Raw genomic sequence first — 57,671 nt, 5'->3', positions numbered from 1 at the left:
GTCGGAGCGGTGTAGAACTTTTTGTAGTAGGAACGGACGAGTTCAATCTGTTCGAGGAAGCCTGGCAGGATCTTGATACCATGCCGTTCAAGTTCCTGGAGGATGCTCCCTTCCGTGATAAGCCGCTCCATGAACGCGGCGTGCAGGTCAACGATTCGTTCCATCAGTGGATTCCTTTCTTGCGATAAGATTCGGATATCCTTTTTGCAAGAAAGGTGTGTCCGTTTCACAATCAGTGTTCAGGGATAGGGCCTTCGCCATCTACCCGCTTGCCTAATTTGTTCCTGTACATCCGGGCATCCGCCTGTGCAAACAGCTCACCCATATTTCCATAGGAATGGTCGTTATACGTCCATCCGAGTGAAAAACGGACACTCTCTGAAGCATTATGATCCGTGAGTAGGCTCTGGCTGCCTTCCAATTCAGCTGCCAACCCGACCGTCTGCTCGTAAGCCGCCTCCCCGGTGACGACGATGGCGAATTCGTCGCCGCCAAAGCGTGCCAGGCTCATCTCATGGGAAGTCCACTGCTGCAGGAACAGCGCCGTTCTTTTCAGCAGCTCATCCCCCGCAGCATGGCCGAACCGGTCATTCATCCGTTTCAACTCATCGACGTCACAGAAGATGAGGCCGATCGGTATATCCACTTCCGTATCATACCGGTTCATGAGCATGTTAAAGTAACTGCGGTTGTTGACGCCGGTCAATGCGTCATAGGTCGCCTGGTACTCCAGCTGCCGCTGCCGCTCGATCCTGTCGTCGATGTTCCTCATGATGCCTTGCACGGCCGTGAGCTGTCCCCCATGGTACGCAGGGGTCAGCTGTTCTTCAAACCATCGGTACACCCCGTGTTCGTCCCTCCAGCGCTGGATGAGAACCTCGCCGTCCATTAGCTGATCCTCCACCCTACGCTTCAGTCTTTCGAAATCCTGCGGATGCAGGTGCTCAAACGGCTTCGCAGGATTGCGCAGCCCTTCTTCCGCCGTACCTCTGCCCAACCATCGATCGAGTGACGGGCTCAAATAGAGGAACCGCTCCTCAGGAACGAGCTGGAAATAGTAGACGACGTCCTTGGAATGCCCAAGCATCTGAAGAACTTTCTCCTCGGAAGAGACACAGTTGAATCCCCTCTTAACAGCTTTCCTCAGTTTCCTATTCCGCCGTCTACTTGCTGGTCTTAGTAGTCTTCGTCCAATAGAAGCCAACTTTTTCATAGGTGTCCTCCTCATTCACCAAACAGTCCTCAGGAACCGGTTCCCTTCACAGATTGGAAAGCGACAGCAAACTTCCTTCATGCAAGTATTCCTCGTAAGCCATGAATTCTATGTAATATCGAATGGTCCGCGGATACAGATCGATCCCCCGCTTGTATTCGTTTTCGATCATTCGAAGGATTTCGTCTGTAATCTCCTTCTCTTTGTTGTAGATCCCTTTCCGCAGCAAATTATGTAGACGGTTGGCATACTGATCTGAAGAAACGTCCGAAAGCTTCTTAGCCCCTCGCTGCAGGCTATGCCGGTTGCGTAAGTACTCGATGAATTCCATAGGACATCTCCATTCTCTTTTCATCTGGGAAGCCTTTAAGGTCATATCACAGACGGATGATACTTCAAGAAATAATTCCCTTGTAAAAATTATACCATTATGATGGATGTAGTCAACCAAAATATTAGTCAATATAGACTATTAATAGAAACCATCAGGAATCCTTATGCCTAATAGGCTCTTCCGTTCATTACCATACTATTTACGTTACTTCTTTCCAAAATTCTTGCATACAGCAAGTAACTATCATCAAAACAACGCATCGCTAGTCAGCTAGTCTTTCAAACAATTCAACGTATCTCTCCCCCGTAAATCTATTACCGGTAACTCGATTTCTTTTTCGTAAGAAAACTATACGCTAAAAATCGCAAGCGGCACATGCGATCTTTTTGAATTGGAGCAGCTTACAGAGACGTTTCCAGAGTTCGAAGAGGCGGCGGTGCCCGAGTATGAACTATGAACGAGTATTGGAAGACTGCCAAGGAAAATATCTGGAATTGAACGGTTATGCGTGGATAATGCCGATTAGAGCTGACTGCCGGGAGACCGTCATGACGCTGTTGTAGCAGCTCATCGACTATTATGAGGCTCATTTCCTCTGCAGCATACAGCAAAAGTACTTGCAGAAACTTCTGCTACTGGATCCCTATTCAGAAACGTCTGCCGTATGGCTCATGCACTCTTATATCGCCTCCGGCTACCGGGCTGAAGCAAACTAAAGAAAATCTTTTGAGTGGATAAGGAACAAGAACTTACAGCTGTGTCCCAGACTTCTCGAAGCTACAACCACTTCCATCGCCGTTTCTTTTCCAAGGTAATAGCCCACGATTACTATATCCGGACAGATATACCCGCTGTCCCTGCATGGAGCATCAGTTTTGCAGATGTATAGCGGAAGATGGTGAGAATAAAAGATGCCAGCCATATGAACACAATCCTCTTCATAACCGGCTAGAGGAGCACTGGCAGGCTTGTGAGTACGCCAAGCAGAATGCACGACGCGATTCTCCTGCAGTAACAAGCACCCATCCGTACATGTCTGTATTGAGTGATACACAGGCTAGGGATGGTATTTAACGGAAAACGCTGGTCGGGTGTCTAAGTCTATTAAGATAAACTGAACAGCATAACCTACAGCTTCGGACAACTATCTTAGTCATTAGCAGATGGACATGGATATCAATAACAAAAAAGAGACTGCCATCCCCGGAGGGACAACAATCTCTCTATCACTCATTCAAAAATCCACAGAACTCTTTACTAATTTCGCAATGCACAGGGTCCTGTTGTTAATTAACCGGCGTAATTGGTTCAAATACAGCTTCGCCGTCTTGATAAATAGCTATCTTTGCAATCTTTGCCGTCTTATCTTTGTTTAGCACAGTAATTCTATATGGTGAATTAATATCACCAAGTTTTTTGATTTTGTTCCAATCTTGTGTGCTTAATAGTTTTTCTACCAATTCGATTTTACCAGGAGTGACCTTAACTGCATTCATATTTAGAGTTGCTCCGTAACGGGTGTTCATGAACTGTGCAACCTCTTCCAAGGTCGCAATTTTTTGCGCATTTCCTGTATCATTCATCAAATTAAAAGCAAGGTACTTAACATCAGTCGGTATTAAACCTGCCAACTCCAAAGTTTTCGAACCATCTTTCGGGGCTTCTAATAGCTTGAAGGGTACATCCCTTTCCTCATTAGAAAGAATATAATTTGTGAATTCTTCTTTTCCAGTTCTACCATCTTTGGCGAATTTATATTGATTCTCTGGATCTTCTACATGTGCATTATTTCCAATTGTCCAGATGTGAACCCCTTCATTTTCTTCGTGAGTACTCTTTCCTTGGATATCTACAGAAGATGAAGCAGTAACCCCTAGGCCTTGCGATACTTCGACACCGCCAAATTCATTTCCTGAAGTTGTAATATTTTTCATTTTAACATTTGAACCGTTAGCTAGTACGCCAGCATCAGCATTCATCAAGGTGACATTATCGAGAAACGCACTAATTGATTTATACACTTGCACTCCGTATATACCCTGCCACCCGCCTGTGTTTATCTGACTCGCATCAACAGTCAGGTCAGCAAGTATTACACCAGGGACTTGAGCAATTGTAATAACAGACTTATTTGGCCCTTGAAATGTCATATCACTTGCAGCACTGATTGTATATCCATTTCCTACTAAATAAATGTGTTTGTCAATGTAAACCGTTTTCCCAACTTTAACATTACGATACAAATCAATTTGCGTATCTGGCTCAGCTGCTGCTATATCTGCGAATAACTTAGCACCAGCGATTTCGTCAGAAGCACCTTCACCCCAGTTGTCTTTCCCATTAGGGTTGGCATAGACATTACCTAATCCTTTTACTTCTACAGTGCCCAGATTTCCATCACCGTTATATAATCCTCCAGCAGTCGGAGCATTATCAGAGTAGACAGCGACTTCATCTTCAAATACATGGGTGCCCGTAAAGTTTGCAATAACGCTGGAGCCTTCCTTTTTTGCTTGAAGACCGATGCCTGCTTTCCACTCATTATCGCTAGTTGAAATGTTTTCAAAGGATACGTTTAGGTTCTTGTTGTCGTTATCATTGTTTACATATATACCAGCTTTCTTACTTTTTGTTGCCTCGACATTAAATAACTTGGCATTATCGCCATAGATTTCGATCAAGTTATCAGTATTTTGATTTGTTGTTTGCGTGACTTTAAGATTTTTAATAGTGACATTGTCGTTTTTGATGTGGAGACCCTCTGCAGTACTGTTAGCACCTGCAGGACTTTTCGCATTCAATGTCAAAGTTTTTCCTTGCCCATCCAGTATTACACCTGCAGGCGGCACTACTGGTTTAGTTACTATGGTATCCATGTATAACTTAACAGTGTCTCCTGATTCAGCTGCAGCTAGATCAGCAAACAACTTAGCTTCCGCTACTTCGTTCGAGTTTCCTTCTCCCCAGTTGTCTTTCCCGTTTGTAGGGTTTGCATACTTGTTACCCAAGCCAATAACTTCAACTTGGCCAAGATTTCCGTCACCTGCATGATTGTCGCTAATTGTTGATTTGTTATCAGAGTAGACCGCTACCTTGTCTTCAAAGAGATTTCTACCGGAAAAAGTAGCTTTAACTATAGAATTTTCTTTTTGCGCTTGCAGCCCGATTCCAGCATTCCAACCGTTTGCACTCGTTGACACACTTGTGAATAATACTGATAGAATACTGTCTTTTTTGTCGTTATTTACGTAGATTCCAGCTTTATGGCTTCCTTTCACTTCGACTTTATTCAAGTGAGCATAGTTGCCGTAGATTTCAACCAGATTATCTTTATTAGCGTTTCCGGACTGTGTGATTTTCAAATCGGTGATTGTTACATGGTCATTCTTAATATACAAGCCCTCAGCAGTGCTATCACCCTTACCCTCGGCGTTTAATGTTAAAGTATGTCCCTTACCATTGATTGTCACACCTGCTAAAGGAACGACCGGCTCCGTCACCGTAATGTTATCTGACAAAACAATTTGCTGGATGGATTTATTATTGAGCGCAGCAAGCAATTCAGCAGCGCTTCCTACAGATTTAACAGTCGGTGATACAACACCACCGCCGCCTCCACCGCCACCGCCTGTTGCAGGTGGAGTTTCAGGTTTGACTTCTGTATTGTTGTTGCCGTTGACGTTTTCCACTTTGTCTTTGACGCTTTCATAGTTGCCAATTACGTCTTGTGGTGTGGTGCCAGCAGGGAGTTGGATATTGCCCACAATCATTTGATTGCCCAGTTGGATTTTGGCGAGTTTGGATTGAATGATCAGTGTCTTAATTTTAGATTGCAGGTCGAATGTAATCTTGCCTGCTCCCTCAACTGTTGCGTTATTGATCAGTCCTGTTCCTTCAATAGTCAAATCGGTCGATTGCAGTTTGGCATGTTCAACCACTGCGTTGATGACTAATTCGCGGACGTTTGCGAGCGCAGTCAAGGACGGCACCACAATGCCAGTGTCTGCTTGGACGTGCAAGTTTACGGCAGTCATGATTTCCGCAACCTTCGTTGTACCTGTGAAGTGAACGTTCACACCTTTTGCACCTTTGACTTCCAGTACTTGCAGAACAACGTTACCGAACGAGACTTTCTGGCTGACAGCTGCGGCTTTCACTGCAGATGTCTTGGCAGATGCGTCATCGATCGTCGTTTTCCCTGATACAGTCAGATTTTTTACTGAAACGTTTTCGCCAGTGATGATCAGGTCACCTTTCAACGTGGATAATGCACCATCGAAGACGAGCGGCTTGTCCGCTGTGCCGCTTGCTGTGAGCGTCAGCTTGTCCAGTGACAAGACTTCCCCGTTCTTCACTTGAAGGCTGGCTGTGGCGCCTTTTAACGCCTCTGCATTCGATGCATTGAATAGCTTAGCGAGAGAGGCCGGTACGGAGTACTCTCCAGATGCTGTGACGAGCTTCCCGTCCTTCGCACCGCTGATCTCTGTATTGACAGTCTCAGCTTGAACTACTGCGTCACTGCGGAACAAGAACATAGCCATTTGACCGCGGTTGACAAATTGGGATGGACCGAAAGAAGTGTCGGTCAAACCAAATGTAATTTTGTTGTCGATCAGTGCCTGGAGATACTCGGCGTAATGGGCTTTCTTATCCACGTCCGTGAATTGGTTCGTCTTCAACGGCTGCTTTTCAAACTTATAAGCATTTCCAAGAATGATCGCCATCTGGCCGCGCGTCAGCTTATCGTTGACACCGTAGTTTCCGTCAACGTATCCATTGATTACGCCTTCCTTAGAGAGCGCAGCAATGTACTTGTAGAAACGATGGGTAGGGGATACGTCTTTGAAATTCGGGTTCGTTACGTTGTCAGTATCCAGGCCAAGAATATCGGTAAGGAACTTCGCCGCTTGTCCGCGTGTAATATCTGTATTTGGACGGAATGTCCCGTCTTCATATCCGCTAATGACTCCTCGTGCTGCCAACTGCATTACGGAGTCATACGATGTTACGTTCTTACCCATATCCTTAAAGGTTACCTCGGCTGCACTCGCTGTCTGTGGTGCGACTGAAACCACCGTTCCTGCTGCCATAACACTTGCCATTGATAAATTCCAAAGTTTACTATTTCCCAAATTATTTCCCCTCCAACGATAATTTTAAATTCAACTAATAATACCATAGTTCTACTACCAAAGATACCTATTCCAACAAGATTACATACTAAACTGTAAATATATCCATGCTTGCCATGTACTATATGCCACTACATAATACTTATTTTTTCTTAAAGCAAAATTCATAAAATGGAACCGGTTTAATTTCAACCCTAGACTTTTTGTCTTCCCCTGTTCTATAGTGTAGACAAATATCCAGTTTAGGTGGTGTGGTCACCAAACCTGTGTAAGAACCATATCCAGTCTGCCAAAAACAACAGCTAGCCCTTGTTGTGCTGAATTCGAGAGAACACAATATATGATGAGATACAATAGTAACAAAGTGGTATATGATCAGGAGGTTACGTTGCAAATAGTACAGGTAATACTCTGCCTATATTTCAATTTACTTACTACATTAAAATTTTTTGATATGTATAGAAGTGCTTATTATGCATAAAAAAGTCTCCTGATCATAGTCGTGACCAGGAGACCCTTCTATTGCATTTACAAATCACTTCTGTGTCTGAATAATGGATATTCCAGGTTAATAGTTTAATTAAATGGATTTGGAATAACTACCCAAGTTCCAGAGTTGTAGGTTACAGCGTAAATCGGACTTTGATTACCAGAGGTATCAGTTATTTTAAACTGCAGAAGCGTCCCATTACTAGCTTCACTATCAAGTGTAAATGTTACCGAATTACCATTTTCAACTGAACTTGCCGTAGCACCTGGTCCACCAATTCTGGAAGCAGATGCCCAATCCGTTTCTCCAGCAGATACAAGAACAATGTTTGTCGCTGTTGAACTTGCAATAGCAATTGGTAAAGCAGGTGGTGTCGTGTCTCTAGGATTAACGGTAAGAGCGACCACAGAAGTTGCCGTTTTTCCGTATTTTTCAACCTGGAATGTTACATTACCATTTTGAGCTAGAATTTGCTGCGTAACAGCACCTGTTGTACTAGAGATCGCTGTATTAGATGAACTTGTGATAGTAACCGTAAATCCAGCAGTAACCAGGGCTCTAGCCTGTGTTAAGACGTTAGTTCCCGTAGTCAGATTGGTAATTTCAGCTGCAATAATTTTAGCCGCTTCATCATCGACTAGTGATTGCTCTTTAACTTGTAATGCAGATTCATTAGTAACTAACAATTTTTGTTTTGTAGTTAACGAGTTGTAATTACTGCGAGCAGTTTCCACTTGTAATTGATTTGTTGCTGCAGTAATTTGGGCCTCTACCGTTTTAGCAATATTAACGTCTGCAACCAAGTCAGCAATTTTTTGAGAAGTATTTAATGAGCCATCCATGGCATTAGAGATTGCCATTTCATAAGCTGATTCGTTTGATGGAATTGCAGTTGTAAGTCCTGTAGCTGTGTTAATTTGAGCAATCGTAATTGAAGAAGCATTACCATATTGAATGATACCTTCAATTCTTTTGATTGCTAATTCTTGCGCGCTATTCTCGTCTTATAACACATGTTATGTGTCTTTCGAATCGAGCCTTCACCGTGCAGGCGTCTTTCAACGCACACGGCGATCTACCAGTTATATAGTTCATTATAAACCTTATATTAATACTTAAGACCTGCTACTCAGAAAATATGCCGTTCCCTAAATAGGGCGTCAGGAGTTAGTACCTATCCATAGCTTAAAATTCAGAACCAATTATAAGTTATAATTGGTTCTGCTAAATTCGAGCTTGAATTTGAAAATCAGGTTTATAAGTTCCCATACTACTGACTGGGTCCCTTCGCTCCGATTAGTTTTCTCCTCCTCGTATGTTACCATACAAGTCCAAACGGCTAATCATCCACACTACTACAAACCCGCAGCCATCTTAATGAGATTATGGGTGCTGATTCACCTAGCTCACTAAGACTTCAAACGTTCCGTTATATCTATCCCTTACTTTGACAACCTTAGATCTCCACTATCCAGGTTAGAGAAAGACCAGTTTAACAGTCAATTAGGCTGATCTCCACATCATCATTTAAAATGGTTGGGTACTTAGCGAGCCCCTAGCTTAATTTCGCGATAAGTACTACCTCTCCCTGCCTACATGGATTCGTCAACCTGATCATAGTTGTCTTTTAAAGAACCCCGCCTCAATTTCATGAGTACGACTTCACCTGACTTAGCCCCTTCCACGAACAATTCAGCGCTTCATTGGGTCCAGGAGGATTAGGCACTTGCATTCCAGACTGTTTTGCAAGATTCGGAATCACACCGAACAAATAGATAGTAACAGTTAGAAAAACCCCATGGACCTAACTATAAAGTTATATCCATGAGGTCAAATCCACTAATTTCACTAGTTACCTAGCTTATATAGTAACGTTTCGTTTAGTTTTATTAAGGAGCGACTTTTCCAGAAACAGTAACAGTTGTACCACGAGTCAACTTGTTACCATCCGCTGTTGTTCCATCACCGCGAACTGCCAAGTCTTCTGTACCAATAGTAATTGACTGATCGTCGGTAACTTTAACTTGTACAGTGTTATTAACGTTAACTGCGCCATTTGCCAAAGTAATTCTCACTTTCTTAGCATCAGTTTGGACTACAGGTGATGCTGCCACTGTATACTCGGCTCCGCCGATCAAGACAACAAAGTCTGAATTCGCTGGTGTTTTAACAGCTTCAGAGAACGTCAATTCAATTGTAGCAGATGTAGTATCAGTGGATTCAGCAACCCACTTAGCCCCTGTCAACACAGGTTTAATATTATCACTTAGAACGATAGGAGATGTGACATTTCCGCCTGAAACAGTCGCAACATATTTTGAGCCATCCGCACTAACAATAGACTTGCTCAATTCAAGAGTACCTGTTGTATTTACATTATACGTGTTTTCCGGCAATGTGATTTGTACAGTTGTTTTTCCTGAATCTGTGAAGTCCAATTTAGTACCTTGCGGAAGAGCACCTGCATCTAACTTATAGTTAGCAGCAGTGATAGCAGAATCAGACATCTTGTCATTATAAGTTACTGTGATAACATTCTTAGCTGTTGTTACGCTAGCAATAGCAGGTTGTACAGGAGTAGCAGCTTGACGGTTATCAACATATGTTGTCAAAGCATCATTTTTATTGTCAGACAGATCTACAACTGCACCTGCATCAAACACTACTTTGAATTGTTGAGCAGAAGTAGGTGTAGAAGAAGCATCAAGGGTAATTGAAACTGTATCTCCTGTGATAGCAACCGGAGCTCCAGCCAAGTTCAAACGAACATTGTTTTGATCATAGACTGCTACTTTTGAAGCGTCAAAGTTAGTAGTATTTAGTGCTTCAGAGAACTTAACATTGAATGTCTTTGTAGCACTGTTGTATGTGTTAAGGTTTGTAGCCTTGATAGTTGGTTTAACAGTGTCTTTAGTAAGCGTAATACTTTGTGTAGTAGCTTTACCAATTAAACCAGCAGCATCTTCGTAGCCTTTGAGCTCAACTGTAACTACAGATGTAGTTTTGTTTGCATCGTAAATTGAATAAGTAGTATTTGGTGTTCCTGAAACAGTAACTTCTTTATCCAATACCACACGATAAGTAGTCGAATCAATTTTCGCCGATGACGCAACACCGCCAAGGTTAGTATAATCTACATTACCTAGCTTCACTTTAAGGTTTCCATTAGCAATCAAACCAGAAAGGTTAGTAGGAGCATTTGCAATAGGCTCAGAGAATTCTACATCGAATGTGTAAGAACCTACCGGCTTAATAGACTTCACAGTTGGAGGAGTATTATCCACGCCAATTACAAATGTTGATTGTTGAACAGTCGTCCCTACTCCTGACAAGTCAGTAGCATTGTTGACAACAACAGTATGGGTCCCTGCACCATAAATAGAAGCAGGAGCATTAGAATCTTTAGCAAACGTTAATGTGTAATTACCCGCATCGTCGTAAGCAGCAGCTGTCTTCGTACCAGTTAGTGTGACGTTATCAATTTTAACGGATGCACTTGCTGGATTAACGTGCTTATCAAAAGTTAAAACTAAAGAATCATCGGCCTTTTTAGCTACTTTCAACAATTTAGGTCCTGTAGTATTATTGAAAATTTTGGCCTCACCTTTGTACTCAGCCATCTTTTGGAAAGTACCCTCAGTCAGTACATTTGCCACTTTCTCCACTTGGTATGTGTCATTGTTTGATAACGTAGAAGGCAATGTGAGGATGACTGTATTGTCATCTACCTGTGTAGCTTTTTCAGCAGTAACAGCTACATTATTTACTTTCAATGTGTAGTTGCTCACATTTTCAGCGCTGCTATCTTCTACAGCTTGGCTAAATTTAACTTCAATTTCTCTTGGGTTTTTTGCTACTGCTGTTGTAACAGCTGCTTGTGCCGGCGTAGGTACGTTTACTGTTGTGGTTCTTGTAACAATAGACGTTCCCTTTGTAGCACGTACAGTTACAGTTTTCGATCCAGCAGACTGAACTGGTGAAGTGTAAGTGAACGTTCCGTCAGTTTTCAAAGAAGCGTCAACAAAGTTAGTACCGTCGAAGCTAACTTCTACACGGTCAGCAAGAACTGTGTTACCTGATACAGTTACTGAGTTATCACTATTTAACTTTGTATCAAGACCAACAATAGCAGTTTCATACTTAGCTGAAACTTCAGTACCCTTAACTGTGTACGTTCCTGTTTCGCTCAATTCGTTTGTGAATGCATAAGTTGCTGAGTTATCACCTTTTTTAGGACCTGTTACTGCATTCGCAACAATTTCCTGACCTGAAGGAGCAACAACAACGATTTGTTTCATGCTGTCTGCATCTTCATCAGTCAAGTTCTTGTCGAAGACAACTGTGATTTCTTTCGCATTCAACGCAGAAATCGACTGAACTTTAGCCGCTTTTTCTACTGTGAAGTCAAAGCTTCCAATTACACCGTTTACTGCAACGTTTCCTTTAAGTCCTTTAAGACTTGCATGTGTAATTGTATAGATTTCTCCAGTGCCATTGCTTTTCACTTCAGTTGGTGCAACAACATCACCATTTACAGTGATCTTGAAGTCCTTAGTTGTGAGGTCTTTATCTGCATCTTTCAACTTTACAGTTGTAGTTGTTTCATTTACAACTGTGACTGTCTCAACTGCAGCTCCTGGTACTACAATTTGGTCTTCCAAAGCATACAAGAATTTCGCGAAATCGCCGCGTTTGATGTTGTTTTGTGTTCCGAATTGTGTTTTGTTGATACCGTTAGTTACATTGTTCGCAACCAAAGCGTCAACTGCTGAGTCGTAACGGCTTGAAACGTCTGTGAACGAATTTTTTGTGTCGCCAGCTTTCAAATCGAATGCTTTTTGAAGCATAAGAGCTGCTTCTCCGCGAGTAATGTTATCCTGTGCACCGAATTTTGTTGCAGTTTTACCACTAACCACACCTGCAGCTTTAAGTGAGTTTACTGCTACCGCTGCACGGTCAGGTACATCAGTGAAACCTGATGCAGGAGCTTTTGGATCGTTAAGACCAGCTGCCGCTGCGATCATAGCCGCTGCATCAACACGTTTGATTTGCTGGCTGATTCCGTATTGTGTAGGAGTCAGTCCAGCGGAGATGTTGTTAGTTACTACGAAATCTACTGCCTTCTGATACGAGGCAGGTACGTCTGTGAAAGCGGAAGTTGTAACATTCGCTGATGCAACTGGGACCAAAGCAGATGCAACTAGTGAAGCTGTCGCAGCAGTTGCTACGAACTTTTTGTAAGATTGTTGAGCCATTGTGTGGTATTCCTCCCTGTTTTAGGTAATCCTATTTCATTGATGTCACCATCAATGGTGAAACACAGTTTAACTATAGCATCATTCTCTTGTAAAATCTACAAATCTTCAAAAAGATTTCAAGAATTACAGACAACTAGCTATAATTTAACTCTTACTCTATTATACATAAGCTTTTTTTCTTTGCAACCAATATCATAGCTGTTTAAACATTTCTTTTATAAAACAAAAAGAGTTAGTTGTTGCTAGCAGGTTACATATGTAATATAGCCACAGCGGGCATTTCATGTCCCTCCCCCTTACTAGATATGTCTAGTACATTATTCGTTTAACTGCATATTAAAACCCCATACTGTCGAAGCAGTCTGGGGCGTATTTCTAGCTTATAAGTCTAATTCTGGTTTTATTCGTCTGTTCTGGGACACCACCGTAACCGCCGCCAGCAGAAACGCTAGCCAAACGGAAACCGAAGGCGCCGTCAGCGTATGCCCTGCCGTATAGGCGATGCCGATACCGACGAGGAATGCCACGCCTGTCAAAATACTGAAGTAGTTGAAGTTCTCTTTCAAGTTGCTGACCAGGATCACGATGAACCGGCCGGCGAACCAGACGATCGGTGCGACCATGTAGATGAATCCGAGGATACCGAATGAGAAGAACCAGTCATGGAAGTCCATCTCAATCATCTTGAGCGGCTTGTGTGGCTGCGGAGCATCATAGTTCCCCGCAAAGCCCATGCCGAATAGTTTTTGGCTTATCGGCGCGTCCTTGAATTGTTCGACAAAGTTCGCCTTGTACGTCTCGCGGCTGCTGAAGACGAGGTTCTCGAACTGCTCTGCGTTGATGAGCGGTTCATCATTCTCTTCTTCTCCATCTAGTGGAATTTCGTCGCCGTTCTCATCCAGTTCTACTTGCGGTTTCTCTAGCGAAATGCCCAGAATGTCGAGGTGTGCGTACATATTGCCGAATACCGGCGTGAACGGTGTCGACACGACAAGTACTATTAATAGGATGAGAGAGACGAACGAATTCGCCTTCACTCTTTGTCGGGCCGGATATTCTTTTGTCGTTAAGAGCAGCAGCAGGCTTCCGAAGAAGATGCTGAGCAGCACAATCAGGATGCCGCCATACCCAACTTTCGTGCCGAGCGCCAGCATGGATGCGGACAGAAGCACGAACGGCAGCCAGTGCAGCAGCTTGCGCGTCGTCGTCGTTTTATAGACGGCAAACATCGCAGTGATCGGCAGCAGGATTGACATGGATGCGCCGACTTCGTTACCTGCGTAGAACCAGCCGGTCCATCCTTGCTTGGACCGTGCATAGTTCGCCATGCTCGTGCCGGTCAAGTGCGCAATGATGAAGACGACACTGATCGTGAGTGATGCGATGAGGAAGTAGTTGATCAGCTGACGCGCTGTGTCCGAGCCGTCTTCCTTGTGCAACGCTTCGAGCAGAAGGATGAATCCGAACAGCAAGACATGGAAGTAGACCACTTTCGTGTAATACGTCAATTCTTGTACAAGATAGAAAGGTTCCTTGACGGTATAGCCGACGATGAAGTTGATGATGACAAAGGCAGCCAGTCCTGCCAGGTAGAGCAGATAGAGCCGGGCCCGTTTGCTCTTCCGTGACTCGTTGACGATCCAGACAGCCATGACGGCGAGATAAGCGAGACGGATGATGACGCCGAGCGTCAACGGAAGGTCGATGAACAAGAGCGACGCGGTCGTCAGCACATCGATGATCGGCTGGATCATGACGAACGCCACAAGCGCGAGCATGATGTTGTGTCGGTTAAGTTCCATTGGGACAGGTTCCTCTTTCATATATGATTTGGTCTTAAAAAAAGAGTTCGTTAGAACTCAAATGGTCACAGGGCTGTACTGCGCTGCAGGCGGACGCTTTCCGGGGGCTCGACCTCAGCCGCTTCCTTCGCTCTGCTCAGTCCAGGGTCTTCGGTCTTCGCTGATCCCCCAGGAGTCGCCGCCATTCGCTACGTACAGCGGGTCATGTATTAGTAAACGTCTTTCATTAGCAAAAGCAATTTACATTATTGGTTCTTAAAATCAGTTCTTCGAATTCCCCAGCACGTGCGTACGGAATCCTGCGTCTTCCCACTTGCTGCGGTCGATGCAGTTTTTCGCGTCGATGAGGAGCTTGTCCTTCATGAGTTCGCCGACTGCAGCCGGATCGAGTTCCTTGAACGCATCATGGCTCGTGAGGACGACGACTGCGGAAGCGTCTTTGACAGCCTCTTCGAAGTCCTGTGTCTGGACAGAAATGTTGTTCGTCTTGATATGCGGATCATAGGCCGACACGATAAGCCCTTTCTGGGTCATCTCTTCGATGACGTCGAGTGACGGGCTTTCGCGCATGTCATCGATGTTGCCTTTGAAGGCGAGTCCGAGAACGGCAACTTTCGGCTGTTCAACGTTCAGCGCCGACAGAAGATCTGCGGTCATCTGCGCGGTATATTCCGGCATGCCGTCGTTCGTCTTCCGTGACAGGTGGATCAGTTTCGCGAGTTCCGGGTTCAGTTCGACGAGGAACCACGGATCAACCGCGATGCAGTGTCCGCCGACGCCTGGGCCCGGTTGATGGATGTTGACGCGCGGGTGGAAGTTCGCGAGGCGGATTGCTTCCCAGATATCTACGTCGATTGTTTCCGCAATTTTTGCAAGTTCATTCGCAAACGCAATGTTGACGTCACGGTATGTGTTCTCCATCACTTTGACGAGTTCCGCTGTCGTATCGTCCGTTTCATGCAGCTCACCTTTAACGAATGAGCGATATAGTTCAGATGTCGCTCGTGCGGATTCCTTGTTCACACCGCCGATGATGCGGTCGTTCGACACGAGCTCTTCGAACACCCGGCCCGGGATGACGCGTTCAGGCGAGTGGGAAACGAGGATGTCCGTGCCGATTTCGAGACCTGTCGGAACGAGTTCCGGAATCACGATGTCCTGCACGGTTTTCGGCGGGACTGTCGATTCCAAGATGACGAGGTTGCCTTTTTCGACAAACGGCGCGATCGATTTGGCAGCGGAGCGTATGTACTCCAAGTTCGCGGTTTTGTCTTCCTTGATCGGAGACGGGACCGCAAGGATGAAGACGTCGGCTTTCTGCGGAGTCGTCGAAACCGTCAGCATGCCGCTGTCGATTGCTTCATTCAAATACTCCTGCAGGCCGTTTTCTTCGATGTGCAGTTCTTTATTGCTGATTTTCTTGACGACGGGTTCCTGGATGTCGACACCGTGGACTTGGTGGCCATGGTTCGCGAACATGACGGCAGTCGGGAGTCCAATATAACCGAGCCCGACGATACAGATGCTTTTCTTCATTGGATTTTGCCTCTTTCCTTCGATATAAGTGGATGCAGCGGTCACTGCGATTTTTCAGTTAGTACGCGCAGGAGGAAACGCGGCAGGTTCATCTGCCGTTTCAGCCGCTTCGGGTCGCTGCACAGCCGGTAGAACCATTCGGTGCCGGTCTTCCGGAACAGCGCGGGCGCTCGTTTGACGGTACCGGAGAATACGTCGAAACTGCCGCCGACCCCTTGGAACACTAGGACGTTATGGAGTCTGCCCATGTTGCGGCGGATCCACAATTCCTGCTTCGGCGAGCCGAGGGCAACGAACAGGATCTTCGCGCCGCTGTCCGCAATGCGCTGGACGAGCGCTTCTTCATCGTGCTCATAGCCATCGGTCATGCCCGCAATCGGGATGCCGGGATAATCGCGACGTATGTTCTCCGCCGCCTTTTCGACGACTTCAGGCTTTGCGCCATACAGGTAGACAGGCTGCTGGTCGCTCGCTGCGAACTGCAGCAGGCGCGCCATCATGTCTACCCCGGTTACGCGGGACGTAATCGTGCCTTTTTTCAATTTGGACGCAAGTAAAATGCCGACACCGTCCGCGATCTGGAATGTCGCGCCGTTGATCAGCTCTTTGACTTGTGCGTCTTTCTGCGCGGTCATGACCTTTTCGGGGTTGACCGCGATGATGGTCGACTGCTCACGGCGATCCATACGCTGCCGGATCTCGTCGATGATCGTTTCGTATGTCAGAGGCGAGACGTTCACGCCTAAGTAGCTTTCTTTCATGATACGGGTGCCCCCACTCAGTTCCTTACTGTATTCCATGCTTTCAATTGTCTTAGTATAGCAGAAACGGGAACAGCTTGCACAGCCTGTTCGACTAGTGCTAAAATTACCCCGACAGACCGCTCGCCAGAGCGGGTTTTGCTTTTAAAAAAGACAGCCCAACGGGCACGGTTTTCCGAAGCTTATCGTCCGCTTTCCGCGGGCATGGCTTCAGCCGCTTCCCTCGCTGCGCTCAGTCCAGGGTCTTCAGCTCATGCTATTCCCGCAGGAGTCGGACGAACGCTTCTCCAAACCTAGCTGTCGTGCAAAGCATCCTTCTTGAACGAACGTCGTTCTATTATAAGGAGAGCCGTCAGTCGGAGTGTAAGGTGGCGACTCCTGTGGGATTAGCTGGGTGGTGAGACCCCGCAGGAGCGAAGCGACGAGGAGGCTCAACGCACAGCCCCACGGAAAGCGTCCACCTGAAACGCAGACTGACACCGTCACTATTTTATTTCATTGAAGAAAGAAAAGATTTTATTGGCAACCGAGGAGGAAGTTCCATTGAAAATTGTACTGTCCGGATTTTACGGATTGGGAAATACAGGCGATGAGGCGATCTTGAAGGCGATCATCGACAACTTGCGCGCGGAGTTGGACAACCCGGAGATCACGGTGTTTTCGCTGTCGCCGGAGAAGACGGCGTCGGATCATAGTGTGTCGGCGGTGTACCGCGGCTGGCGTCATGGCAATAAGGAGAAAGTGAAGGCGCTGCGGAAGGCGGATCTGCTGATCTCAGGCGGCGGCGGGCTGCTGCAGGACACGTATCCAACAAAGTTCCTGTTCGGCCCCCTTCCCTACTACCTGCTCATCGTCCTGCTCGCGAAGCTATGCGGAACGAAGGTCATGTTCTTCTCGCAAGGGATCGGACCGGTCACGAGCAAGTGGGGCAAGACGCTCATGCAGGGGCTCGCGAACAAAGCCGACTTCGTGACGGTGCGCGACCAGTATTCGAAAGACTACCTCGAAAACCTCGGGGTGACGAAGCCGGAGACGGTCGTGACAGCGGATATCGTGTTCGCGTTCAAGCCGGACGAGGATACGACGGCGTATGATTCTCTTGACTTGAAAGGTGACGAACGGCTCGTGGCCGTGGCGCCGCGTCCGTGGTTCGAGCACGAAGACGTCTACATCGAGAAACTCGCATGGACGCTCGATCAGCTGATCGAACAGCGCGGGGTGACGCCGGTGTTCGTGCCGATGGAGCCGCCGTATGACACGAACGTATCGAAGAAGGTTCAGCAGCGCATGATGCATGCGGACAAAACAAAGATTCTCGGCGAGCAGTTCTCGCCGAACCAGTTCTACAACTTCATCCAGCAGACGGATCTGACGATTGCGCTCCGGCTGCATGCGCTGATCTTCGCGGCGCTGTCGAACGTGCCGCACGTCGGCTTGAGCTACGACCGGAAAGTCGAGAGCTTCCTGAAGCGCTCGGGTATGTGGGAGCACTCGTATGAGCTCGGGTCGTTCACGAAGGAGCAGCTGCTGGAAAGCGCGCTATATGCTTTGGACAACAGTGACGAGTTAAAAGCGATGATGGCGCCGAACGTCGATACACTGCGGCGGGAAGCGATCCGCAACGTCGACTTGCTGCGGGAACAGTTTTTGAATGGAGGCCGTTAATCGGTGAAAATTTTACTAGCGACAGCATATGATTATCCACACTTGGGCGGGCTGTCCGTCCACTTGACGACATTGAAGGCGGGCCTCGAGTCGCGCGGGCATGAGGTCGACGTCGTGTCGTTCTCGGACGTGCCAAAATGGAAACGTGACGGAGTCGTACGGGGTCCCGCGTTTTTATTGAACAAAATGAAACAGGGGAAAGGTTATGTCTGGACGCTGAAGCGGCGCCAAGACGAGCTTGCCATCCTCATTAAAGAAGCCGTAACGAAGAAAGAATACGATGTTATCAACGCACAGGACGTCTTTACGACGTTCGCGGCGCTTGAAACAAATGTACCTGTCGTGAGTACAGTACACGGCTACTTGACGTTCGAAGGGATCTCGAAAGGGACGGTCGTCGAAGGCTCGCCGGAAGCGAAGGAACTGCAAGAAGCAGAGCGGAAAGCGTACCGGGCGACGCGTGAAGTGATTACCGTCGACACGCGTATTAAGGAATACATCTTGGAAGAAACCGGCGTAACGGGCCATATGATCAAGAACTTCATCGACGTGGAGTCGTTCAAGCCGGAAATCGAACGGCGTGCGGAGTTCCGCGATACATACGGGTTCTCGCAGGACGAGCTGATCTTTTTCGTGCCGCGCCGCCTGACGAAGAAAAACGGCGTGATGTACCCGATTTTGTCGCTTCCTGCTGTCGTTGAGAAATTCCCAAATGCGCGCGTCGTGTTTGCAGGTACTGGCGAAATGATGGAGCCGATGAAGCAGAAAGCAGCAGAGCTTGGCGTGTCCGATCATATAACGATGCTCGGTGCGGTCGATCACTCGGTCATGATGCAGTATTACGCACTCGCGAACGTCGCCCTCGTGCCGTCGATCTACTCGGCGGGTGTCGAAGAAGCGACTTCGATCTCAGCACTTGAGGCGATGGGTTCCGGCGTACCACTGATTGCATGTGCGGTCGGTGGCTTGAAGGAGATCGTCGACAGCGGCAAGGACGGGCTCTTGGTTGAAGAGCAGAACGTCGAGGAGCTGAGCGACGCGATGATCAAACTGCTGGAAGATCCGGCATATGGCGAGCAGCTTGCAGCTGCGGGCCGGGCGAAGATTGTTGCGGAGTACTCGCATTTTGCCGCTGCGGAGAAATACGAAAGCATTTACTTGAAAGCATTGAAACATTGACCGTGAAGCTCCCTGGTGTTGCGTCAGGGAGCTTTTCGCGGTTTAGACGGCATGTCTTATTAACGTGATTTGGGAGGACTACTATGGGCAAGTTAAAACAGGCGGCACTGTGGACTGCGGTGCTCGCGCTCGTACTGAAGCTATCGGGGTTGTTCCGGGAATCGATCGTCAGCACAAAATTCGGGGTCTCGTTCGAGACGGATGCGTATTTCCTCGCGTTCCCGTTCATCACCCTGGTCGTTGCGATGATCTCCACAGGCTTCAATAACGTCTTTTTACCGATGTATATCAAAAACCGTAAATCCGGCGACGCGGGCGACCATAATGCGAACGCGTTGCTGAACTGGACGATGGTGCTGTTCGTCGGCATCAGTTTCGTCGGCTGGTTCGGTGCGCCGTACTTCCTGCCGATCCTGTACGGCAAGATGTCGGAAGAGATCGCTGCAATCGCTGTCCCGATGACGCAGGTGTTCTTCGCGTTCATGACGGTGATCGCACTGAGCGGGCTGTTGGATTCCTATTTGCAGTCGCGTCGGATCTTCGTGCCGTCGCAGATGTCGAAGCTGCTCGCAACGCTGTTCTCGGTGATCTTCGCGATCCTGTTCAATGAGCAGTGGGGCATCTTTTCCTTAGCGTATGGATTCATCTTTGGAACGATCCTCGGCGTCATCGTGCAGCTATATTACCTGTTCCGGTCGGATTACAAGTACCGCTTGGAGTTCCGGATGGACATCCAGTTCCGGAACGCGTTCTTGCTGCTGATCGTACCGTCGCTGCTGAACTCGGTCGTCGGCCAGGTGAACTTCTTCGTGAACAAGGCGTTTGCATCCGGAATTGACGGCGCGGTGACGTATTTGAACAACGCGTCACTGATCATCAGTATTCCAAATGCGATCTATGCAACGACGCTCGCGACGATCATTTTCACACTCATGAGCGAGCAGACGGAGGACCGGGCGAAGTTCAAAGAGACGTTCTTCCGCGGGATGGAGATCTCACTCGTGACACTGCTGCCGATTGCGGCAGGGCTGTTCGTCATCGGTGATTCTGTCATTGCGTTCATCTACGAGCACGGCAAGTTCACGGCAACGGATACGCACCGTACGCACATCGCGCTCATGCTGTACTTGCCGGTCGTCGTGTTCCAGGGCATGCAGCTCATGCTGTCAAAGTCGATGTACGCGCGCGGCAAGACAGCAGTCGTGTTCCGCATCAGCGTGACGACGATCCTCATCAACTTCCTGAGCAACTGGCTGCTCGTGGACCGGTTCGGCTACCCGGCTCTCGCGGTTGCGGCGTCAGTGGTGAGCGTGTACTTCTTCGCCGTGTCGATGGTGGTTGTATACCGCGATCTTGGTCGTGAGGAGCTCGCGCGGTTCGGCCGGATGGTGCCGCAAGTGCTCGTGCCAACGGTGCTCATGGGTGCTGTAGTGTGGGTTGTGAAGGCATTTGTCGGCGTCGGGTCACTCGGACCGATTCCGCAGCTTGCGATCTTGGTGCCGATCGGGGTTGTCGTGTATGCGGCGATGCTGTTCGTGTTCTACCGTGCCGGATTCCGGCGGTTCTTAGGGATGCTGCGGCGCGGGTGAGTTTTTTGCGGGGGTGCTTGAGCGGTTTGGGTGGTGGCTTGAGCGGTTCTCGCTGTGGCTTGAGCGTTTGCGACATTGGCTTGAGCGCTTGTAAGTTATCTTGAGCGTTTGATGAGAGGGCTTGAGCGGTTCCCCGTCATCTTGAGCGTTTGGCGCGGTTGCTTGAGCGGTTCGCAGACAAGGCCGCAAGGTCTGCGCTTTTAAAGTGACACTCCCTCCCCCACTTTCCTAACAGAAAAGGCGGAGCGGAGCGCAGCCCACCATTCAGTCTTGGTTTTCCACCGGGGAGAGCGGAATGGTCGCGAGCTTTTTGACGGGATGAGGGAGGATTGCTGCCGCGGGCCTGGGGAATGGAGCGGTTAGCGGGGCGAAATGAGCGGTTCGGCGTGGGTATGGAGCGCTTGGCCGATGTTAGCTCCCCTCTCCCCCGCTTTGATTGATCATAGGATTTCATTCACATGGAAGGAGTGGGACGTTCGTTGAAGAAATGGGTGGTTTCGGTGTTGCTGGCGCTGTTGGTGCTGGCAGGTGTGGGGGCTGTGTTCCTGAAGGGGACGAAGACGGAGCAGGTGCTGTCGACCAAGTCGCTGCATGTGGTGGTCGAAATGCCGCGCCTGGTGACGCTGGCGTATGAGAAGGACGAAGAACGGGAAGTCGAGAATACGGAAGAACGCACGATTACATATTCAGTTCACCGGTTCGGCAAGCGGATCGGGACGTACGAGCTGACGGAGCGGACGCTCGGCAATGGGTCACAGTTCCTGTTCGAGCGGCTGATGAATGATAGCCGGCTCGGCGTGGATCTGAAGACGAGTTACCACTTCAACGGGTCGGATGACGTCATGGCGACGGATTGGAACTATCGCAAGGTGAAGCATCCGCACCATGATACGTTCGGGACGGACCCGACGGTGAATCCGTATGGCCGGCTGGAGATCCGGGACAATGCGTTCCAGGAAGCGGTCGTCGGGTATTCATTCACCTCGAAGGAACTCGTGAAAAAATACGATGTCGGCGAGAGCCGGCTGCGGGAGCTCGGATCGGAAGTGCAGGATGTCGAGTTGCTGACGGATGGGTTTGCGCGCGGGTTGAAAGCTGGCCGTAGCGGGATCGGCGAGTCGTGGATGCTGCTGTCGGACTCCCCTCTTTTCGAGAGTCATGAGGAAGAGAATGAGTGGATCGACTTTTCGCTCGAGAACCAGTTCTCGCAGCTGAACTGGCTGACGAAGGACGGCCCGTACACGAAGCTGCCGTTCTCGATCGACCCGGCGACGAAGATGGGCTACGGCCGCGTCATCGGCCGGATGGAGGACGATGTGGCGCTCGAGTGGTACGGCAAGTCGGAGTCGAAGTTCTTCGAGACGATGGTGCTGAATTCGCGGGTAAACCTGCTGAACTACATCGCGGAGTTCGGCGGCACGCGCTGGCCGACGGAGTACACGAGCGCGTGGCTGAACAATGCGTACGGCATCAAGGCGCCGTACGTCGACACGCGCTATAACGAGTATGTGGCGTTCTTCCTCGATGAGACGGAGAAGCAGTTCGACGAAGAGGTCGACAAGTCGCAGAAGTACGTGCCGGTGTATGCGGACTATCTGCTGTCGCGGATCGATCAGGGCGAAACGATCGAGGCGGGCGACGGGTTCCTGATTGTCGACTACTTCGACGAGGACCCGGAGACGAAGCGGCCGCATGCGTCGCTGAACCACGAGCTCGGCGGGCTGAAGATCCTGTTGACGGCGTACCGGGAGACGGATGATGCGAAGTATTTGGACGCTGCGAAGTCCGTGATGGCGGGCATCGAAGGGTTCGGCGCGTCTGAGGGCGGCTGGATTCGCGACAACGGCGACTTGTGGTATCAGGCGCGCCCGGACGGCACGTTCTCGGGCGATGATTACCCGCAGCTGACGCTGGTCGATCTGGTCGAGACGCAGTCGCTGCTCGAGGAAATGGAGCTTGGGCGCAATGCGTATTTTGACAAGCTGATCGATGCGAAGGTCGGCTATTTGAAAGATCAGGGGGAAGAGCTGATCGAGAAAGTGACGAAGCATTTGAAGCAGGGGTGAAGGTGCCCCTGTTTTTTTGTTTTTTTGGGGGGCTTGAGCGTTTGGGTGGGTTGCTTGAGCGTTTGGAGTTACTGCTTGAGCGGTTCTCCGCCTGCTTGAGCGGCTCATCCACACTGTCGGAAGACCGGTGCTCTTAGAGGGATATCCTCTTCCCCACGTCTCTAACAGGAAAGGCGGAGCGGCAGCGGAGCCAGACAAGCTAAAATGGTCGCGAGCATTGGGAAACCCGGGGCTTGGGACGGGCCGCGGATGTGGGAATGGAGCGGTTGGCGGGCGGAATGGAGCGGTTTGGCAGTGAGATTGATCGGTTAGCACGGAGTATCGAGCGGTTGCTGGCCCCCGGGTTGTTCATTCCACCAGAAAACCCTCCTGTGTGGATAACAGGAGGGCCAGAGGATTCAGTTACAACTGCTCGTGCATGATATCATGGGCGTGTGTCAGCTCTTTAAGTACTGCCTCGTCGATTTCGAGTCCGAGTCCCGGTGCATCGCTCAGTCGGACGAATGGGATGTCGATGTCCAAGGGGGCGATGTCTTGACTGAACATGAGCGGTCCGACAAGTTCGTTCGTCTGGATGCGTTTTTTGGCTGCCGCGAGGTGCAGGCCTGCAGCTGATGCAACCGCGGATTCGACCATAGAGCCTATTTGGCATGTGAAACCAGCGAGTTCCGCCTGGTGGACGAGCTGCATGGCGCGGTAGAGACCGCCGCATTTCATGAGTTTGATGTTCATCATGTCTGCTGAACGGGTGGCCGTCAGTTCGTACATTTCCTTCTGGCCATGGAGTCCTTCATCGATCATGACCGGGATGGTCGTTTTTTGTTTGATCTCCTTCAAGCCATGCATATCAGATGCGATGACGGGCTGCTCGATCCAGTCGATACGGCAGTCTTTGACTTGTTCGAGCACTTGCATGGAAGCTGCGCTCGTTTCCCACCCTTGGTTGGCGTCGACTTTTATGGCGATCTCGTCGCCGACAGCATGCCGGACGGCACGGATGCGTTCGATATCGAGCTGTTGATCGGTCCCTGCTTTAAGTTTGAGGATCCGATAGCCTTCGCTGACAGCTGCAGTCGCCTCGGCCGCCATTTCTTCCGGCGTCAGGATGCTGATCACTTTCGGGAATTCGAGTGTGTCATGGTAACGCCCGCCGAGCAGATTGAACACCGGCTGACCGGTCGCTTTGCCCATCAGGTCGTAGCAGGCGATGTCAATGGCGGCTTTTGCAGTGGTAGCGCCGTAAATCGTTTTGTCCATGCGATCGTGGATGCGTTCCATGTCGAATGGGCTCATGCCGATCACAGCTGGAGCAATCGTGTTTGTCAGGACGGCCCTCACCCCTTCCCACGTTTCCCCCGTGACATGCTCATCCGGAGTCCCTTCTCCGTAGCCTGTCAGGCCAGTATCGGTATGCACCTTGACGATGATGGATGGCATGTCGACATACGTATGGTAGCTGATGATGAATGGTGTCTTCAACGGGAGTCTGACGGAAATGACTTCGATGGATGTAATTTTCATCGGTTCTCCTCCATGTACGTCAGCAGGCTTTCGGTGAACAGTTCGACACCGGTGGCAAGCACGCTTTCGTCGATATCGAATTTCGGATGATGGTGGCCATATGGGCGGTCCTCATGGCCGATTCCTAGAAAGATGTACGATGCCGGGATTTCGGTTGAATAATAGGCAAAGTCCTCACTGCCCATGATGCCGTCGATACGGGTGACCTGTTTTTCTTCGACCAGCTGCTTTGCCTGCCGCTCCATGAATGCCGTGAGCTGAGGATCGTTGTCGAGCGGCGGGTCGCCATGCTGGTAGTCCAGTTCGAATGTCGCGCCGTATGCCTGGCATACGCCGTCGATGATGGCATGCAGGCGTTTTTTGATGTGTTCGGAGGCTTCCTTATGGAAATAGCGCACCGTTCCGGAAGCATAGGCGCTGTCCGGAATGATGTTGTAGTTCGACCCGGAGCGCAGTTCGCCGATGCTGAGGACGGCTTCTTCGCTCGGGCTGAGGCTGCGGCTGATGATCGACTGGATCTGCAAGATCACCGCCGACATTACGAGCGTCGGATCGATCGTGTCCTGCGGCATGGAGCCGTGCCCTCCCTTGCCCTGTATGGTGAAGGAAAAACGATCAGCTCCCGCCATCGTCGGTCCTTCACGCACACCGATGACGCCTGCGGGGATCGGCTGCCACAGATGGTAACCGAAGATGGCGTCGATGCCGTCGAGCAGTCCGGCCTCGACCAATTCCGTTGCGCCGCCTGGCAGTTCCTCTTCGGCATGCTGGAACACGAACAATAGGGTGCCTGCGATATCACTGGACCGGTCCGCAAGCAGACGGGCGACGCCGAGAAGGATGGCCATGTGCCCGTCATGACCGCACGCATGCATGACGTTTTCGTTTTTCGAAGCGAACGGCAGACCGGTCTGCTCCAGAATCGGGAGAGCATCCATATCGGAGCGGATTGCAATCGTCTTCCCTGCCCTATCTCCCCGCAATACCCCGATGATATCCTTGCCGGTCATGCTGTATGTTTCGAGTCCCATAATTTCGAGTTGTTGTTTCACATATTCTTTCGTTTCCGTTTCCTGATGGGAAAGTTCGGGATGTGCGTGCAAATATCGTCTCTGCTGCACAACCCACTCAGCTGTTTCTTGTTGTAGTGTCATTGGATGGGCACCTCCGTATTGGTTATGAATAATGGATCAGATGGGCGATTGTCACAAAAATCGCACCGAGCGTATAGTGGATCAAAATAAGCGGGAAAATCCATTTCACCCATTTGGACCAAGGGATTCGCGCAAGGGCAAGCCCTGCCATGAAGTAACCCGATGTCGGAGTGAAAATATTTGAAATCCCATCGCCGAACTGGAAGGCGAGGACTGCCGTCTGGCGAGTGACGCCGACCAGATCGGAAAGCGGCGCCATGATCGGCATGGTGAGCGCTGCCTGCCCGCTGCCGGAAGGGATGATGAAATTCAGCAGGCACTGGATTGCATACATCCCTACTGCCGCCAATGTCGACGGCATCTCCCCGATGGATGATGAAAACGCATACAAAATCGTATCCATAATGCCGCCTTCCTGCAAGATGACAAGTATCGCATTGGCAACTCCGACGACAAGCGCGCCCATGACAAGCACTTTACATCCCTCGATGAACGCTTCGGCAATTTCGTCAAGGTTCATGCGTCCCACAAGCCCCATTGAAATCCCCATCAGCAGGAATAACCCCGAGATTTCTGTCAAATACCAGCCGAACTGTATGACACCGATGGCCAGGCCGACCAAGGACGCGAGGAGAATCAGGAAGATGATCTTATGCCGTCCGGTCATTTCTTCCATACTGCCGGCTGGTTCCACCGGCTCACCGATACCATACACCAGACTTTTCGTTGGATCTTTTTTCACTTTCAATGCATACCGCATGACGTACCAGATGCTGATCGACAGGAAGATCACCCAGAATATGATCCTCAGCCAAAGTCCCGAGAAAATCGGCAGTCCGGCAATCCCTTGCGCCACCCCGACTGTGAAGGGGTTCATGAAAGCTGCCGTGAATCCAGCGGACGTCCCGAGCAGCACAATCGCCGCACCGACGATGGAGTCGAATCCAATCAGCACCATGAGCGGAACGAGGATAGTAATATAAGGTATTGTTTCTTCCGCCAGCCCGAGCATAGCACCTGACAGCGCGAAAAATGTCATGAGGATCGGAATCATCCAATACTCCCGCCCTGCCATCTTTTTCGAGATTGTTCCGACAGCTGCGGAGATTGCACCGGTTGCATGCAGAATCCCGAACGAACCGCCGACGATGAAGATATAGAAAATGATACCCGCCGTATTCTGCATTCCTTTGTGGATCGATTGGAAGATTGCAAAGAACCCGGTCGGTGTTGAATCGACGACATGATACGTTCCATCGATGACAACTGTCCGGTCGTTTTCATCGACCATCGTGTCATACTGCCCTGCCGGTACAATGTATGTCGCAATGGCTGCAAGGATAATGACGATGAACAAAATGACAAACACATGAGGCACGGCAAACTTCCACTTCTTTTTAGCTGATTGTTCCTCTTTCACGTAAATCCCTCCTTTTACAGATGATAGACGTCGGTATATGGACGCTAACTTATCTTATAATCATAGTGAAGGCAAAATAATATGTCAACTAGTTATTAGATTATTTTAAATTTATTGTGCGCAAGGACAGAAAACCGCCTCCCGGTCACTCAGTGAGGGGGAACTCCAACTGATAGACGGCACGTGGACGCCCATTACGATGAGGATGCTCTTCACCCACAATATGAAGCCATCCAGCATCCATATATTTTTTCAACATCCTCTCTGCACTGCGTTTCGTAAGTTGGAAATAATCCGCGATATCATCCGACGTGAACGAACTGGCCGCACGTGCTTGCAGGAACTGCTGCATCTTGACAAGGTTTGGAATGCTGACTTTCGCTGTATTGGCCAAGTACCGGATATGGCTGTCAGTGGTCGATAACGTCCGGATCTGCTGTTTGGCCAACGGATTGATCACCTCTTTTTCTTCGGTGACGACGATGAACGAATGCTGTTCGGGTTCACTGTGAGACAACGCGATCGCTGCATTCTTCTTAGCTTCCGTTATTGTTCTTCCGTATCCAGCTCCCGCCTGCAGGGTTGCGGATAGATTGTTTGCAGCGGAAATGACCGGGTTCAGCAGGCTGCTTTGATCAAGCAGGAATTGAATGCTCCCTTTCGTTCCAAAATATTCAAATTCCAAGGGGCCGATCTGCTGGATTTCTCCATTCACTTGTCGCGCAGCTGTCAGCATCGCCTCCTTGACCAAGGCCATTCCATCTGCAGAAATTTGCTGTACGGTTTCGCCTGAGACGTCGATCAGGCAGACGGCTACTTGGGCGAGCTGTGTCTGTTGCAGGACTCCAGCCTGCTTTGCACGTAACAGGACATCCCTTACCGTATTGTCCGCATCGATGAACCGCAGGCTGGGAATCCCCTGTTCCACAAGCTGATCATAGACGGAGTGGATGCTGGTGACAGCCAATGAGGTTTTTCCGGCATTCCATAGGTCTTTGTGGAACAACTGGATTGGCTCCGTTTCGAATTGCGGGCATTTTGTCGTATGAAGCCACGCGAAATCTTTGACGTGGGTCGGCGCCGGATCCAAGCGCAGCTGGCGGACAATATCATCTACATAACGACGGTCCGGCAGATCGATGGACAATCGATCCAACGGACAGAGATTACGTGACAGGATGTGGAGCAAGGTAAGCGATACATTCAGCTCATTGTCCTCCATGTAAACCGCGGGCTTGTCGAATTGCCCGAGCAGACACTCCGCATGACGGTATGGAAGAATACCTGAGAACAGGTAGACCTCGCAGTCCGCCGCTAGCGGGAGAAGTCTCTCTAAGTCTTCGACAGCCAGGTAGCGGAAAGTTTCCAGTTTTATGCCATCCAATTCCGCTTCAAATGATGTTATGAGCTGGATTGTTTCAGATGAGCCGAACAAAGCAATCTTCACCATCTGATCTTTTCACCTCCGGGTGGATTTCTGAAATTGCTGCTGTCTGCATTCTTCGGCATATTAGCTAGCTTTCCCCTATCCTATCATAGCGGGAGGATCTGGAAAACTAGAGGGATGATGTGTCGGAAGCCGCTTCTGGTATTTGCAGCGATTTTCATGAGGTATGCCTCCATTTGCACGTCTCTGACAGTAAAGGCGGAGCGACAGCGGAGCCAGACAAGCTAAATGGTCGCGAGCATTGGGGATTTCGGGGCTCGGGACGGGCCGCGGGCGTGGGAATGGAGCGGTTCGGCGGTGGGATTGATCGGTTCGACCGCGTTATTGATCGGTTTGCCGATGGAATCGAGCGGTTTGGCAGTGGGATTGATCGGTTAGCGAGGGGAATGGAGCGGTTCGGCAGTGGAATTGAGCGGTTCGCGGGCGGAATCGATCGGTTAGGCGGGGGTATTGATCGGTTAGCCGCCGGAATGGAGCGGTTCGCGGGACGCGGGGGTTGATTGCAATAGAAAGGCCCTCCCGAAACACTGGGAGGGCCGTTTTTTTAGTTGTTGACGATGGTGACGACGTCTGCGCTGATGTAGCCGGTTTTGTAGCGGGCGTCGTCGCTGAAGACTTCGTACCAGGTGTTGCCTTTGTCATCTTTTGTTTCGCTGATGACGGTGAGCGGGTAGCCGAGCGGCAGGCCGTTGCTTGTTTTGGCGTACGTGCCATTGTAGCGCGGTGTGTACGTGTACAGGATCGGCGAGCTGGTGCCCGGTGCTTTGCGGACGTTGACGGTTGACTCGACGTTGGTGAGCGCGAATTTCAGGTAGCGGCCGTAGTCTTTGCCGCCGGCTGCTTTGTCGAGGTCATACATGTGTGCGCCAGCTTTTGCGCCCCATGTCGGGTCGGAGGCGTAGTTGACGTTGAAGCCGGTCGTTTTATTGCCGAATGCGGCGCCTTGTGCGCGGCCGAGCTTGTTGGCCGGGTCCATGTAGTTCGGGTTCAGGAAGTCGTTGACGAGCGCGACGGCACTGTCGATCGGCTTATCGAATGTCCCTTGTTTCAGGCAGAGCTGCGTCAGGCTGTCGTATTTGTATAGACCGAAGAGATTGTTACACTTCAATGCTGTTTCACTGATTCCATAGTCGCCTTCATGGACGGCAAGTGACAGGATTAGCAATGCATTGATGTTGTAGTCTTGTTCGAGCTTTTTGAAGTCTTTGCCGAGTCCGACGAGTTTAGAGTTCTTCGAGGCGTTCGCATAGCGGCCGCCGTATTTTTCACGGTCTTTCAGCACTTTGTTAATAAGTGAGTCGAGCTCTGCACCTGTGTAACTGGTCGTCGAACGGGCGGACAGGAACTGGAAGTATGGCAGGAATGTGCCGACGAACTTCTGGTTCGTGTCGTAGAAATGGACGCCGTCCGGGCTGTAGTACGTGCCGTTCTTCTTCAGGAAGTCCGGTGCGAGCTGGACGTAGTAGCTGGCCTTTTCCTTCGTCATGTAGTTATAGATGTGGTGTGTCAGTGTCCCCCACTCGCTCACCGTGTAGTGGTCCCGGTTCGGTGCGAGTTGTGCAGGGATCAGATCTGTTTCCGAGTGCTTGACGTATCCTTCAGTCGCGCCGACCTGGACGCGGATATATTCATCATTCGAACCGAGATATTTCATCTCCCGGCCCTGCTGGATGTAGGTGAGCTTATTTTTGAACCTTTTTTCTAATGGTGCGGATGCATCGTAGTCTTTGTAAATAATTGTATTTTCTTTAGCGCCGGCTGGGGAGAAATTGTCTCCGAAGGCAAAGCCGCTGCGGACGCGGACGATTTCGTTGCCGCGGTACATCGCCTGGATGGCGCTGTTCTTGTTAAATTCATTTGCCGCGTCTAGGTATTCCGCATAGCCTTTCGACTGCTTGACGAGCTTGCCATTTGAAATGGTCGCGATGTAGTAGTCGCTCGTATTGACGGGTGGTTCCGGTGTTGGCGGTGTCGGATCTTTCGGGTCTTCCGGCACCGGCGGCTGTTCCGGTGTTTCCGGGATCGACGGCAGGGATGGCGGTTCGTATGCGTCGACCGCTTTCAGGAAGCGGCTGATGAAGGCTGCAGCCTGTTCGCGGGTTGCGTTCGCTTTCGGCTCGAACCGCATGGAGCCGTCTTTGTTCGGGATGCCGCTGATGATGCCGTAGCGGATGTTGTAGTAGGCGGCGCGGACGCTGCCGGACGATTGGAACTGTTTCAGATCGGTGAAGTCGATGCGTGTTTCCTGGAGCACCATTTCGCTGTAGTTCAGGACGTTCATCATCGTGATGGACACTTGCTCGCGTGTGATCGGCGCGTCGGGCTTGAAGATGCCGCCGCTGTAGCCGCCCATGATGCCGGCTTTCTGGACACGGTAGATGTCTTTTGCGAGTTTGCTATTTTTCGGGACGTCCTGGAAGCTGCCGGTTGCGTCAGGCAGTTTCAGAGCACGTGCGATGAAGGCCGCGAACTGGCCGCGGGAGACTTCTTCTGCCGGGCGGTAGGAGCCGTCGCTGTAGCCGGAGAGGATGCCTTTGTCGATCATTTCGCGGAGTTCTTTTTCGAGTGTACGGCCGGTGAGTTCGTCGGCGTGTGCTTTCGTTGCCGGAATCATGAGTGAGAAGAGCAGCAGGAATGCGGTGAGCAGTGCTGCGAGTTTTGCTGGGATGCGCTGTGATGTCATGATGGTGTTGCCTCCTTTTGAATACGGGTTTTATACAAGGAAATGCCGCCCTGCGAGTTGGAATCCGGGGCGGCATTTTGTTGTCTTACTGGATATTGCCGACGCTGTAGAGCGCTGCAGAGAACTGGGCGCGTGTGGCGTTGGCGTTGATCGAGAAGTTCGCTGTCTGGAAGACCGTGGTCTTGTCCATTTTCTTCAATGCGCTGATGGCGTTCGCCGCGCGGTAAGTGACCGGTACGTCGACGTACGGCGGTGTCGTCAGGCTCGATGCCGTCTGGCTCAGGCTGAACGCGCGGTCGAGGATGATCGCGAGCTGCGCTTTCGTCAGCGGATCGTACATGCCGAACGAGCCGTCTTCGTAGCCGCTCAGGATGCCGGCATCGCTCATTGCGGCGATGTCTTTCGCGAACGCGTGGTTTGCCGGGACGTCGCTGTAGCTGAGCGGGAACCGCGGACGGAGTTTCAGGACGCGGTTGATCATCGTGGCGGCTTGTCCGCGTGTGACTTCGGTGTCAGGCTGGAAGGAGCCGTCTTTGAAGCCGCTGATGATGCTCTGCTTGCTGAGTGTTTCGATGGCACTGAATGCCGGGTGCTTCGTTGCGACGTCGCTGAATGTTGCGGATGGTACGACAGGCGCCGGCTGTGGTGCCGGTGCCGGTTTGGACGGCGCTGGTGCCGGTGTTGACGGCTTTTGTGGCGCCGGTGCTGTGACGCCTGTCACCCGCTTCGCGCCGACATATTTCGGTGCCCAATAGGGATGGGTGTCCAAGTTCGCGATGCCGACTCCGCCTGTTTTCGCGGAGAGGAAGTCGCCGTTGCCGATATAGATGCCTGTGTGCGAGATCCCTTGCTTGTATGTATTCTCGAAGAACACGAGGTCTCCGGCGCGCAAGTCGCTGCGCGGGACAGCGGTGCCGACTTGGTATTGTGTTTCCGATGTGCGCGGCAGGTTGATGCCGAAGAATTTGTAGACGTACAGGATGTAGCCGGAGCAGTCGAATGCTTCCGGTGTTGATCCACCGAACAGATACGGCGTGCCTTCGAATTTCTTAGCGTAGGCGAGGATGCTGTCTCCCGTGACGGCTGCGCTGGACTTTTGCGGCAGGACGGTGAATACGCTTGCAAACGCTAACACGATGGCCAAGAACAGGACGGTCTGCTTTTTCATGTCGCACCTCGATTTAGGATGATGGGCTGCTTCTATGAATCTTACAATCTTGTAATGTTTACTTGCTTCTATGGTAACAGAAAAGGTTGCGGGTCTATATTACAGTTGTGTTACAAGTGGCGGAATTGTGTTTATATTGTTGAGTTGGGTTATATACTGGGAAGTTTGGTTTTTTGGGGTGGCTTGCTTGAGCGGTTGATGGCTGTGCTTGAGCGCTTGTGATGCTGGCTTGAGCGGTTCTGCTCCTTGCTTGAGCGGTTGGCAGCTGTGTTTGAGCGCTTCCCCACTTGCTTGAGCTTTTGTCGGCTATGCTTGAGCGCTTCCCTTCCCTAACAGAAAAGGCGCAGCGGAGCGAGCAGACAAGTTAGTCTTGGTCTGCCAGTTGTAAGGGCGGAATGGTCGCGAGCAATTCTTTGGTTGAGGGCTGGGGTGTCGTGCCGCGGGAATGGAGCGGTTGGAGCGCGGAAACGAGCGGTTCGCGCGTTGAATGGAGCGGTTAGCCGTGGTAATTGATCGGATAGCGGGCGGAATGGAGCGGATAGTTGTGGGAATTGAGCGGTTAGCCGTGGGAAATGAGCGGTTGGCAGCTATGCTTGAGCGCTTCCCTTCCCTAACAGAAAAGGCGCAGCGGAGCGAGCAGACCATTTAGCCTTGGTTTGTCAGTTGGAAGGGCGGAATGGTCGCGAGCTATTTTTGGTTGGAGGCTGGGGTGTCGTGCCGCGGGCAGCGGGAATGGAGCGGTTCGTGGGCGGAATGGAGCGGTTAGGGGCGATAATGGAGCGGTTAGCCCGCGCCGGCCGCCAACGCCGCACGAAAAAACCGCGGCTTCCAGTGGAAGCACGCGGTTTACAGGGTTTCATTGGAACAACTTCGGGTTTTCGGCGTTCGCGAGGAAGACGCTGTAGGTGGCGCGCGACATCGTTTCCTGCGGTTTGAAGGTGCCGTCCGGGTAGCCTTTCGTCACGCCTGCCTGGGTCAGGGCGAGGGCGGCTTCGTAGCTGGAGACGTTCGGCGTCATGTCTTTGAATGGCGATTTCTGTCCTGTGTTGGCCTGCAGTTTGAAGGCCCGCTGCAGGAGGAGCGCCATTTCGCCGCGGGTGACGGGCTGGCTCGGACGGAATGTCGCGTCCGGGAAGCCGCTCAGCAGGCCGCTTTCGAGCGCCGACTGGATGTAGCCGGAGGCGAAGCTGCTCGGGTTGACGTCGCGGAAAACGGTCTTGCGCTGTTCGCCGTTCAGGCCGGTCGCACGGCCCATGATGGCGACCGCTTCCGCACGGGTGATCTTCTGATCCGGGCGGAATGCGTTGCCCGGGAAGCCGAAGATCAGCTGTTTGTCGGCCAGATAGGCGATTTGCGGTGCGTACCATTTGAGACCGCCGACGTCTTTGTAGCTTGTTCCGTCGATCTTGAGGATGATGTCTTCCTGGATCTGCTTGCCGGTTTTTGTCATGATGGCGTATTTGCCTTTGTACGTTCCGGACAGCATGTAGGTCTCCCACTTGCCCGGGGACTGTTCCGGGATCGCGCGGCCTTCGATTTTGAGCTGGCGCGCGGTCGTTTTGTCGGCGTTCGACAGTTCGAAGACGACTTTCCCCTTTTGCGTATACTGCGTCATGATCGGGATGTCGTCGACTGTCGCCGGATAGCGGACGAGTCCGTAGCCGAACTGGCGGTCACGGCCTTTCGCGCCGAGGTCTTCGGCGGTGTTCGCGAGGAGCGAGCGCAGGCGGACGTTCGTCAGATCCGGGAAGCGTTCTTTCAGCAGCGCAGCGATTCCAGACACATGCGGTGCCGCCATCGATGTGCCGGAAAGCTCGTAATAGCCGTCTTTCTTGCCGTCGTCGTCAAGCGCCCGCGGGTACGTGCTGAAGATGTCCACGCCGGGTGCTGCGAGTTCGACTTCCGGCCCCATCGATGCTTCGAGGAACCGTTCTTTATTGCTGGCGACGGCCGTGACGGCGATGACGGTCGGGTATTTCGCCGGATACTGGACGGAATCCTTGTTGTCGCCGAATTCTTCGTTGCCTGCTGCCGCGACGAGAATCATGCCTTTGGCGTATGCTTTTTCGAGCATTAACTTCAACGCGGGGTCATCCCGGTTGGTCGTGATGCTCATGTTGAGGATGCTGATGTTGTTGTTGATGGCCCATTCGACGCCTGCGATGATATCGGCGGTCGTGCCGGAATCGTACTGGTTGATGGCTTTGATGGCGTATAATTCGACGCCGGGTGCGACACCGAGCGTGCCGTTGCTCGCTTTTTGGGCAGCAAGGATGCCGGCGACGTGGGTGCCGTGGCCGAGGTCATCCGCATAGGGCACGGTGCCGGTTGCGCATTCGTCTTTCGGCAGCGCACAGAAGCCGCTTTTGACGAGGAGTTTACTGTGTGTCGTGTCGACCCCGCTGTCGAGGACGGCGACTTTGACGCCTTTACCTGTATAGGGAGCGATCACGTCAGGTGTGGTGTTGATGAGGGCGAAACGTTTCGGGTAGGTGATCTGGGAAGGCGGCGCGGGTGTTTCGGTTGTGTCGGCCACTCCGTATTCCAAGTTCGGGTACAGTTCGACTTGCGGATAATTCGTTCGGATGAGTGCAAGTTCTTCCTGTGTCAGGCGGATCTGTCCGAGCGGTGCCTGCCTGAATTGCTTGGTGAACGGCGTAACGTCATGCGCGATCGCGCTGAGGTCGTCCGCCGATCCTTTCAACAGCCAGTCGGTGCGTTCTTCTGCGTGCGCCTGGATTGGCAGCAGCAGGCCGAGAGCGAACACGACGGCAATTCCTAACTTTCTCACGGGATCACTCCTTTTATAGATTGGTATGTATATTATGACTCTATACCCCGTCCGCGTCTAGTTCGGACAAGGGTTGAAAAATAAAAACCCCACTCGCTCTGGTGAACGAGTGGGGCGGGACATCAGTGCAGTTTGCCACTCGGCGTACCGTTGACTGTGCTGTACAGCGGCAAGACGTCTGTCCGTCCTTCATAGTAATAGTAGTAATCGAGTGTTGCGAGGAACAGGCCTTTCGCGAGTTTCTGGCGGCCGGCTTCCGTTCCCATGAGACCCATGTCTTTCTTATTTGAGATAAAACCGACTTCCGCTAGGACTGCGGGAACGGTGTTATACTTGATAACCAGCCATGGACCGGGCTTGACTCCGCGATCTGTGAGCCCCCACGCTTCGAGCATGCGGTTCTGCGTGTAGCGGGCGAGCGCTTTGGACTGAGCGGCATTCGGATTCGTAGCCGCTGATCGGGTGTAGTAGTAGGTTTCCGTACCGTTCGCAGATTCGTTTGAGAAGGAATTGTTATGGATCGACATGAAAATGCTGCCGTTCACTTTCTTCGCATACGCCGCACGGTCTTCCAATTCGATAAACGTGTCAGTCGTCCGTGTCATCTTCGCCTGGATAGGTACGTTCTTGTAGTATGCTTCCATTTTCTTTGCAATGTTCAGTGTGATGTTCTTTTCCAAGAATCCATTACCTACTGATCCGCTGTCCTTTCCGCCGTGACCTGCGTCAATGACAACGACCACGTCTTTCAATGGCTTTTTGCCAGGCGGTGTCGGCAGTGGCGTCGGATCAGGTGTCGGCTTCGCCGGCGGTGTTACGACTTCATCGTCTGACGGCTTGTCCAGCTGCAGGTAGGCCGAGTGGACGAATCCTTTGACATTGTCGGATGAAATGTACACCCAGTCACCGACGGAGTAGGCAGCCGAGACGATCTTGCCTGTCGGGATGGAGCCGATAGACGTGTAGCTCGTGCCCGGTCCTTTGCGCATGTTGAGCGCAGTTCCGTCATTCGTATTGACATAGTAGTTGCGGTCGAATTTCTCATTGTTCGCCGTCCGGAAGTCCGCGTTGATGGACCGGGCGAGGAATACGGAGAAGTCTCCCCGTTTCAGGGTCTGGGATTCGCCGAATGTGCCGTCCGCGATACCGGCTGCGATCCCTTTCTTCATGAGCGAGCTTGCAGCAGAGCTGACAGAGCTGGAGTTGTACTCGAATGCCCGGCTGATGATAAGGGCCATCTCACCGCGGCTCAGAGTGTTCTTCGGCTTGAAGGAGCCGTCCAGGTAACCGGAGATGATGCCTTTGTCGACGAGCTGCTGTATGTAGCCGGATGCGAAGTTGTTCGAGCCGACGTCTTTGAATTTCGTCGCGCGCTGTTCGCCGTTCAAGTTGAGCGTGCGGCCGATCATCGCTGCCGCTTGGTCACGTGTCACTTGCTGTTCCGGGACGAATCGTGTTGAGGAGACGCCGCCGACGATTCCGCCATCGACGAGGTAGTAGATTTCAGCCTGGGCACGGTGTGTCGTTCCAACGTCCGTGAACGTAGTGGCTGCATGGGACTCCTGTCCGAATGGGACAAGCGCTGCGAGAGATAAAGTAAGGCATGCTGCTAATTTCTTCAATGGTACAATCCTCCAAATTTTTGTCGTTACCGTAAAGGATACAACAATTCTTTGTATTTCTCTATGTTTCTATCGGCCTAAATTGGGGTAGTTTAATAGGTTCCGCCATTTTCTGCCCGATTACCGGATGAATTGACGCTCGCTTGCCTGCTGTAAAAGCCGTCATGGTGCACTTTGCAGAAAACGCCGGATTCTCGTACAACTGAGGATCCGGCGCTTTTTTAATTTTTTTATTTAGTTGTTTCTGCCGCAACTGGAACTTTGTATCCGTTTTGCTGCGTTTCGAGTGACGTATCGATAATGCGCCCTTCGACTTTCGGATCGATCTTGTCTCCGAGTGACTGGAGGTACTCAATCAGGTTTTGTGTGTCGGAGAAGCCAGGATCCGAAACGCGTCCTTCGCTGGATGCTTTTTCGAACACTTTGTAGTCATCTCCGCCGCGTGCTGTGAAGGAGTTCGTCGCGATGTAGACTTTCATGTCGTCTGTGAGCGGTACGAACTTATCGCCTTCCTGGACGAGGACGTCGATGACGCGCTTCCCGGATTCCTTCGTGCTGTCATATGTGAACTTCATGCCGCCAACGTGGAGGAATCCGCCGTCTTCCTTCAGGCCTTTGCCTTCAGCGATCAACGAACCGCCGACGCTGCGCTCAAGCGCTTCTTTCACTTCTTTGCCGTTCGACTCGATGATGGCGAGCGGGTTGCCGAATGGAAGGACCTGCATGACGCTGCCGACTGTGATGTCGCCGGCTTCGATGCTCGTCCGGATTCCGCCGCCGTTCTGCATAGCGACAACGGTTGCTTTGTCCATGCCCGGCAGTGTTTTCGCTTTTGACAGCATCGCATCTGCAATTAGATTTCCAAGGTTCGTTTCGTTGTGGCGGACACTTGACGCACCTTCCGCGTTCGAGTCACGTGCACCGCTGAGGTCCGCGTCAGACGAGACGCCGATCGATTCTTTTTTCAGCTCTTCCTTCCCGGCTTTGAACGGTGCCAGGACTGCTTCTGCTTGTTTGTCAGCTTTCATCGTCTTCGTATCGATCTTGACGAGTTCGCCGTGGTTCCAGTAGATCTCACCTTGCGGGTTGAACTTCACGTCAAGCGTACCGAGGTATTCGCCGTACTGGCCAGCCTGGACGATGACCGTCTTGTGGCCGTTTTCATTCGTAATCGTGATCGGTTCTTTCAATGGCGTATGCGTGTGGCCGCCGACGATGACGTCGATGCCCGGTACCGCTTTCGCGAGTGCTTGGTCGCTTCCTGCCTTGGCAGCTTCGTCCACTCCGACGTGGGTGATGGCGATGATCTTGTCAACGCCTTTCGCCTCAAGGGCAGCGACCGTTTCTTTCGCACGGGTGATGTAGCTGAGGACGTCGACGTCAGCCGGGCTTGAAATGTTGACCGTATCTTCCGTCGTCAGACCGAACATACCGACTTTCTGGCCGTCGATTTCGACGATGTTGCCGTCGTAGATTTCCCCGCCTTTCGCGTTTTCCGCGATGCCGCCTTTATAGAGGGATTTCAGTTTCTCGTCTCCTTTGAAGTCGAGGTTCGCGCCGAGTACAGGGAATTTCGCACCGAGGATATAGTTGCGCAATGCCGTGTGCCCTTCTTTGCTGCCGCCTTCGTCGAATTCATGGTTGCCGAATGTGACGGCGTCGAATCCGAGGTAGTTCATCATCGCGACGTCGGCCAGGCCTTTGTACTTGTTCCAGTACAGATCGCCTGAGAATACGTCACCGCCATGGAGGAGCAGGTTGTTCTTATGAGTTGCCCGCAGGTCTTTGACGACTGTCGAAATGTACGGGAAGTTGTCGAGATATGCGTGATGGTCGTTCATGTGCATGACGAGCAGGTCGAGATAGCCGAATTTCGCATTGCCGTTGTTGAGGAGCATCGCGAGTTCGCCGCGTGTGACGGGCATGGATGTGCCGAACGTTTTGTCGGTTTTGCCGTTCGCGATCTTTTCGTCGACGAGTGCCTGCACGTATGGTGCGAAGCGTTTATTGACATCTGTGAATTTCGTTTCGGTTTTGCTGAGGTCCGCTTCGATTTTAGCGGCTTTGACGATCATGGCTGCGGCTTCCCCGCGTGTCAGCTGTTCGTTCGCGCCGAATTTCGTTGCGCTTTTCCCGCTGATGATGCCTTTTTCTTTCAGTGCATCGACTGCCCATTTTGAGGATTTCGGCACATCTGTGAAGCTGGAAGGTGCATACACACCGCCTGGCTCGAGTCCCATGAGTTTCGCGATGAATACGGCTGCGTCCACACGTTTGACGTCGGACATGGTGCCGAATTTGTCAGCGGCAACCCCTTGCGTGATGTTGTTCGCCCACAGGAAGTTGACTGCGTCTGCATAGCGGTCGGAGACGTCCGTGAATTTCGATGTGTCCGCGGATGCGCTCGGTACCGCGATGGCGGATGCGACGGCGGCTGCTGTAACGGCAGTTGCCAGGAATCTCGTGTTTTTCTTCATTACGATTGTGCCCCCTAGATTAGTAGTTTGGACATGCAGTACTATCATAGCAGTTTACCAGTGTCCCGGCTAGATGATTTTGTATTTTTTTGATAAGTCTTAATGAAGTTTACGGAACGTTAAAACGCCCTCCGCGGTGTGCGGAGGACGCTGTTCAGAACCGGAACGGCTCGCGTCTGGTCGCGAGGCTTCCGATGATATAGGCGATGAGCGACAGGACGACGGGCACGGTGACGGTGTGGACGCCGAGCAGGTCGCCGTACGCCTGGTTGTAGAAATGGATGGCGATGTAGCTGCCGATGCCGGTGACCATGGACGCGAGTGCTCCGGTTTTATTGCCATATTTCCAGTAGAGCCCGAGGACGATCGGCCAGATGAAGGCGGCCTCGAGCCCGCCGAACGCGAACAGGTTCAGGAAGATGAGCAGGTCGGGCGGCTGCAGGGCGAGCAGGAAGACGATGATGCCGAGCACGCCGGTGACGCCGAAGCTGATTGTCTTGACCTGTTTTTCGGTCGCCTGCGGTTTGACGTAGCTCAAGTAGACGTCCTTGACGATGGCGGAGCTGACGAGCAGCAGGAGCGAGTCGACGGTGGACATGATTGCGGCCATCGGAGCGGCGAGGACGATGCCGGCAAGCCATGGCGGCAGCACTTCGAGCGCGACGAGCGGGATGACTTTGTCGCCGACGTCGATGCCGGGCATGACGGGCCGCGCGAAGACGCCGATCAGGTGCATGTTGAGCATGATGAACCCGGTGACGATCGTGCCGATGGCGAGCGCGCGGTGCATGGCGCGGGAGCTTTTGTAGCTCATCGTGCGGACGACCATCTGCGGCAGGCCGACGACGCCGACGCCGACGAGGATCCAGAAGCTCGAGACGTAGGCCGGCGTGAGGCTTCTGTCGGCGCCGAACGGCGTGACGAGGTTCGGGTTTTCATTGAGCAGATCCTGCATGATGGCGGGCACGCCGCCGCCTGCGATGATGACGCCGATGAGCAGGATGAGCGTGCCTATTACCATAATTGCGCCCTGGACGGCGTCGGTGAGCGCGACGGCGCGGAATCCGCCGATCGTCACGTAGACGAGGACGCTGACGGCGAAGATGAAGAGCGCCGACGTGTAGCTGAGGCCCGTGAGCGATTCGATGAGCCGGCCGCCGCCGACCCATTGTGCGGTCATCGCCGAGAACAGGAAGATGATGATCGCCGCGGCGGACAGGATCGCGACCGCCGGGCTGTTATAGCGCGCCTTCAGGAAGTCGATCATCGTGACGGCGTCATAGCGCCGGCTGAGGATCGCGAACTTCTTGCCGAGCACGAGCAGGACGAAGTACCCGGTGACGACCTGCGTCATCGCGAGCAGCGCCCAGCCGAAGCCGACGGTGTACGCGGTACCGGGCCCGCCGAGGAAACTCGACGCGCTGCCGTACGTCGCGACCATCGTCATCGCCAGGACGAAGCCGCCGAGTTCACGGCCGCCGAGGAAGTATTCTTGCAGGAAGCCCGTGCTGCCGCTCATTTGTTTGGATGCGATGAACCCGATCGCGAAGATCGCGACGAGGAAGATGATGAGCGGAATGAGTACGCCGATGTTCATGAGTTAGGTCCTTTCTGGCTGGATGGATTAGTGTCGTGCGTTGAGCCGGGTGACGGGTTGGTTGGTGGGTTGCTCGGTGAACCGGGCGACGGGTTGGCGGGTGGGTTGCTCGGTGAACCGGGCGACGGGCTGGCCGGCGGAGCCGGGTACGGGCGGAACGCCGGGTCGTCGTCGAGCGGCATGTCGGTGAGGACGAATTTTGCGAGCACGACAGTGATCACCGACATGAGAACGAACCCGACGACGCAGCTCCAGAAGAACCACGCCGGCAGCCCGAGGATGTATGTATATTCGTCGACCGGCTTGCTGCCGAGCCCGTATGCGAACCCGTACCACCAGACGAAGTTGAACACTGCGAGCGCGACGCCGATCCACGCTTCCTTATGCGCCGTTTTGAAGCGCGGGTCTTGCGGGCGCTCGTTCGGCTGATTGTGTTGGGTGTTTTGGTGGTGCTGCATGGTGCGGTGCCTCCTTTTTGGATGGAGTTGGCTTTGTTTGTTGAGTATAGCTTATTTTGGGGGTTGGGGGTAGGGGTTGCGGTGTTGGCTTGAGCGTTTGTGGGCGGTGCTTGAGCGTTTGCGTGCTGGGCTTGAGCGTTTGTACACATAGCTTGAGCGCTTCCCCTAGATGCTTGAGCGTTTCTGATACTGCTTGAGTGCTTGTGGGCATGACTTGAGCGTTTCCCTTCCCCTCTTGAGCGCTCTACTACCCTATTTTAATCTTTAAACACCACATTTGAATGGTGGTGCTAGTTATCAAAGACAGCCCAACAGTAAAGGCGCAGCGGAGCGAGCAGACAAGTTAATCCTGGTTTTGCTCACTGTGCATGGGAAGGAATGAATGGTCGCGATGTTAGTTGGGGGTGGGGATTTTTGTTCATGCCGCGGGCTTGAGCGCTTCCCTGCCGAGCTTGAGCGTTTCCCCGCTGGGCTTGAGCGTTTCAGCATGCTCTTGAGCGCTTCTCCTTCTTCCTTGAGCGTTGCGCCACTGACTTGAGCGTTTTGCTCCCTTGCTTGAGCGGTTCCGCGTTGAGCTTGAGCGGTTCGGCATGCTCTTGAGCGGTTCTCCCTCTGCCTTGAGCGATGCCACACTGAGCTTGAGCGCTTTATCGTTACAGGTAAGAACGCTAGGGACTGGCGGAAATTTCCGGTACTTTATTGACGACCAAAAAAGGCGTTCATTGGTTGGAACGCCTTTCAAGGTTTTATTCTGCCAGTCTTGTTAGTTTTTCAAAGGGACATAGACGCTGCCGGCCCGCTCTCCCCTTCTATATACCTTGCTGCGGGCGAGGAGGCGTTTGGCAATGTGCCGATCGCGTAACCCAGTAAATTCACAAAATTCCTTGTTGGTGATAGTAGGCGTGATGAGCATGAACCACTCGTCTATTGTAGTTTCGTGTTCAGTCAGACTGGTTTTGCTGCACCTTCCACAATTCCAGCGCTGATGTCTCCAGTACAAGATGGTTTTTTCAGGGCATTCGGGACACCAGACGCCCTTCACCAACTCTTCTTTTTTAATTGAAAAGCGAGTACTGAGCGGTCGCATCGGATAGGGCTTGTCTTGTTGGACCAGTGCTGCCGCTAACTTCTCGATCCTTCTTTTATCTAGCAGATGAGGACCGGTTTCTCTCCCCCTGAAAAAGATTGGTGCTTCATAACCTGTCAGAATCGGGATTTCGGTTTTGCCGCTAAATTCTAGTATATTGTTGTGCGCAAAAATGGTGATGCACTGAATAGGGACCATGATGTTACGTTGGGCCAGCCACCTTTCCAGCAACTGCCGTTTACGTTCCAGCTCGTCGATTGGACTGCGGAAAAGTGAGGGTTCGCTTTCCTTCATAGACTGGAGGAACTGAGTCGGATTGGCTTTGATGATGATTTTGCCCGTTCTGTTTTTGATTTCTGAGATGATGATGGCGTCAGGTGCGATGAACAGTGAATCGATTTGGAAGTAGACGCCTTCTTGTTGCAGGGAAAGATCATGGAGGATGGCGTGCGGGTAGTCGGTTCGGACTTCTTTCATGTGGCGGTCGTACTCTTGCTCACCACCGAATCCAGCTCGCATTTTGTACATTTCCTGGTAAATCAACGGGTATTGTGGATGCGTGGGGGCAATTCGTTTTTCCAGTGCCAGCAGGGCAATGAGTTCTTTCGGGGTTTTGCGTGGTTTGTAGAGCAATGCCTCACCTCTTTTTCTTTTAAGTGTAGCCCTTCTTCTTTTGAAAGTATATGGGTTTTGCCAAAGCCGAATTATCGAGGATTGTACACAATTTGACTGGGGCCAATGGCTGCGTGGATCAGTCGTGTTTATATTGGTTTTCAAGTTGGAATTGTGTGAGGCTGATGTAGGTGTTCCGCAGGAGGTGGTGTGGGGAGGGATGGTGACTTGAGCGTTTCTTGCCTGGCTTGAGCGTTTCATGGCACTGCTTGAGCGGTTCTCGCCCTCGCTTGAGCGGTTCTTCTGCCTGCTTGAGCGTTTCTCTTCCTAGCTTGAGCGGTTCTCGCCTTGCTTGAGCACTTCATTGCATGCACTAAGGGTTGGCGGATCTTTCTTGAGTGGTGGCACTGTCGGCGGAAGTAGACCTAACAGAAAAGGCGCAGCGCAGCGAGCAGACAAGTTAATCTTGGTTTTGCTCTCTGTACATGGGAAAGACTAAATGGTCGCGACTTTTTTTGGGGAGTAGATGCCAAAAGTTGTGCCGCGGACTTGAGCGGTTTTTCGTCTTGCTTGAGCGTTTTTCGTCCTCGCTTGAGCGGTTCCCCTCCTTGCTTGAGCGTTTCTCGTCTTGCTTGAGCGTTTCACCTTCTGGCTTGAGCGTATCTCGCTTCGCTTGAGCGTTTCTCCTTCTGGCTTGAGCGTTTTCCACCCTACTTGAGCACTGAGCAGCCGTACTACGCAAAAAGGAGCGGCTTCGGCCGCTCCTTTTTATAATATGCAGTGCTGGTAAATCGCCGCAGTCGCGCGGCAGTCGCCGATTGCGTTGTGGGCGTCGTGTTCGAGCTGTAAGTACTGGGTGAGGGTTGTGAGTTTGTGATTGGGTGTGTCTTTGATCTTTTGGCGTGCGAGTTTGACGGTGTCGATGACGGTGTAAGCCGGGAGGGTGATGCCGGCCTTGCCGTCGAGCGCGTACAGGAAGCCCATGTCGAAGGCGGCGTTGTGCGCGATGATGGGCAGGTCGCCGATGAAGTCGACGAGTTCCGCGAGTTTGTCTTCGATGATAGGCGCGTCGGCGACCATTTCGTTCGAGATGCCAGTGATGCGTGTGATGGTCGGTGAAATGTGGCGCTGCGGGTTGATGAGCACATCCAGTTCTTCGTCTTTCCAATGCTTGAAGTAGCGGATGGCGCCGATCTGGATGATGCGGTCAGCACCGGCGCGCAGGCCGGTCGTCTCGAAGTCGAGGACGACGTAATCGGCGACTTCCTTCGTGCTCTTTTTATATTTCGACGAGGTTGTTTTCCGTGATCGGTTCGGCTGCTCGGCCTTTTCCTGCAGCAGGCGGATGGCTTTTTCGTGGATGTCCATGGGGCAGCTCTCCTTCTCTCGTAGTCTCCCCTAGTATACCCTTGAAACGCCGTGTCACGCTCATTTCGGGTCTACAATACTTTTTTATTGAAATGAAATACGGTCGCCCCGAGCAGAACGGCGATTGCGCCGATTGAGACGAGCAGCGGGCCGGTGAAATCACTCAAGGGTGCGTCGCCGGTGAGCAGGCCGGGTGACGACGTCAGCAGTCCGATCGGGTTCCAGGCGTCGGTCCCCGGGAACAGCGCGGCGATGAAGAGCGCGATGACGGCGAGCACAGCGGCGAGCAGGCCGCCGTAGCCTGTCGCGAAGACGGTGTTCCCCCACAGCGTGAGTGTGAACATGAGCAAGCCGAAGAGATAGACGCAGCTGACGGCGAACGCCAGATGATGCAGAATAGATTGATCCCAATACCAGGCGGTGTAGGCGTACGTGATGCTGAAGGCGAGCAGGAATGCGAGCGTCCAGTAGGCGGCGCCGATGACCCATTTGGTCGTGACGACGGTGCTGCGGCGCAAGCCTTTCGTCAGCAGGATGACGAGTGTGCCGCGGTCGAGTTCCTTCGACATCAGCGTCGAGAACAGCAGGATGAACACGACGAGGCCCATCTGCGGGACGTTGCTGTAGAACTGGAGCCACGAATCGAGCGCGGTCGGCTCAGGGATGTTGACGACCGTCCCTTCCGGCATGAAGTTCTCCATGAGTGCGGGCGTGATCTTGGCGGTGAACGGGTTCAGGACGCCGAGGATCGAGAAGATGACCGCGACGAGCAGCAGTTTGTACGATTTGACGCTCTCCGTCCATTCTTTTTTCAGGAAACCGATCCAGGGATTCATCGGAGCACCTCCATGACGACGTCTTCGAGAGGCTTCTTGTGCGGCTGCATCGTTTCGATGACCAGACCGCGGTTTGCGAGCTCTTTTGCGAATGAAAGCCGGGCTTCATCACCAGGAAGTCTTGCGATGAGGGCGCCGTGATCGATGCGCAGTTCGGCCGGGTAATCGGCGAGCCGTGCGCGTGTTTCTTCTATAGTATGATGCGCGAATGTGAAGGCGAATTCACCGGAAGTCTGCTCGTCGAGACGGTGCAGGTCGTCGTTAAAGATGAGCCGGCCTTCGTGCAGCATGGCGATGCGGTCGCAGATCTGTTCCGCGTCGGATAGAATATGCGTCGAAAAGAATACGGCGGTCTCCTTCTTCGCTTCCTGCAGAATCGACAGGATCTGCGCGCGGCCGGCGGGGTCCAGGGCGGAAGTCGGTTCGTCGCAGATGAGCAGTTTCGGCCGGTTGAGCAGTGCCTGCGCAATGCCGAGCCGCTGTTTCATGCCGCGGGAGTAGGTGCTGATCACTCGTTTGTTGCCGCTTAAGCCGACGAGGTCGAGCAGCTCGGCGATGCGGGTGCTGCTTTCCGATTTTGGCAGTTTCGTGATGACGGCGCACAGGTCCAGGTAGTCTCGTGCGCTGTAGAACGGGTAGAATTCCGGGACGTCAGGCAGGTAGCCGACGTGCTCGTTCGAGGCGGTCTGGCCGAATGTGACGGGCGTGCCTGCGATCGTGATCGTGCCGGTCGTGACCGGGATGAGCCCGAGCATGCAGTGCATGAGCGTCGTCTTGCCGGCGCCGTTCGCACCGACGAAACCGCAGATCGTGCGCTCCGGTATCGCTAGGTCGATGCCTTTCAGCACTTCATTGGCACCGAACCGTTTGGTGACGTTCTTCACTTCAATGATCATGCCGGTCCCCCCTTCCTATGGTGAAATAGGCAAGCGGGCCGAGGAATTGGATGAAGACGACGATCAGCAGCCACATGATTTGATTGCCGAAGCGGTAGTGCGGGTGGCGGATGACGTGGATCGCCGAAAAGATTGCGAGGCCGACTTGCAGGACGATGAGCGGCACGAGGAACGGCAAGTATTCGATGAGCATGTCGATATCATTGTTCATTGGATTCCCTCCAGTCCGAAGCGGAGTTCGGCTTTTAAGTCTTTCATTTCCTGGTCGCCCTGGTACGGCGTGAAATACGGTGCGTCGAGGACATCGAAGACCGACTGTTTGACGAGCCGGTCGCTGCGCAAGGCGCTCGTGCCGAGGTCGAGTTCTTCCATCCAGCCGTCGAGCCGGTCGAAGTAGCGGTCGCCGTGCAAGTCGACCGGGAACAGGTACTTCGTTGAAACCCGGACATATTTGGATAAATACGCGTACAGCTGCGCGCGGTTTTCCTGGGCGGCGGCTGCCTGGGCGGTGCCGATGTAGTACAGCAGGCAGACGTTCGGGTGGAGCTGTTCCAGTTCGTACAGATCGATGATGCCGTCGGTGCGCCGGAGCGTTTCAGCGGATGCCCCGCGGTCGTCCGCGGCCAGGCGCAGGTAATGCGGCGCGGCGCCGACAAGCTGCAGGAGGTTCTGGTACATCGCGACCTGGATCGTGCGCTTCGCGTCGTCCGTCCGCCCGAGCTGTTCGTAGGCGGTCGACAGCAGCGCCTCGTCGCCGATGCTCGGCCGGATGACGCCGTCGAGCAGACGGAGTGTCGTTTCCGGATCACCTTGCATCGAAGCGATCGTCGCCTGGAGCGAGTTGACCTGGCGGAGCACCCAGACGTCGTCGGACAATGTGCGGATGCGCTCGAGCCAGCGGCCTGCCGCAGCCAGGACGGACGGCGGCTCGGGTGCGAGGACACAGTGGTTCAGCATGAGGACGCTCATCTGCAGCAGCAGCCCGGCATCGCGGTAGCCGTGCCGGACGTCGTCGAGGACGTCCGGGTAGACATCGTCGAACGGCTCGTGCGCGAACCGTTTCGAGTAGTCCATGTACAGTGTGCGGATCTGCTGTTTCGAGAGTGTCTGCTCATAGCCGAGCAGTTCGTCGACGGTGAGGTCGAAATAGGCGGCGATTTTCGGCAGCAGCGTGATGTCCGGGTAGCTCTGCCCTTTCTCCCATTTGGACACGGACGCCTTTGATACTTGGCAATGGGCGGCGAGTGTTTCCTGCGTAATCTGGCGGTGCTGGCGTTCGCGGTGGATGATGGAACCGATCTGCAGCATGCTGTCCCCTCCTTCGTTTGTGGTGTTAGGTTAAGTATATGTCAATCAGCGGGTGATTCAATAGAGTGATAGTTGACTTTGGTGAGTTGGGGGTCAACTGGTGGGTGATTTATTGGAGATGTTGTGGTCGTGGGCTTGAGCGGTTGTAGCACTTGCATGAGCGTTTGTGCGTTTGCTTGAGCGTTTGAGTGCATGCCTTGAGCGTTTCGAGCTCATGCTTGAGCGCTTCTCCGGTTGCTTGAGCGGTTGTGCCTCCAACTTGAGCGTTTCGATGAGCCGGGTTCAGTGAATGGTATTAATGCCGCGAAGACACGAACAGAAAAGGCGGAGCAGCGCGGAGCCCACCATTCAGTCCCTTGAACTGGTGGAAAATAGGAATGGTCGCGAGCAATTTGTCGGGGAGGACGGGGGTGGCTTGCCGCGGAATCGAGCGGTCAGCCGCGAGTATTGATCGGTTAGCAGTGGCAATCGAGCGGTCAGCCGCGGGTATTGATCGGTTAGCGGTGGCAATCGAGCGGTTCGCCGCGGGTATTGATCGGTTAGCGGTGATAATCGAGCGGTCAGCCGAGCCCCCGCCCCGCCGCACGCAAAAAAGGGTGCCCGCGGGCACCCTTTTTCGTGTTGGTTATTTATCCAGCAATACGTAGCTGCCTGGTGCTTCGATGTCGAACTGGGCTTCGCCTTTTTTCACTTTGTACTTGGCGGCTTTGTTCGTGTCGAGGTTCAGGACGGATCCTTTTTTCCATTTCGGATCAGCGTTTTCATCGACGAAGAGGCTGACGGCGATGCTTTCGCCGAATTTCGTGATGGCTGTTTTGCTCGCTGCTGTGCCTTGTGTGATGTCGATCGAGAACACGTCGCTCATCGCGCCTGCTACTTTCTCAGAAGACGATTTGCCGAGCGTGATCACGGCGCTGTCGTTCGTGCGCTTGCGGAGCACTTCGACTACGTTTTTATCGAAAGTGAAGGCGGCGTCCGCTGATTGGAAGACGAGCGCTTTCTTCGACTTTTCGATCGCCTTCAGCACGTCAGCGCCGAGTTCGAAGTCGGACGCATCGGCAGCTGCCGGTACATCGATGACGATCTCTTTCGCTTTTTTATCCGCCAGCGCGCCTGCGATCATGTCGTTCGTGACGACAGTCGATTTCGGAGCGGGCTTTTCGACGTGGATCGTAACTGTCGCAGTGAAGCCGCCGAGTGTTACGGTGATTTCCGCGTCACCTGCGCCGATTGCCGTGATCGTGCCTTTGTACACTTTTGCGACGCTCGGGTTGTTCGACTGGTACGATGCGTCAGCCGTAACGTTTTTCGTCGTGGACGTGCCGTCTGCTTTTGTCGTCGTTTCGATCAGCTGGACAGATGCTGTGTCCCCTTCTTTCAGGGACACGCTGTCTTTATCCAGTGCATACGTGACGATCGGAGCTGGTTCGCCTTTGACAGTCAGGTAGACGAGTGTCGTTTCGCCGTTCGGCAGGCTCACTTTCACTTGTGTCTTGCCTGCTGCGTGCGCAGTGAGCAAGCCTTTGTTGACCGTTGCGATCTTGTTGTTGACGACGCTGAACTTCGTATCGAAGGTCGCGTCGCGCTCGGTCGTTTTGCCGTCAGGCGTGACCGTTTTTTCTGTAACTTTCAGCTGTTTCTGTCCGTTTACCTGCAGTTTGACGTCTGTCTGGTTCAGTGCGTATGTCACGATATTCTGCGGAGGCGTGACGACTTCGAGATAAACGAAGATCGTGTCTTCCCCAGGGATCATGACGCGGACTTGTGTCTTGCCTGCTTTGTGCGCAGAAACGAGTCCTTTCTGGACAGTTGCGATCGTGTTGTTGACGACGTTGAATTTCGTCGACGGTGTGAAGTCCTGATCGATGACTGTACCGTCCGGCTTCACAGTTGTCTTCTTGACTGTCAGCTGCTCCTGCTGGCCGACGCCGAGTTTGAGTGCTGTTTTATCGACCGAATACGTGATTGTATCTTGTGGCAGGTCGCTCACTTCGAGGTAGACGAAGCGTGTGTCCTGGCCCGGGATCATGACGCGGACTTGTGTCTTGCCCGCTTTGTGTGCCGTCACGAGACCTTGTGAGACGGTCGCGACCGAGTTGTCGACGACGTTGAATTTGACGCTCGGTGTGACGTCTTTGTTGACCGTCGTGCCGTCCGCTTTCACCGTTGTTTCGGTGATGATGAGCTGTTCCTGCTGGCCGACGCCGAGGGACAGGTTCTTCTTGTTGACGGCGTACGTGACTTCATCCTGGACCGGTGCTTTTTCCGTTACGGTGACCGGGATTGTCTGGCTGAAGTCGTTGTAAGTGACGGTGATGTCCGCCTTGCCGGCTGCGACTGCTGTCACTTTTCCGCCAGCGACTGTTGCGACTGCCGGGTTGCTTGACGTGAATGCCGCTTCAGCTGTGATGTCGCGGTCCGTCGACGTGCCGTCCGGCTTTGTCGTCGTTTCCGTGATGAGCAGCTGCGCTGTGTCGCCCGCTTTCAGGTCGAGCGACGATTTGTCGATCGAGATGGACACTGTGTCCGGTGCAGCGACTGCTTTGTAGATTTCTTCGGATGCTTTGTTGCCTGCTGCATCCTGGTAGCGTACAGTCACACTCTGTTTCGTTTTGTCGAAGTTCGGGAGGTCGAATGTGAATGAACCTTCCTGTGTGAGCTGGACTTTCCCTGTATTTACTACTTTCCCGTCCTGTGTAACGTCATACGACGCGGACAGTTTCGTGTTGAGGTCGTAGCCCATTCCGTATTTCACAAGTTCTTTCTGGTAGTCGACGTATTTGTCGATGACTTTCCCTGTCGCTTTGCCGTTTTCAACCGATCCTTCGATCGTGCCGGCAGCTGATTTGACGACAATCGGTCCTGCATAATTGCCGATCGATTCCGGGTTGCCGGATTGCGGGATCGCCGAGAAGTCGACTGTGTAGAGGCCGTCCGGGATCTGACCCGGTGACTTCGTTGTCCAGTTCGTGTACGTGCCGCGGATCTGCAGGTTGTAAGATCCTGCGCCGAGAGTCTCACCCGCATAGACGTAGCCGATGTAGCCGTCTTTGTACTCGCCGCCTGTCGGGTTCATGATATCCCACAGTTCGACCATCTGGTTTTTGACGTCGCCTGTGATCGTGAACGAGAAGGTCGTATCCTTCGCTCCGCCTGTACCTGTGAAGTTCACGTCTTTTGCTGTGAGGCTCAGGTCTTTCACCTGCACTGCGTCTGCTCCGCCGAAGTCAGCTGCGAATGGCAGGGACAGATCCTGGCCGCTGCCCGTGATGTGGATGTAGCCGAGGATTTCATCGCCGGCTTTCGTTGCTGCTTTGGATGCGGTCAGTGTGACGTTGAGCAGCTGTTCGCCGTTCAGCGTGAACGCTGTCTTGTCGACGGTGACTTTCGCATCGCCGAAACCTTTCGTTGTGTCGACGGATACGGTGTAGTCGCCGCCTTTTCCTTTCAGGTCCTTGACTTTGATCTGCTTGGTGACGGTGATGTCCTTGTCGAGTTTCTGCGGACCGAATGTGACGGTCCCTTTCAGGTTCTCGACGGTCGTTCCGTCGTTGTTCGCCGTGTCGATGCCGTATGCGAGGACATCGGCGTGTGCTGCTTTGTACGCTTCCACGCGGCCCGCGCCTTGTGAGAAGACGTCGTATTTCTGCGTGTCGAGGAGGGTTGCCGTGTTGGACAGCGCGACTTTTACGTCGAATGCGTTCCAATCAGGGTTCGCCTGTTTCACGAGTGCTGCGATTCCAGCGACGTGCGGTGTAGCCATGGATGTGCCTGTTTTGCGTGAGTAGGCTTCGCTGTAGTCCGCATCCGGGAAGTCCTTGCCGTATTCCGGGATAGTGGACATGATGTTCGTGCCGGGTGCTGTGACGTCAGGCTTGATGTCGTAGTTCGGTGTGGACGGGCCGCGTGAACTCGAGTCATTGACGTCATCTCCCGTTGTTTTCGTGTTCGTGAATTGGTCGAATGAAATGGTTCCTGGTGCTTTCGCAAGTGCTGCACGGATCGCTTCGCCGTCCGTGACGGACATGTCGAATGTCGGGAGGAATTCGAATGCGTCACCGAGGAAAGTCTGTGATTTGCCCGGTGCGTTCGTACCGCCCGCGAAGTTGTGGATGATGACGCCGGCAGCGCCGTTCTTCTTCGCTGCTTCGATTTTATCGACAAATGCGATCTCCCCGCGTGACACGAGAGCGATCTTGCCTTTGACGTCAAGGCCGGCGTAGTCTTTTTCAGCACCGACGCCAGGGACTGCAACGAGGTCATAGCTGCCGGAAAGCTGCTGTTTGACGTCCTTGCCGAACGTCGTCGCCATCAGGTCGTTCACTTTGCTGTACGTAAAGTCGCCTGCTGTGATGCTGACGTTGGCCTGGTGGTGTGTCTCAGGGTTTGTCGTGTTGCCGACACCGATGCCGAGACGTGAAGTCGCCGGAGTTCCCATCGTGCCGCGTTTCGGACCGGAGTTGCCGGTGGCGATGACGGAGATCGTGCCAGCGAGCATCGCGTTGTTGATGGCGAATGAGGCACCGTCCGTTTCGGAGTTCGCTCCGCCGCCGAGGGACAGGTTGATGACGTCCATGCCTTCGATTACGGCTGTGTCGATCGCCTTGATGATGCCGGCGGTTGCCCCGCTGCCGTATGCGCCGAGGACGCGATACGAGTAGAGGTCGACTTTCGGCGCGATGCCTTTGATGCCGAATTTGTTGTTGCCTTGTGCTGCGATCGTCCCGGCTACGTGTGTGCCGTGCGATGTGTAGAATGCGCTGCCTTTGTCGTTGAACTCAGGCTTGTTCGCCGGACGGTCGAGCGGTGATGTTTCCGATCCGTCGTCGTCAGCGCGCGGACGTGCATAGTCACCGTCCGTGTGCGGCACGAAGTTCTTGCCGCCTTTGTAGACAGCTTGCAGATCCGGGTGGGAGGCGTCGATTCCTGTGTCGAGGACAGCGACTTTGACGCCTTGTCCTTCATAGCCTTCCGCCCACAGTTTGTCGATGCCGAGGAATGGGATGCTTGTGTCCATCTGAGCGTCTGCACCCGGGTCGACCTTCTCGAGGTCTTCCAGTGCATACATGATCGTGTCGGGTTCGACGTATTTGACTCCGTCGATCGCCAGAAGTTTTTCGAGGTCGTTAGCTTGCACGGTTCCGGAGAAACCGTTGAGGACTGTGTCAAACGAGAAGGTCTGGTCGAACTTGACGTTCTTGACCGCCATCTGTTTTTTTGCGTTGATCTGCTGGGTGCGGATTTTATCCCGCTTTGCGTTCTTTTGCGCCTGGGTCATCTTCTTGCCGTTCAGTTTCTGGATCCCCTGTTCGAGGCCGACTGATTTCTCGGACAGATGAATGATGACGGGGACTTTCTGGCTGCCGGAGAGCCCTTTCAGGTCCTTGTGCAGGCGGGTCTCCCCATTCAGCAGATCGGTCTGCTGGGCGATTGCCGCTTTTTGCTGCAGCACGCTTTCATCCTGTGGGTTCGGCTTGAACGGCTGTTTGAGGAATGCCGCGTCGGCGGTCCCTCCAAACGGCAGGACGAGCGAAAGTATCAGGATCAGAGTGAGAAACGTACTGAGCCGTCTGGTGAACTTTTTGTTGGTCAAATTCCCTTCCCCCTATGCATGATAGTTGTCAGACTTAACGAAATTAAGTGACAGAATGACAATAGCATAGATTGGAAGTTTTGAGAACGGCTTGCTGACACCGTTTGTTCATGATTTGCCCATTTTTCTGAAAAATCGTTCAATGGTTGGTTTCCTGGCTCATGTGAAGTAGTCTATTGGTTGGGTGGAAAGGGCTGGATGTTGTGAGAAAGGTTGGGCGGAGGTATGGTGGGTCTATTGGCGGGGCTGGTTGGTGGCGGGAATGGAGCGGTCAGCGAGGGGAATTGATCGGTCAGCCACGGGAATTGAGCGGTTAGCGGCCGGAATTGAGCGGTCAGCGACATGAATTGATCGCTTAGCGCCCCGAATTGATCGCTTAGCCGTGCGTATTGATCGCTCAGCGCCCCGAATCGAGCGGTCAGCCGATCGCCTGCAGTTCATCCCCACGAAAAAACCCAACAAAAAAACGCTTCGGCCGGGAAGCGTGGTCACGGGTCATAGGGGGGCGGGCTGCTCGTTCATGTCGCAGCAGTACTGGTAGATTGCAGCAGTGGCACGGCAGTCGGTGAGACCGCTCAGGGAATTGCGCTTGGCCATGAGCAGCGTCTTCAGTTTGTGCATCTCGTTCTGCTGTTTCAGCTGGCCTGCGACTTTTCGCGCGAGCCGGGTCGTGTCGACGACGGTGTATTTCGGCAGGTCGATCACCGAGAAATCGTGCAGGGATTCGAGGAACCCCATCTCGAATGAGCTGTCGTGGATGATGATCGGCAGGTCGCCGATGAACCGGACGAGCGGCTCGATCACGTGTTCCATCACGGGCGCATCTTGGATGTCGCTGTCCGAGATGCCGGTCCGCTGGGTCACTTCCATCGGGATATGGCGGTGGGGGTTGACGAGTGTCTCGAACCGGTCCATCTCTTCGTGCTTTTCGAAACGGATGGCGAGCACGCCGATGATCTTGTCGGCGCCTGCCCGCATGCCGGTCGTCTCGAAATCGAGGACGACGTAATCGTCATGGCAGTCTTCCGTCGTTATGTAATTGCTGTTCCGGGTCTGTTTGCGCAATCTGTTATTCTTCTGCATAGGCTGCTGGTTGAGCAGTACCTGGACTTGTTTGCGTTCCGTTTCCATCGGGCCACTTCCTTGCTGCTGTATTGTCTGCTCTAGGTATACCCGGTTCCTCTAGTAAATATGCATTAAAAAAACGTTAAATTGTAGACCAAAAGACAGAGCCGCGGGGGCTCTGTCTTTTGTCAGCTGCCTGTATACTGTTTTTTCATGAGAAGGACGCTGAAATAGTTCTTCCAGCCGAACGCTTTCCATTCCGCTTTTGCGGGAAAATCCGCAGGCATCGGGAAGAACACACGCGGTGCGCTTTCCTGGTCGCGGATCGCTTTGTCATAGACGACCACGTCCCCTGCAGCGATCCCTTCCGTCACGACGGACCGGTCGAGATGCTCAAACGGCACGGTGATGTCAGTAGCGGCGGCATAGCCATTTTCATCGAGCCGCCAGACGGAGGCACGCTCGGTTCCCGCGCCGGTCACCCAGGCAGACGGGACGGCGGCTGCGTTCTGCGCAGCGTTCGTCGTGATGACGGCGTTTACGTGCGTTCCGAACGGCGCGGCAATCGTTTCGCCGTTCGCGTTCAGCCGCACCTTGTAGTAGGCGAGCGGGTTCGTGACTGTTTTATCCGCAAGCTTCTTGTAGGCCTGGAGGAATTCACCGGGCTGTGCCGGGACCTGATCGACCGTCTCCACGGAGCCGTCGAGCGGTGCGTCCGTCCCTTTGGCGTTCATGACCGCCGTATCGCCGGCTGCGATGCGGCTCCACTCTTCGTCTTCCGCATACGTTTCGATCACTTGCTCATTGCTGTAGATGACGATCGTCGGGCGGTCGTTTTCGCTGTTGATGCGCGCGATGACGCCGTCCGCCGGGCTGATGAGCGCCGGGTTCGACGGGTTCTGATCCAGCTGCGATTCGACAACTTTCAATTTGCGGTCGATATCCGCGAGTTCCCGTTCGGCTTCCGCCACGGCCTGCGCGTAAGAGCCTTTCTGGTTCACGTCGACGTTCACATTGACGTTCAGTTCGACTTTCGTATCTTCATCGGCCTGGGCGCGGTCGGACTTGGACGAGTTGGAACTGTCGGTCTGATCACCCGAATTCAGATCGGAGATGGTCGACCGGATGGCGTTCTGCTGTGTCAAGAGCGCTTCTTTCTCGGACTCCCACACGGCGCGCTGTCCGTCCGCCTGCTCGGTCTGCAGGCTGGCAAGTTCGTCACCGGCGCTGACCGTATCGCCGACATCGACGAGCCACGTGTCGATCGTATTGCTGTCGTCCGTGTAGACGGTGAACGTCTCAGCAGGAGCGACGAAGCCTTCTTTCGGCAGTTCTTCTTTGTATTCGTTCGCTGACATCGTTTCGTAGTCGCTCACATAGACTGTTTTCGGGATGACGCTTTTCTCGGAATAGAGCAGGTACAGGTTCAGCGCCACGAAGACGCTGACGACGACGGCGATGACTGCGTTCTGTAGTTTGTTCATCGGTTATGCGCCTCCTTGCACGACGTAATTGAAGAGACGCTCAAACGGGATATAGCCGAGAGCAGCTGTCAGGAGCGCCATGAGGATCTGCAGGCCGATCAGGACGGCGAGCAGGCTTTTCCAATTCATCGTTTTCGTATACGAACGGATGAAACTGAACTGCATGCTGATGATCAGCGCCGAGACGAGGGTCAGCTGGTTGAGGAACATGACCAGGAACCACGTATCGGAGAATGTCGCGGTCAGCGGGCCGAATGACAGGAACGAGACGTTGGCCGCTTCCCCTTTAAGGGCGAACACGATGAAGACGAGCGCTTTTTCCATCAGCAGTACACCCGTGACGAGCAGCTGCAGCGGAACGAGACGGCGGACCGGGATCGACGTGATCATACCCAGGACATAGGAGATGATGAACAGATGGAACGCTATGTAGATGATGGCCCAGAGGACGGCGCCGATGACAGACACGATGCGGGCGATCGTATAGTCGCCGCCTGTGGCAGCCGCAAGCATCGGGCTGAGCGAATCCGTCGTCATTCCCCATATATCCCGCAACGCAAAGATCACAATGCCCGCTAGGAAAAGGAAGACGATGCGCATGGTGAATCCGCGCATTGCCGAATTTTGGTGATCGGTTGCGAGTTTTGACGGCCTAGTAACATAGCGCCAAAACGAAAAGTTGAAAAACATGGGATAATTCCTTTCTTCTTGGAGATGGGAAACGAACGATGCAATAACTTCCTATCCTCTACTTTAGCAAAAACCGCGTGATTTGCAAAGATTTCGGGTGCAAGACTTGCAACTTGAATAGACTGGGAGAATAAATCGGCGAAACAGGTTTCCCGCTGCCGGCAACGTGGGTACTATAAGACTAGCAAAGGAAAACCTGACTCCCGATGACATCACGGACTGGCACACTCGGGGAAATGCGCGTTATTTCCCGGGAAATCGACAAAAGGAGCGGATGAAGATGGAAAACAATATAACCACCCGTAAAATCGACCAGATGACATGGCAGGACGTCGCTTTCGGACTCGCAGGCTCGACCGGTTTCGTTGCGCTGCTGTACATGTTCCTATGAGAATGGGAAGAAACAGGACTTATATGCAAATTTAAAACACCTACCCGGGAATCACTTCTCTGGATAGGTGTTTTTACGTGGCGTTATTCTTGTGGGACATTCGGCGCGTGCATTCCTTCCGTCAGTTCAGTGAACAGGTTTTTGTCGTTCGTCTCGAGTGCGTAGTCGATCATCCGCATCCGGTTGACCAGCTCCAATTCGCCGATCAGTTCTTCGATTTCGCGTGCCTGGGGTTCGGACAGTTCAGGTGCCAGCTGGAAGATGCCTTCAAGGACGGTGGAAAGGTGCATGTGCAGATCGGAGATAAGCAGCAGCTGATACAGCGGTAATCGGATGAACCGGCTGCCCCGCTGGAAGACGAATACTTCGCCCAAGTTCTCGACCTGCAGGCTCTTCATGTTGATGACGATCTCTTTCCCCTCGATCGGCACGAACTGGAACACTTCACTGCCTTTGATGATCGAGAAGTACTGATACGCAAAGACGAGCCGCAGCCTGAAATCCTCTTTACTCGTATAGAATGGGGTCATACGTTTGACGGACAGCATGTGGATCCCCTCCATAATTGAATATTCCGATTATTAATAGTTTATCACATTCACCCCTCTTTTGTGAATGATAGCTGCCTGATGATTTTGCCCTCCTCACCCGTTCTGTCCTTCCGTACGGCGCCAGCCCGGGGCGTGGGCCCAGTAGGACAAGCTGCACGGAGTGAAGTCGTCGATCTCGAGTTCCTTCAATGCGCTCCGCACCGCGTCGCCGATCCGGAAGCGGTCATCGCTGTACCTCAGGAACGTCATCCGGTTGGTGTTGCAGTCGATCGCTATGTAATGGAAGAAGGCGCTGCTGAACGTGACGTCCTCCAAGTGGAGCGACCAGAGTCCCGGGCTGCCGGGCACAATGTCCGGCCAGTCCCCGCCGAGCATTTCATACATCACTGTTCCTTTATCCTGTATCTTCGCACGCAGATCCGGGATA

Annotated in this window: 36 protein-coding genes (2 of these 36 only partly in view); 4 read left to right on the top strand and 32 right to left on the bottom strand. The window is 52.8% G+C overall.

Annotation, left to right across the window (positions count from 1 at the left end; genetic code table 11):
- The 9 genes from NFU03_RS08610 to NFU03_RS08570 all read right to left on the bottom strand — a co-directional run.
- Positions 1-164, bottom strand: partial view of a uracil-DNA glycosylase family protein gene (locus NFU03_RS08610; protein WP_251637851.1) — the beginning only. Its footprint begins 505 nt before the window's first position; only the first 164 of its 669 coding nucleotides appear in the window; it begins with the start codon at positions 162-164; the stop codon falls past the left edge of the window.
- 68 nt (positions 165-232) lie between these two features.
- Positions 233-1,213 carry a sensor domain-containing diguanylate cyclase gene (locus NFU03_RS08605; RefSeq protein WP_285835435.1) on the bottom strand — a complete coding sequence of 327 codons (981 nt, stop codon included), beginning with the start codon at positions 1,211-1,213 and terminating at the stop codon, positions 233-235.
- A gap of 46 nt (positions 1,214-1,259) precedes the next feature.
- Positions 1,260-1,544, bottom strand: a complete 285-nt coding sequence (locus NFU03_RS08600) for a hypothetical protein (RefSeq protein ID WP_251637846.1) — start codon at positions 1,542-1,544, stop codon at positions 1,260-1,262.
- A 1,289-nt stretch (positions 1,545-2,833) separates the two neighbouring features.
- Positions 2,834-6,679, bottom strand: a complete 3,846-nt coding sequence (locus tag NFU03_RS08595; RefSeq protein ID WP_251637844.1) for an S-layer homology domain-containing protein — start codon at positions 6,677-6,679, stop codon at positions 2,834-2,836.
- Between the two features lie 576 nt (positions 6,680-7,255).
- Positions 7,256-8,029, bottom strand: coding sequence for a hypothetical protein (locus NFU03_RS08590; RefSeq protein WP_251637842.1), 774 nt, complete (start codon positions 8,027-8,029; stop codon positions 7,256-7,258).
- Positions 8,030-9,058: 1,029 nt separating this feature from the next.
- A complete protein-coding gene (locus NFU03_RS08585; RefSeq protein WP_251637841.1) occupies positions 9,059-12,424 on the bottom strand; it encodes an S-layer homology domain-containing protein in 3,366 nt (1,121 codons plus the stop codon).
- 383 nt (positions 12,425-12,807) lie between these two features.
- Positions 12,808-14,229, bottom strand: coding sequence for an O-antigen ligase family protein (locus tag NFU03_RS08580; protein WP_251637839.1), 1,422 nt, complete (start codon positions 14,227-14,229; stop codon positions 12,808-12,810).
- 261 nt (positions 14,230-14,490) lie between these two features.
- Positions 14,491-15,765 carry a nucleotide sugar dehydrogenase gene (locus NFU03_RS08575; RefSeq protein ID WP_251637836.1) on the bottom strand — a complete coding sequence of 425 codons (1,275 nt, stop codon included), beginning with the start codon at positions 15,763-15,765 and terminating at the stop codon, positions 14,491-14,493.
- Between the two features lie 41 nt (positions 15,766-15,806).
- The gene (locus NFU03_RS08570) at positions 15,807-16,565 is read right to left on the bottom strand and encodes a WecB/TagA/CpsF family glycosyltransferase (protein ID WP_251637834.1); all 759 of its coding nucleotides are present in this window, start codon (positions 16,563-16,565) and stop codon (positions 15,807-15,809) included.
- A gap of 504 nt (positions 16,566-17,069) precedes the next feature.
- Between NFU03_RS08570 and csaB the strand changes: the two genes are divergently transcribed.
- From csaB to NFU03_RS08550, 4 genes are all read left to right on the top strand, one after another.
- The gene (gene csaB, locus NFU03_RS08565) at positions 17,070-18,191 is read left to right on the top strand and encodes a polysaccharide pyruvyl transferase CsaB (RefSeq protein WP_251637832.1); all 1,122 of its coding nucleotides are present in this window, start codon (positions 17,070-17,072) and stop codon (positions 18,189-18,191) included.
- A 3-nt stretch (positions 18,192-18,194) separates the two neighbouring features.
- A complete protein-coding gene (locus NFU03_RS08560; RefSeq protein WP_251637830.1) occupies positions 18,195-19,370 on the top strand; it encodes a glycosyltransferase family 4 protein in 1,176 nt (391 codons plus the stop codon).
- 83 nt (positions 19,371-19,453) lie between these two features.
- On the top strand, positions 19,454-20,959 hold the full coding sequence (gene murJ, locus NFU03_RS08555; RefSeq protein ID WP_251637828.1) for a murein biosynthesis integral membrane protein MurJ: 1,506 nt from the start codon (positions 19,454-19,456) through the stop codon (positions 20,957-20,959).
- Between the two features lie 479 nt (positions 20,960-21,438).
- Positions 21,439-23,025, top strand: coding sequence for a glycoside hydrolase family 88 protein (locus NFU03_RS08550; RefSeq protein ID WP_251637826.1), 1,587 nt, complete (start codon positions 21,439-21,441; stop codon positions 23,023-23,025).
- A gap of 402 nt (positions 23,026-23,427) precedes the next feature.
- On the opposite strand, the gene NFU03_RS08545 is transcribed toward NFU03_RS08550, so the two are convergent.
- The 23 genes from NFU03_RS08545 to NFU03_RS08425 all read right to left on the bottom strand — a co-directional run.
- Positions 23,428-24,546: a mandelate racemase/muconate lactonizing enzyme family protein gene (locus NFU03_RS08545; RefSeq protein ID WP_251637824.1), complete on the bottom strand. Its 1,119-nt coding sequence runs from the start codon at positions 24,544-24,546 to the stop codon at positions 23,428-23,430.
- Positions 24,543-25,700, bottom strand: coding sequence for a M20 metallopeptidase family protein (locus NFU03_RS08540; RefSeq protein ID WP_251637822.1), 1,158 nt, complete (start codon positions 25,698-25,700; stop codon positions 24,543-24,545). Before NFU03_RS08540 ends, NFU03_RS08545 begins: the two co-directional genes overlap by 4 nt.
- A gap of 22 nt (positions 25,701-25,722) precedes the next feature.
- Positions 25,723-27,120, bottom strand: a complete 1,398-nt coding sequence (locus NFU03_RS08535) for a YfcC family protein (protein ID WP_251637820.1) — start codon at positions 27,118-27,120, stop codon at positions 25,723-25,725.
- Between the two features lie 145 nt (positions 27,121-27,265).
- The gene (locus tag NFU03_RS08530) at positions 27,266-28,570 is read right to left on the bottom strand and encodes a hypothetical protein (RefSeq protein ID WP_251637818.1); all 1,305 of its coding nucleotides are present in this window, start codon (positions 28,568-28,570) and stop codon (positions 27,266-27,268) included.
- 541 nt (positions 28,571-29,111) lie between these two features.
- The gene (locus NFU03_RS08525) at positions 29,112-31,250 is read right to left on the bottom strand and encodes an S-layer homology domain-containing protein (RefSeq protein WP_251637816.1); all 2,139 of its coding nucleotides are present in this window, start codon (positions 31,248-31,250) and stop codon (positions 29,112-29,114) included.
- A gap of 85 nt (positions 31,251-31,335) precedes the next feature.
- Positions 31,336-32,418 (bottom strand): C40 family peptidase, encoded by a 1,083-nt coding sequence (locus NFU03_RS08520; protein WP_251637814.1) that lies wholly within the window; start codon positions 32,416-32,418, stop codon positions 31,336-31,338.
- An 856-nt stretch (positions 32,419-33,274) separates the two neighbouring features.
- Complete coding sequence (locus NFU03_RS08515) at positions 33,275-35,209, bottom strand: S8 family peptidase (protein WP_251637812.1); 1,935 nt, start codon at positions 35,207-35,209, stop codon at positions 33,275-33,277.
- 122 nt (positions 35,210-35,331) lie between these two features.
- Positions 35,332-36,831, bottom strand: a complete 1,500-nt coding sequence (locus NFU03_RS08510; protein ID WP_251637811.1) for an N-acetylmuramoyl-L-alanine amidase — start codon at positions 36,829-36,831, stop codon at positions 35,332-35,334.
- A gap of 230 nt (positions 36,832-37,061) precedes the next feature.
- Positions 37,062-39,308 carry a 5'-nucleotidase C-terminal domain-containing protein gene (locus tag NFU03_RS08505; RefSeq protein ID WP_251637810.1) on the bottom strand — a complete coding sequence of 749 codons (2,247 nt, stop codon included), beginning with the start codon at positions 39,306-39,308 and terminating at the stop codon, positions 37,062-37,064.
- Positions 39,309-39,462: 154 nt separating this feature from the next.
- Positions 39,463-40,905 (bottom strand): sodium/pantothenate symporter, encoded by a 1,443-nt coding sequence (gene panF, locus NFU03_RS08500; protein WP_251637809.1) that lies wholly within the window; start codon positions 40,903-40,905, stop codon positions 39,463-39,465.
- Positions 40,902-41,363 carry a YhdT family protein gene (locus tag NFU03_RS15755; RefSeq protein WP_309296263.1) on the bottom strand — a complete coding sequence of 154 codons (462 nt, stop codon included), beginning with the start codon at positions 41,361-41,363 and terminating at the stop codon, positions 40,902-40,904. Before NFU03_RS15755 ends, panF begins: the two co-directional genes overlap by 4 nt.
- A gap of 763 nt (positions 41,364-42,126) precedes the next feature.
- Positions 42,127-43,083, bottom strand: a complete 957-nt coding sequence (locus tag NFU03_RS08490; RefSeq protein WP_251637808.1) for a nuclease-related domain-containing protein — start codon at positions 43,081-43,083, stop codon at positions 42,127-42,129.
- 747 nt (positions 43,084-43,830) lie between these two features.
- Entirely contained in the window at positions 43,831-44,430 is a 600-nt protein-coding gene (locus NFU03_RS08485; RefSeq protein ID WP_251637807.1) for a 3'-5' exonuclease, read from the bottom strand.
- 71 nt (positions 44,431-44,501) lie between these two features.
- Positions 44,502-45,266: an ABC transporter permease subunit gene (locus NFU03_RS08480; RefSeq protein ID WP_251637805.1), complete on the bottom strand. Its 765-nt coding sequence runs from the start codon at positions 45,264-45,266 to the stop codon at positions 44,502-44,504.
- Positions 45,263-46,162, bottom strand: a complete 900-nt coding sequence (locus NFU03_RS08475; protein WP_251637803.1) for an ABC transporter ATP-binding protein — start codon at positions 46,160-46,162, stop codon at positions 45,263-45,265. Before NFU03_RS08475 ends, NFU03_RS08480 begins: the two co-directional genes overlap by 4 nt.
- The gene (locus NFU03_RS08470; RefSeq protein WP_251637801.1) at positions 46,152-46,373 is read right to left on the bottom strand and encodes a PLDc N-terminal domain-containing protein; all 222 of its coding nucleotides are present in this window, start codon (positions 46,371-46,373) and stop codon (positions 46,152-46,154) included. The genes NFU03_RS08475 and NFU03_RS08470 overlap by 11 nt, the downstream gene beginning before the upstream one ends.
- Positions 46,370-47,470 carry a helix-turn-helix domain-containing protein gene (locus NFU03_RS08465; protein ID WP_251637799.1) on the bottom strand — a complete coding sequence of 367 codons (1,101 nt, stop codon included), beginning with the start codon at positions 47,468-47,470 and terminating at the stop codon, positions 46,370-46,372. Before NFU03_RS08465 ends, NFU03_RS08470 begins: the two co-directional genes overlap by 4 nt.
- Positions 47,471-48,095: 625 nt before the next feature.
- Positions 48,096-53,063 (bottom strand): S8 family serine peptidase, encoded by a 4,968-nt coding sequence (locus NFU03_RS15725; protein WP_285835434.1) that lies wholly within the window; start codon positions 53,061-53,063, stop codon positions 48,096-48,098.
- Between the two features lie 495 nt (positions 53,064-53,558).
- On the bottom strand, positions 53,559-54,194 hold the full coding sequence (locus tag NFU03_RS08445; RefSeq protein WP_251637798.1) for a 3'-5' exonuclease: 636 nt from the start codon (positions 54,192-54,194) through the stop codon (positions 53,559-53,561).
- A 122-nt stretch (positions 54,195-54,316) separates the two neighbouring features.
- Complete coding sequence (locus NFU03_RS08440) at positions 54,317-55,612, bottom strand: efflux RND transporter periplasmic adaptor subunit (RefSeq protein WP_251637797.1); 1,296 nt, start codon at positions 55,610-55,612, stop codon at positions 54,317-54,319.
- 3 nt (positions 55,613-55,615) lie between these two features.
- Positions 55,616-56,149 carry a hypothetical protein gene (locus tag NFU03_RS08435; protein WP_251637796.1) on the bottom strand — a complete coding sequence of 178 codons (534 nt, stop codon included), beginning with the start codon at positions 56,147-56,149 and terminating at the stop codon, positions 55,616-55,618.
- A gap of 627 nt (positions 56,150-56,776) precedes the next feature.
- On the bottom strand, positions 56,777-57,241 hold the full coding sequence (locus tag NFU03_RS08430) for a transcriptional regulator (RefSeq protein ID WP_251637795.1): 465 nt from the start codon (positions 57,239-57,241) through the stop codon (positions 56,777-56,779).
- 96 nt (positions 57,242-57,337) lie between these two features.
- Positions 57,338-57,671, bottom strand: the 3' portion of a protein-coding gene (locus NFU03_RS08425; RefSeq protein WP_251637794.1) for a hypothetical protein. It continues 23 nt past the right edge of the window; 334 of the gene's 357 nt are visible here — the last part of the coding sequence; the start codon falls outside the window, past its right edge; its stop codon occupies positions 57,338-57,340.

This window comes from Sporosarcina sp. NCCP-2716 (genome assembly GCF_023707985.1).
Lineage (GTDB): Bacteria > Bacillota > Bacilli > Bacillales_A > Planococcaceae > Sporosarcina.
The sequence above is the reverse complement of the archived record's forward strand: the minus strand, read 5'-3'. Positions and strand labels throughout refer to the sequence as shown.

What these genes read in the sequence shown, in the direction of transcription:
- NFU03_RS08600 (WP_251637846.1), bottom strand. Translation starts at nt 1,544, where the DNA reads ATGGAATTCATCGAGTACTTACGCAACCGGCATAGCCTGCAGCGAGGG.
- NFU03_RS08520 (WP_251637814.1), bottom strand. Translation starts at nt 32,418, where the DNA reads ATGAAAAAGCAGACCGTCCTGTTCTTGGCCATCGTGTTAGCGTTTGCA.
- murJ (WP_251637828.1), top strand. Translation starts at nt 19,454, where the DNA reads ATGGGCAAGTTAAAACAGGCGGCACTGTGGACTGCGGTGCTCGCGCTC.
- NFU03_RS08575 (WP_251637836.1), bottom strand. Translation starts at nt 15,765, where the DNA reads ATGAAGAAAAGCATCTGTATCGTCGGGCTCGGTTATATTGGACTCCCG.
- NFU03_RS08525 (WP_251637816.1), bottom strand. Translation starts at nt 31,250, where the DNA reads ATGACATCACAGCGCATCCCAGCAAAACTCGCAGCACTGCTCACCGCA.
- NFU03_RS08485 (WP_251637807.1), bottom strand. Translation starts at nt 44,430, where the DNA reads ATGGACATCCACGAAAAAGCCATCCGCCTGCTGCAGGAAAAGGCCGAG.
- NFU03_RS08480 (WP_251637805.1), bottom strand. Translation starts at nt 45,266, where the DNA reads ATGAATCCCTGGATCGGTTTCCTGAAAAAAGAATGGACGGAGAGCGTC.
- NFU03_RS08435 (WP_251637796.1), bottom strand. Translation starts at nt 56,149, where the DNA reads ATGACGACGGATTCGCTCAGCCCGATGCTTGCGGCTGCCACAGGCGGC.
- NFU03_RS08540 (WP_251637822.1), bottom strand. Translation starts at nt 25,700, where the DNA reads ATGACACTACAACAAGAAACAGCTGAGTGGGTTGTGCAGCAGAGACGA.
- NFU03_RS08440 (WP_251637797.1), bottom strand. Translation starts at nt 55,612, where the DNA reads ATGAACAAACTACAGAACGCAGTCATCGCCGTCGTCGTCAGCGTCTTC.
- NFU03_RS08590 (WP_251637842.1), bottom strand. Translation starts at nt 8,029, where the DNA reads ATGGCAATCTCTAATGCCATGGATGGCTCATTAAATACTTCTCAAAAA.
- NFU03_RS08445 (WP_251637798.1), bottom strand. Translation starts at nt 54,194, where the DNA reads ATGGAAACGGAACGCAAACAAGTCCAGGTACTGCTCAACCAGCAGCCT.
- NFU03_RS08530 (WP_251637818.1), bottom strand. Translation starts at nt 28,570, where the DNA reads ATGGTGAAGATTGCTTTGTTCGGCTCATCTGAAACAATCCAGCTCATA.
- NFU03_RS08585 (WP_251637841.1), bottom strand. Translation starts at nt 12,424, where the DNA reads ATGGCTCAACAATCTTACAAAAAGTTCGTAGCAACTGCTGCGACAGCT.
- NFU03_RS08505 (WP_251637810.1), bottom strand. Translation starts at nt 39,308, where the DNA reads ATGAAGAAAAACACGAGATTCCTGGCAACTGCCGTTACAGCAGCCGCC.
- NFU03_RS08570 (WP_251637834.1), bottom strand. Translation starts at nt 16,565, where the DNA reads ATGGAATACAGTAAGGAACTGAGTGGGGGCACCCGTATCATGAAAGAA.
- NFU03_RS08465 (WP_251637799.1), bottom strand. Translation starts at nt 47,470, where the DNA reads ATGCTGCAGATCGGTTCCATCATCCACCGCGAACGCCAGCACCGCCAG.
- panF (WP_251637809.1), bottom strand. Translation starts at nt 40,905, where the DNA reads ATGAACATCGGCGTACTCATTCCGCTCATCATCTTCCTCGTCGCGATC.
- NFU03_RS08605 (WP_285835435.1), bottom strand. Translation starts at nt 1,213, where the DNA reads ATGAAAAAGTTGGCTTCTATTGGACGAAGACTACTAAGACCAGCAAGT.
- NFU03_RS08545 (WP_251637824.1), bottom strand. Translation starts at nt 24,546, where the DNA reads ATGAAAATTACATCCATCGAAGTCATTTCCGTCAGACTCCCGTTGAAG.
- NFU03_RS08470 (WP_251637801.1), bottom strand. Translation starts at nt 46,373, where the DNA reads ATGAACAATGATATCGACATGCTCATCGAATACTTGCCGTTCCTCGTG.
- NFU03_RS08580 (WP_251637839.1), bottom strand. Translation starts at nt 14,229, where the DNA reads ATGGAACTTAACCGACACAACATCATGCTCGCGCTTGTGGCGTTCGTC.
- NFU03_RS08430 (WP_251637795.1), bottom strand. Translation starts at nt 57,241, where the DNA reads ATGCTGTCCGTCAAACGTATGACCCCATTCTATACGAGTAAAGAGGAT.
- NFU03_RS08475 (WP_251637803.1), bottom strand. Translation starts at nt 46,162, where the DNA reads ATGATCATTGAAGTGAAGAACGTCACCAAACGGTTCGGTGCCAATGAA.
- NFU03_RS15755 (WP_309296263.1), bottom strand. Translation starts at nt 41,363, where the DNA reads ATGCAGCACCACCAAAACACCCAACACAATCAGCCGAACGAGCGCCCG.